Consider the following 54,918-nt stretch of genomic DNA (forward strand, 5'->3'; position numbering starts at 1 on the left):
GCGCACTGCTCAACGCGGTCAGCGAAAGCACCAGCGACCCCATCTTTGTGAAGAACCGCCAGGGCCTGATGATTTTCGCCAATCCGGCCACGCTGCAAAAGCTTGGCAAGAGCTGGGAGGAAACCATGTACCGCTCCAGCCGCGAGCTGTTCATGATCGAGGAAGAGGCCGACCGCGTCGACCGCGACGACCGCCGCGTGATGGCGTCCGGCAAACCGGAGAAGCTGGAACAGACGCTTCATCTGCCCGAAGGCGTGATTACCTTCCAGACCGCCAAGGTGCCCTGGTTCGGCAAGGACGGCAGTGTGCAAGGAGTGATCGGGATCAGCACCGACATCACCGAGCGCAAACTGGCCGAGGATGTGCTGCGCCAGCGCGAGAGCCAGCTGGAAAAGACCGTGGTGCAGCGTACCGCGCTGCTGCGCGAACTGACCAATCACCTGGAGACGGTACGCGAAGAAGAAAAGCGCGCCATCGCGCGCGAATTGCACGACAACATGGGCGCCTCGCTCACGGCCTTGTCGATGCATTTGGAAGGCGTCTACCAGGTGCTGCCAGGCGACGAAAAATGGATGGACCGCAAGGCCCGCATGCAGGGGCTGCTGAAATCGCTGGTGGCCACCACGCGGCGCATCCAGACAGAACTGCGTCCTAATACGCTGGATTTGTTCGGATTGAAGGCGGCGATTTCGGAACAGCTCGACGAGCTGCACGAGCGCACCGGCATCGCCTGCCATGCCAGCCTGCCGGACGAGGACGTGGAAGTCGGGCATGAGATGGAGATTGCCATTTACCGCATGCTGCAGGAGGCGCTCAACAACGTCACCAAGCACGCCAAGGCCAGCAAGGTGGACGTCATCCTCGACATCGACGAAGACCATGTAGCGCTGACAGTGCGCGACGACGGCGTGGGCATTCCCGAGGAGCGGCGCGACAACCACAAGACCTATGGCCTGCGCGGCCTGCGCGAGCGGGCCACCTATTTCGGCGGCAAGGTCGACATCCGCTCCACCCCCGGCAAGGGAGCGCTGGTCACCATCAGCCTGCCTATCAGGCCGGAGATGGCGCCCACTGAAAACTGAGCAATTGTGCCCGTGGGCAAGCCCGCAGCGTAGGAAGAGTCCTACGCAAGAATCGGACAGGGCTGATTTTGTGCCGCAGCATTTTCGGCGAACATATGTTTGTCGTGCGGCAGGGCGAAGAAATACCTCAAGCGTTCTGGCCGATTGCATGGCGATTTGCCCACGGCCACATGGGTGGCCCCCAGGGAGGGACCATGAAAAAAACATTACTTGGATTCTGCCTGCTGGCGGGAATGTCGGCAGCGGCCTTGCAGGCCAACGCCCAACGTCTCGGTGTGCCATTGGAAGATTCGGCCTCGCGCTGGTCATCGTCGGTAATGGAACGTCACGCGCCGATGGATTCCGCACAGTTGCAGAAGTTGGGGCAAAAAAAAATTCCGCTACATGGACATGGCCCAGATCAAGCGTTCGAAATCGATTCGTAACGCGGTGATCATTCATGGTCTGGACGATGCCAGTCAAAATGGCGTTTCGCAGCAGCAAGTCTACCGTCGCAATTTCCCGTCAGGCCACCCCATCGTGATCATGCGTCCGATGACCTGATACTGCAGAGCTGCAGTAAGCGGATGCAAGCGATGTAACGTTTGCCGGTATTTGCCAGCGGCGAGGAATTCGAGCCGCTTTCAACCGTCAAATTTACTCCCACATTTCAATGAGGTGCAGTCATGAAAACAATTCAAAAAGTCGCGATCACTTCCATCGCCGTGTTTGCTTTTTCGGCATTGACCGGTTGCAGCAACATGTCGCAACGTGACAAGAACACCGCAATCGGTGCGGGTATCGGCGCAGTCGGCGGCGCTGTGTTGACCGGTGGCAGCGGCATCGGTACTGCTGGTGGCGCAGCCGTGGGGGGCGTGATCGGTAACCAGATCGGACGCTAACGGAAGGTCCATATTGGAAACGCCGGCGGGCCTGCGTTCCCCGGTATAACCGCCGCGTTTGGTGAGGCAACACGCAATAGAAAAAAGCCGGCTGAGCCGGCTTTTTTGTTGAGACCCGCGCCCATGCCATTCAGGCGGCCGGGGCAGTCTCTTTGTAATCCTTGTAGATGCGCTTGGCGCGTTCCATGTCTGCCTTTTTCGCTGCGCCGGCATCCCCCCGGCAGCTCTTGGCCTGCTTGCCGCGCATGCCCTTGCAGGCCTGCAGAGCCTCGCCGTAGGCGGCGTTGGCTTCCTTGACCAGGTTCTGGTAGCGCGCCTTGGGGGTATCGTCGGGCTTGTACCAGCGGGCCGGGTCGGCCTTGCTGACGTCTTCTTCGGCCGCATGGGCAAAAGGGGCGCACAGCGTCGCCGAGGCAACCAGGAAAGAGACTGCGAGGATGTTTTTCTTCATAGGCTCACCTCATGAGGGAAATTGGCAAAGGCGCGGGCGGCCGGTAATGCAGGTATCGGCAGGCCGGTGGCAGGGCGCCGGCAGCGCCGCACTCCCATCCGCAGGACGGATGTTATCAGGCTTGGGCAGTGGATAGGCTCGTGGCGTCTTGAGTGGCAACCAGCGTGCACTGCGATTACCGGCAGGAAAAGGCGCCCAGCCTTGTCGGGAAAGCGGAAAGCGCCCAATGGTGCGGAATTTGCTATATCGTTCTGGCATGCCATACCGGCGCTGGCGCTTGTTTTTACGGCAATGCATGTTTTTTGAGCGGCAATGGGGTACTATTCCGGCCGTCAATCGCATGCTGCTTCGCAGCGCAATCGTTGGAAACGGATCAGCGAGTTTGACTTGTTTGCGTTCTCATCAGAGCCGATAGCCAGTTCCTCCTTCTATGAAGCCCGGTAGCCCATCGACATCTTCCGCTCCCACGGGCGGGCGTCCGCTGCGTATCGTCATCGTCAATTCCGTGCCGCATCTGGAAGAAGACCATGACGAAGCCGCGCATGAGCAGGCGCAACAGCGTGCCGAGGCGCTGCGTGCCGGGCTGCTGGATGCCGGATACAACATCATCGCCGCGTTGCCGGCCGACCTTTCGCTGCCGGACCGCATTGCCGGCCTGCAGCCGGACATGATCATCATCGAAGCCGAGTCCGATGCGCGCGATGTGCTGGAGCACATCGTGATCGCCACCCGCGATGAACGCCGCCCCATCGTCATGTTCACCGAAGACGACGACACCTCCAGCATGGAAGCCGCCATGGCCGCCGGTGTGACTGCCTATATCGTGGCGGGCTTGCATTCCGAACGGGTCAAGCCGGTGCTGGACGTGGCGTTGGCGCGTTTCCGCCAGGAGCAGAAGCTGCTGGCCGAGCTTTCCGATACCCGGAACAAGCTGGCCGAACGCAAACTGGTCGAACGCGCCAAGGGGGTGCTGATGGCGCGCAAGGGCTTGTCCGAAGACCAGGCCTACCAGAAGCTGCGCGGCATGGCGATGAACCGCAATCTCAAGCTTTCCGAAGTGGCCCAGCGCCTGCTGGATGCCGAGGACTTGCTGGGCTGAGCATTTCTTTCCGGCTGTTTTTCTCTCCTTTTCTCTTCCGCCAATTTGGTGCAAGGCACAAATGAAGTGCGGCGAAGCGCTCGTTTTGCTGGCGTTTCATGCCTCCCCCGAAGCGGGGTCGCATGTTCTTCCGCATCCACCGCCGATCCCGTTTCCATAGGGGATTGCCGGCATGCCGCACGGTTTTCCATTCCTCTGGCACGGTCTTTGCTGAACCAGCCCTCGTAGCGCAACGAGTGCGCAATAGATGCGGCCAACGGAGGTTGCATCGCCCAAGACAAAGGCGTCTTTCGACATGAAGCAATTCATGCCGGAATACGCCTTTTTTTGTTTATCGGTTAGCAATGGGGGAAATGCCATGGATTTCCAAGAGCAGGCGGGCAAGGCAGTGGCCGGGGCAGTCAAGGACGCGGAAGTGGACGGTACGCGCCGCAAGATCATTCATACCGCGGGCATCGCGGCGGGAGCGAGCATGATGGGTTTAGCCACCGGCGGCGCCTGGGCGGCCGGTTCCGACAAACCGGAGAAGGAAGAGGTCAAGATCGGTTTCATTCCCCTGACCGACTGTGCCTCGGTGGTGATGGCTTCGGTGCTGGGTTTCGACAAGAAGTACGGCATCAAGATCGTGCCCAGCAAGGAGGCCTCCTGGGCCGGTGTGCGCGACAAGCTGACCAACGGCGAACTGGACGCCGCCCACGTGCTGTACGGCCTGATCTACGGCGTGCAACTGGGCATCGGCGGGCAGAAGAAGGACATGGCGGTGCTGATGGGCCTGAACCACAATGGCCAGGCCATCACGCTGTCCAAGAAGCTGGCCGACAAGGGCGCGGTGGATGGCGCTTCGCTGGCCAAGCTGATGCAGATCGACAAGCGCGAATACACCTTCGCCCAGACCTTCCCCACCGGCACCCACGCGATGTGGCTGTACTACTGGCTGGCGGCCAACGGCATCAATCCGATGAAGGATGCCAAGGTCATCACCGTGCCGCCGCCGCAGATGGTGGCCAACATGCGCGTCGGGAACATGGATGGCTTCTGTGTGGGCGAGCCCTGGGGCCATCGCGCCATCGTCGATGGCGTGGGCATCACCGCCACCACCACCCAGGACATCTGGAAAGACCACCCGGAAAAGGTGCTGGGTACCTCGCTGGAATTCGTCAAGAAATACCCCAACACCTGCCGCGCGATGATGGCCGCCATCCTCGATGCCAGCAAATGGATCGATGCTTCGCTGACCAACAAGAACAAGATGGCCGAGGTCATCGCCGACAAGTCTTACGTCAACACCAGCAAGGACGTGATCGACCAGCGCATCCTGGGCCGCTACCAGAACGGCCTGGGCAAGACCTGGGACGACCCCAACTACATGAAGTTCTACGACGACGGCACGGTCAACTTCCCGTACCTGTCGGACGGCATGTGGTTCATGACCCAGCACCGCCGCTGGGGCCTGTTGAAGAGCGATCCGGATTACCTCGCCGTGGCCAAGGCGGTCAACCAGATCGACCTGTTCAAGGACGCTGCGGCGATGACCAAGACGCCGGTGCCCAAGGATGTCATGCGCACGTCCAAGTTCATGGACGGCACCGTGTGGGATGGCAAGAATCCGGCGGCCTACGCGCAGTCGTTCAAGATCAAGGTCTGATCGCCGGCCGCATGCGATTGAAGTTCCATCAGGAGGGGAGTCGAAATGAGCGCAGTCATGGAAAACATCATGGGCGATAACGCCAAGCCGGCCGCCGAGGCGCCTGCCGCGGTGCGTGGCGCCGAAGCCGCCAACGAGGCCCGGGCGGCGACGCCTGCGCCGGCTGCCGCATCCCGTGCGGCCAGGCGCCGCATCGCCGGCAGCGGCGCCTTCATGCGCATTGTGCCGCCGCTGCTGGGGGTGGCAGTGCTGGTGCTGGTCTGGCAGATCATCGCCTTGAAGAACAGCAGTTTCCCGACGCCGCTGGCGACGCTGCAGGAAGCGATCAGCATGTTCTCCGATCCCTTCTATCGCAACAGCCCCAATGACCAGGGCATCGGCTGGAACGTGCTGGCTTCGCTGCAGCGCGTGGGCGTGGGCTTCGGCCTGGCGGCGCTGGTTGGCATTCCGCTGGGGTTCGCCATCGGCCGCGTGCAGTTCCTGTCGGCCATGTTCGGCCCCATCATCAGCCTGTTGAAGCCGGTGTCGCCGCTGGCCTGGCTGCCGATCGGCCTGCTGGTGTTCAAGTCGGCCAACCCGGCGGCGATCTGGTCGATCTTCATCTGCTCGATCTGGCCGATGATCATCAACACCGCAGTGGGCGTGCAGCGCGTGCCGCAGGACTACATGAACGTGGCGCGCGTGCTGAACCTGTCGGAATGGAAGATCCTGACCAAGATCCTGTTTCCCTCGGTGCTGCCTTACATGCTGACCGGTGTGCGGCTGTCCATCGGTACCGCCTGGCTGGTGATCGTCGCCGCCGAGATGCTGACCGGCGGCGTGGGCATCGGCTTCTGGGTCTGGGATGAATGGAACAACCTGAACGTGCCGCACATCATCATCGCCATCGTCGTCATCGGCGTGGTCGGTCTGATCCTGGAGCAGGCGCTGGTGGCGCTGGCCAAGGCATTCACCTATGAACAGGTCAGCAACTGAAACCGAACGCGGGGGACATCATGGAAAACATCAACGGCAAATTCATCGACATCCACGGCGTGGAAATGGTGTTCAACACCAGGAAGGGCAGTTTCCATGCGCTGCGCGATATCAACCTGACGGTCGCCAAGGGCGAGTTCGTCACGCTGATCGGCCACTCCGGCTGCGGCAAGTCGACCCTGCTGAACCTGATCGCCGGCCTGACCCGGCCCAGTGAAGGCGTCCTGCTGTGCGCCAACCGCGAGATCGGCGGCCCGTCGCCGGAGCGCGCGGTGGTGTTCCAGAATCATTCGCTGCTGCCCTGGCTGACCTGCTACGAGAACATCTACCTCGGCGTGGAGCGCGTGTTCGGCGCGCTTGAGGACCGCACCCAACTGCGCGACCGCACGCGCGCCGCGCTGGCGCTGGTGGGCCTGTCGGCGGCCGAGACCAGGCGCCCCAATGAAATCTCCGGCGGCATGAAGCAGCGGGTGGGCATCGCCCGCGCGCTGGCGATGGAGCCCAAGGTCTTGCTGATGGACGAGCCGTTCGGAGCGCTCGATGCACTGACGCGCGCCCACCTGCAGGACGAGCTGCTCAAGATCGTGGCCAAGACCGAGTCCACCGTAGTCATGGTGACGCACGATGTCGACGAGGCCGTACTGCTGTCGGACCGCATCGTCATGATGACCAACGGCCCGGCGGCAACGATCGGCGAGATCCTCGAAGTCGGGTTGCCGCGTCCGCGCGAGCGGGTTGCGCTGGCGCAGGACCAGCAGTACTCCGAGTACCGTACCGCGGTGCTGGAATTCCTCTACCGCAAACAGGCGCATCCGGCGCGTGAAGCCGCTTGAACCAGTGAGGTGAGCCATGTCCAGCCAGGCCGCCGTGCAGGAAATGCATGGCACTGTTCCCATCCCGTTTGCGGCCGTCAACGATGCGCGCGCGATGCCGCAGGGGCATAGCGAGGCGTCTTCCTCAGATGATTCCGGCGTGGCGCCGTTGTCAGGCGAAGTATTCGGTGCGCTGATCAACCTCTCGGGCCGCCGGCGCTTCACGTCGCAGCGGCTGGTGCTGTATGCGGTGCTGGGTGCGCAGGGCCACGAAGGCGCAGTGGCGACCGCGCGCGAAGCGCTGGCCCTGTTCCGTGGGGCGCATCAGGCTTTGCTCAGGCGCTCCGGTGAGCTGCCGGGCGTGTTTTGTCCGGAACTGGAGGAGGTCTATTTCGGCAAGCCGCAAGGCGATGCGCGTATCGTGCATTTCAGCGAGCTGGCGGGCCGTGCGCTCAACGCCATCGAGGACAAGCTCAAGTCAGCCCCGGAACTGCTGGAAGCGCTGGTGAAGGAGACCACGCCGCTGCTGGCGGTGCTGAACCAGATCACCGGGATCTACGAGGAACAATCCAGGAAGCATTCGCGGCTCATGCGCGACCAGTTGCGCGGCATCATGACAGATATCGAGACCATTGCCCGCGAAGCCAAGATGGTGGCGTTCAATGCCCGCATCGTGGCGGCCCGTTCGGGCCAGGCCGGCCGGGAATTTTCGGTTGTGGCCGGTGTGCTGTCCAACATTACCGGCGAGATCGATGAGTTGGTAAAGGCGGCGTTGAACGGTACGGCAGCCTGACGCCGCCCGACAGCCACGGCCAATAAAAAACGCAGTCCGGTAATAAACCGGCTGCGTTTTTTGTTGCCGGCAAGCGCTTGCGTTCAGCGCATGCCCTTGTATGCCGACCATCCCACCAGCAGCCACGCCGCCAGGAAGGCGACGCCGCCGATGGGCGTGATCGCGCCCAGCACGCGTGTGCCGGTCAGCGCCAGCAGGTAGAGGCTGCCGCTGAAGATCACGATGCCGACCAGCATCAGGTTGCCGGCCCAGCTCATCATCGCGCCGCCGAATTTGGGCATCAGCAGGGCGACGGCGATCATGCCCAGCGCATGCATGACCTGGTAGGTGACGGCGGTATGCCAGATCACCAGCATCTCATCGGAAAGTATCTTCTTCAGTCCGTGCGCGCCGAAGGCGCCGCAACAGACGGCAATGAACATGTTGATGGCGCCGACGATGATGAGAGTGCGTTCATTCATAAAGCTATCCTTCCGGTGTTGTGCATGGTGTGCAGAGAGGTTGGCCGGGAATGCGGGCTCAGTTCAGGTCTTCGAACTCTTCCTTGGGCAGCGCTTCATAGGCGTCGGACTTGATCGATGCGTCGTTGGTGCAACCGCGCGTGCTGGCTTTGCCGACCTTGGGGCCGCGCACCACGATGCCGGACGAGAATTGCGGATCGTTGGTCGGCCCCTTGAAGTTGGTGCGCACGGTGCGGTCGAACAGGATGTAGTCGTAGCCGCCGTTGGCGAAGCGGATATGTGCCTCGCCGCCGCCTGAGTACATGGTGGAGCTGAAGAAGAACTTGCCGGCTGCCGGCTGCGGCGTGTTCGGATATTGCAGTTCGATGTTGGCCGGTGTGCCGAAACGGTATTGCACCGTTCCGCCGCCGGCGGAGAAATCGGGCGAGGCACACAGCGAGGCAGTCTTCCGGGCGTGGGTGGTGCAGGAGAAGATATCCTTTTCGCCAGGTTTGCACATGGTCGGTTCGGAGGCCGCGGCATGGGCGTTGGCCAGTGCGAGCGATGCGGCGAAGAACAGGGCGTTTTTCATCGGGTGGTTTCCTGTGCGTTTGCGCGGTTCAGTACCCAAGACGCTGGCCCTTGCCGATGCGGTATTCGTGCCTGAGTACGAACTGCGAAGTGGCGATCATGCCCGACAGGCCGAGGATCAGCTGCGTCAGCGTATCCTGCGGCAGCACCCAAACGGTGCCGGCCGGCAGCGCCGAACCAGTGGCCGCGCTGATCACCGGATTGACCCATGAGGCTTCTTCGGTCACGTCCAGCAATACCAGGCCTTCGGCCGTGGTGTGCAGGTAGATTTCACCCCCCAGTTCCAGCGCGAAGCAGATGCCCTGGCCGGCGTTGACCGTATTGAGCTTGTTGCGCCAGACGACCGCTTGCAGCTCGCGGTTATAGGTGTCGATCCAGGTTTCGATCTCATGCACGTTCTGTAGCGCAATCCAAGGCCGTGGCGCCGGAACGGTATCGGCGCCGCTGACGGCGTCATCGGGAAACAAGGGCTCGGGCGGCTGGTCGGACATGGCTGGCAATCGGGAGGTGGGCGTAACGGCTGGCGCCGTCGGTGGCAGGCAGGATTTCGAAAACCTGCGGGTGAAAAACGAAAGTATATCGGATAGCGTATCGTCGGGCGAAAGAGCCGGGCGCATCTTTGGCCAAAATCCGATGCTGTTGCGAGCCAGCCATGCGCCTGCGCATTGTGCTTGCCGGAACGCCTAGCCAGCGTTAGCGTAGCGGCTCCGGCTGCTTTTGCAGCTTCATTTCCATGACAAGAAAAACATGCGCCGACAACTCCTTTTACTCACGGCATGGCTCCTGGCCGCCAACCTTCACGCCGAGCAACTGGCGATGGATCTCAACGAAGCGGTGACATCGATCGATGTCACGGTCAAGGACTTCTACGGCAAGGAAGAGACAGGCAAGGTCGTCATCACGCAATTCAAACCGGACGGCCCCGGCCCATTCCCCATCCTGATCCTGAACCACGGCCGTAGCCCCACCAACCGCCGCGATCCGCCGCGCTTCCGTTATACCAAGCAAGTACGCTACTTCGTCGAGCGTGGCTTTGCGGTATTCGAGCCGACCCGTATTGGTTACGGCCAGTACAGCACCCAGTTCGATCCGGAAGACAGCGGCAGTTGCAGCAGCAAGGACTACGCGCCCATGGCCAAAGCCGCGAGCACCGAGATCCTGGCGGTGCTGGATTATGCAAAGCAGCAATCCTATGTCGACCCGCAGCGCGTGTTGCTGGTAGGGCAATCGGTGGGCGGCTATTCGACGGTTGCCACCGCCGCGCTGGCGCCGGCCGGCCTGGTCGGCGCCATCAACTTCGCCGGCGGCTCTGGCGGTGATCCGGTTGCGCGTCCGGGCAATCCCTGCCAGCCGGGACGCATGGAGGACATGTATACCCAGTTCGGCAAGACCACCAAGGCGCCTATGCTGTGGGTCTATACCGAGAATGACCTTTACTTCGGCCCGACCTATAGCAAGGCCTGGCACGCGGCTTTCGTGAAAGCCGGCGGCATGGCCGACTACCATTTGTTGCCGCCGTTCGGGAAGAACGGGCACCTGCTGTTTTCCGGCGGGGTGGAGATCTGGTCGCCGATAGTGTCGGCATTCCTGGAAAAGCTGGGGTTTCCGGGCCAGCAGCCCAAGCAGTAAAGGGAGGCGGGGAGAGGGGCCCGATAAGCAAAGGCCGTGATGATTTGTCGCCAGCAGGTCCTTGATTTCATTGGGAAATAATGTTCTTGTTTGGCGCCCCATTATCGGCCTCAGCTTGTTGGTCTGAGGGGCGATCTCATTCATATGGATGATAGAAAACCGGCGCTTACGCCACTATAATTTCTTGCGTAGCGTTAAGAACCCGGTCCCGATCACTGCCGGGATCGGGAACAGATTCAAACAATGGCCGCTAAGAATCCATTTCGTACTTGGGGGGAATCATGAAGATCATCTCGATACTTTCCAGATTGTCCTCGCTGGCAGTTCTGGTCGTTATCGCCGCATGCGGCACGCCTTACCAGCCGCCGCCGACGTCAGCGGCACCTTCTGCGCCGCCGCCAGGACCACCTGACTGGACGCTCTCCTCCGGTGGTTGCAAAGTCTGGAACAACGGGCCCCGGCCGACCGATTCGGTGACTTGGGACGGAGAATGCGTCAACGGCATGGCAGAAGGCAAGGGAACCGTCACCTGGTTCAACAATGGCGTTTATTCGCAGCGCTTTGTCGGTGTCATGAAAGAGGGGAAGCGTTCCGGCACCGGCGACTATTATTGGGCCAACGGCGATCATTACAGTGGCCAGTTCTCCAACGACGACCGTACCGGCAAGGGGGAATATCGTTGGGGCAACGGTGACCGCTACAGCGGCAATTTCCTCCGGGGCCAGCGCGACGGCGTCAGCACCACGTACGTCTTTGCCAACGGTGACCGTTTCGACGGCGAGCAGCGCAATTCCAGTTTCATCAACGGGAACCTGGTCAATTCCAGTGGCGAGGTCATCGCCAGCTTTATCGATGGCAAGCGCTACAACCGGAGCAACCCGAACAACTCTTCCGCATCATCTTCCGGTTCATCCGGCGGAGGCTTTGGTGCGCTGCTGGGAGCGGTTGCCCAAGGCATGGCGGCTGCGGGCGGCAAGAACGCCGCGCAGTACCAGGCACTGGCCAACGGCCTCAACGGCAATGCCGCCACTGGCGGCGGTGGCAGCGGCGGCGTGAACCCCGCCTATACGGCACCGGTTGCGGGGGCGGCGGCAAGCAGCGGCGACAGCACCCAGCCGATGGTCAATCAATGCATGAAGTTCTCCCGCAAGGGCAAGTACGAGATGCGCATCGACAATAGTTGCGGCTATGATCTCTCTACCGTGTATTGCTACACCAGCATCGCCAATGCGTCACAGTATTTCGACGTGACCGCCAACGCTTGCACCAGTTACCGTCGCAGTTCGTCGGCCAATATCGTCATCAGTGCCAATGGTTTCATCACCGTGAATGCACCCAACAACAACAATCCGGTCAAGTTCATCGCCTGCAAGTTGGCCAACGATGGTTATCCGACCAAGTTGCAGTGGGATGGCAACAGCCTACAGGGCGAATGCCATTTCCGGGCGAGTACGTCTTCAGGCGGCGCACGCAGCTTCGGTGCGGTACGTTAGCAACGCAGGACACTAGCCCGATTCCCGGCATGTCAAACGACAAGCCGGGTGGGGTGCTCTGTTCGGGAAACGGAAAGGCGATCTGCCGGCTTACGAACTGGAAAAGATAAAAGTCCGCACGAACTTTTATCTGGCTGCTTTGTTTTTGCCGGCGATCGTCCAGGATCACTCCTCAATCATTGCCCCGATCGCCACCGAAATCTCACGCGCTGCCTTACCGACGATAGGCACCAGGTCTTGCGGCTGGTAGCCGCCGTCGACGTGAGACATGAACGGCACCGTCAAGGCCGCAACGGCCTGGTTGAAGTGATTCAGGACGGGGAAGCTGATGTCGATCACGCCGTTGGAGGCTTCGCTGGACGATACATCGTTGCCGGCTTCTGCAATCGCAGCCAGTCGCCGCATAATCTTCTCGGTCGTGGGCGAACCATCGTGTTCCGCCATTGCTTTGACCATATCCAACTGGCGGTCCTGTTGCTGAAATGCCGCGATCACGCGGGCCGACGCGTAGTGCGACGATAGCGCAAAGCTCGCGCCCAGTTTGACCGACCAGCCCATCGCCCGGTGTTGCGGTTCGGCTTGCGAGATCACCATCATGCGGTCGCCGTTCATCGCCACCAGATGGCAGGAATGCCCGATCGTATCGGCCAGCCGCTCCATCGTATGCAGCGCCGCACGCTGCAGCCGCCGCATCGGCGGATGGCGGTTTGCCAGTTCGAACATGCGCAAGGTCAGCGCATACAGATTGGTGAGCGGATCGCGCCGCACGTAGCCGCGCTGCTCCAGCACGCCCAGCATGCGGAAGATTTCGCTGACCGAGCGCGATACCCGCTCGGCCAGCGCTTTTTGCGTCAGCCCCTCCGGTTCGTCCGCCAGCGCCTCCAGCAGATCCAGCCCCTTCTCCAGCGCCGGCGCGCCCGGGCGCTCATTGGCCGCAGCCGTTTCTTCGTTGTTGTTTGCTTGCTTCATTGTTTTACTTGATCTCTTTAAATTTCGTATATAGAATCAACTTTGCATATATGGAATTATGTGAAAGTCAGTTTATCAGCGGCAAGCTTCAAATAGCGATACAGGCATCAAGTAAATAAGCAAAAACGCGGTTCGACGGCCGCAAGAGACAAAGCAAAACCGCAGGCCGCATGCCTCGGTATTCAGGACCTCATATTTTATAAACCGGCCCACCGGTACATTAATCGGGTGAAGCGCAGCTTCGCCGTTACAGGAGACAAAGATGCGTCAGATTTTACTCGCGCTCGGTGCCGTCATGGCATTCGGTGCAACCGCCATCCCCGCCGCCGCGCAAGTCAAGTTGCGCCTGGCCCATGCCTTATCCACCAGCGAGCCGGTACATAAAGCGTCGGAAGCTTTTGCCAAAGCGGTCAACGAGCGCTCCGGCGGCAAGCTGCGCATCAGCGTTTTTCCGTCCGAGCAGCTCGGTCCCAATAAAGAGGTGTATGAGCAGGTGCGCCACGGGGCGCCGATCATCCAATTGGCCGATCCGGCGTTCATGGCCGATTACGTGCCCGACCTGGGCGTGATGAACGGCCCTTATTTGCTCGACAATCCGCAGCAATTCAAGATGCTGCTGGCCAGCGACTGGTACAAGGAAATGGACAAGGAAATGCAGAAGGCCGGTTTTCGCGCCTTGTCCTTCAATTACTTTTTCGGCATCCGCAACATGATCGGCAGCAAGCCGTTCCGTTCGCCGGCCGACATCAAGGGCGTGACGGTGCGCATCGCACCCAATCCGATGTGGGTAGAAACCTTCAAGGCGCTGGGGGCGCGCGGCGTGCCGCTGCCGTGGACCGAGGTTTATAGCGCGCTGGCGCAGAACGTGGTCGATGCAGTCGAAGCGCCGCTCGGTTCGCTGGTCGGCTCCAAATTGCAGGAGCAACGCAAGATCCTGTCGCTGACCGGACACTTCACCGCCTACGTCGGCCTGGTGATGAATGAAAAAATCTTCGAATCGCTATCACCCGATCTGCAAAAGATCCTGATCGAAGAATCGGTCAAGGCCGGCGAAGCCATGACTGCGACCACCATAGAAAACGACAAGAAGCTGATCGAAGACCTGAAGAAGCAGGGCGTGACGGTCGTCTCGGATGTCAATGTCAAGGCGTTCCGCGATGCCACCGCACCGGTCTATTCGGCCTTCCCGAAATGGACGCCGGGGCTGTACCCGCGCATCCGCAAGATTCTGGATCAGAAGTGATCCGCCGGTAATTTTCCCGTCCGGTCTGCGCAGCATCAGAAGTAGCGGCAGACCACTTTCCTTTCTTGATCAATACCAGTTTCATCTGGAGGCATCCCCATGTCTGAACTATCCGTCAACGCCGACAGCCCGCCGGAGAAAGAAATCCGTTTCTCCGACCTGTCGCTGGAAGAAATCGTCGCCGGCATCGGCCTGATCATCATCGTGCTGTCCGTCACCTGGGGCGTGGTCACGCGCTACCTGCTGGCGCAGCCTGCGGCCTGGAGCGGTGAGGTCGCCGGCATCGCGTTCGCCTGGACCGTGTTCGTTGGCGCGGCTGCCGTCTTCAAGCGCGGCGAGCATATTTCCATCGATCTGGCGATCGAGTATCTGCCGGCGGCGCCGCGCAGATTGCTGCAATTGCTGGTGGATATCTTTGTGTTCCTGACGCTGGCGGCCGTGGCCGGACTGGCGCTCAAGTTTTCGATCGCTACCATCGACGCGCCGACCACGATTTTGCGCATACCGCAAAGTGTCACCTATAGCGGCGCCGCCGTCGGCTTCATGCTGATGACGATACGCCACACCATGTTCGCCGTGCGCCGCCTGCGCCAGCCGGGAGAACCCAAATGACTTTATGGCCTGCTTTTCTGATGTTCCTGCTGCTGGCGATCAATGTGCCGGTGGCCATTGCCATGATCGCGCCGGCGATGCTGTATTTCTTCATCGGCGGCGATCTGCCCATTGACCTGGTATCGCAGCGCATCGTCAGCACCACGGAATCTTTTCCCTTGCTGGCGCTGCCATTCTTCGTGTTGGCCGGCAGCATCATGAATGCCGCCGGTATCACGCGCCGCCTGCTGGCGCTGGCCGAGGCCTTTGTCGGTCATTTCGTCGGTGGACTGGCGCAAATCAATATCCTGCTGGCGACGATGATGGGCGGCCTGACTGCTTCGGCCAATGCCGATGCGGCGATGCTGGCCAAGATGCTCGGACCGTCGATGGTGCGTGGTGGCTATAGCGCCGGATTCGCCGCGGCCACGATCGCCTGCTCGTCGGTGATCGTGGCGATGATCCCGCCCAGCATCGGCATGATCGTCTATGCGTATCTGGCCAATGTATCGGTCGGCAAGCTGTTCATCGCCGGCGTGATCCCGGGCCTGCTGCTGGCGGTTGCCTTGATGGTCGCGGTGTATCTGGTGTCGAAGAAACGCGGCTATGTGCCGGCGCGCTCGAAAATGGCAACCGGCAAGGAATTGTGGCGCGCGTTCACCGATTCGGTATGGGCCTTGTCGCTGCCGGTGTTCATCATCATCGGCATTCGCGGCGGTGTGTTCACGCCGACCGAGGCCGGCGCGATTGCGGTGCTGTACGCGGCTTTCGTCGGCGTCGTGCTGCATCGCGAACTGCGCTGGAAGCATGTGCCCATCATCCTGTCGGAAACCATCGCCACGACATCGGTGGTGATGCTGATCATCTGCAGCGCCGCCACGCTCGGCTATTACATGGTGTGGGAAGACATCCCCGCGCAATTGGCATCGACGCTGATTTCGCTCACCAATCACCCGGGCCTGTTGCTGTTGCTGATCAATGTACTGCTGCTGCTGGTCGGCATGGTGATCGAAGGCACCGCCGCGCTGATTCTGCTCACGCCCATCCTGGTGCCGGTGATCCTGAAGCTCGGTATCGACCCGGTCCATTTCGGCATCATCATGGTCCTCAACCTGACGCTGGGCGGCGCCCATCCGCCGGTCGGCACGCTGCTGTTCACCACTTGCAGCATCTTGAAAGTATCCCTCGCCAACGCCACCAAGGAATCGCTCTCACTGCTGCTGGCGATGCTGATCGTGCTGACGCTGGTCACTGCCGTGCCGCAAATCTCATTGCTGTTGCCGTCGCTGCTGATGCAGTAATCATTTATTTTTCAGGAAAAAAACATCATGTCTTCGACCAATCACAAGAGCGCAGCCGCAGCTGACACTACGCCGGTCTTGCCATTGCAGGGTTTGCTGGTGCTGGATTTCAGCCAGTTCCTGGCCGGCCCGTCGGCCGGGCTGCGGCTAGCCGACCTGGGCGCCGACGTCATCAAGATCGAGCGGCCGGACGGCGGCGATTTGAGCCGCCAATTGTATGTATCGAATCTGGAGCTGGACGGCGATAGCACCTTGTTCCATACCATCAACCGCAACAAGCGCAGCTTTGCCGCCAATCTGAAAGACGCCGCCGACCGGGAGGAAATCTGGAAGCTGATCGCGCAAGCCGATGTGCTGATCCAGAATTTCCGTCCCGGCATCATGGACCGGCTCGGCTTCGACTGCGATAGCGTGCGCAAGGCCAACCCGCGGCTGGTGTATGCCTCGATCACCGGCGACGGCAGCGAAGAGCCGTGGCGCGACAAGCCGGGCCAGGACCTGCTGGTGCAATCGCTGTCCGGCCTGACCTGGTTGAACGGCAATGCCGATCACGGGCCGACGCCGGTCGGCGTGGCGGTGGCCGACATCTTCACCGGCGCGCATCTGGTGCAAGGCATCCTGGCGGCGCTGGTCCGGCGCGGCATTACCGGGCAGGGCGGCCGGGTCGATGCCAGCCTGCTGGAATCGACGCTGGACTTCCAGTTCGAACTGATCAGCACCTATCTGAACGGCGACGGCACGCCGCCGCAACGCAGCGAGATCGGCAGCGCCAGCGCCTATCTGAGCGCGCCTTACGGCGTGTATGCCACTGCCGATGGATACATGGCGATTGCCATGAATCCGGTCGAACGCCTGGGGGAATTGCTGGGTTGCGATGCGTTGCTGGAATACGGCGACCGCACGCGCTGGTTCTCCGAGCGGGATGTCATCAAGAACATCTTGTGGAAGCATCTGCGCCAGCAATCGACCGCGTACTGGCTGGCAATTCTGGAGCCGGCCGATATCTGGTGCGCCGATGTGCTGAGCTGGCCGCGCCTGATCGAGCATGAGGGATTCAAGGCGCTGAACATGGTGCAGGAAGTGTTTACCGGCAGCGGCGCCAGGCTGGTGACAACACGCTGCCCGATCCGCATCGACGGCCGCATTCTGACTTCACGCAAAGGCGCGCCGAAGATCGGCGAAGACACTGCCGCCATCCGTGCGCAATTTCATACTCAGGAGAACCAATAATGATTGTCGAAAAATATTTTGAAGAATACGTGATCGGCGATTTCCGCCTGTCCACCGGCCGCACCATTACCGAAGCCGATATCGTCATGCATGCCGGCCAGACCGGCGATTATTATCCGCACCACGTCGATGCCGAATGGTGCGCGACCCAGCCGTTCAAGCAGCGCATTGCGCATGGCACGCTGATCTTCAGCGTCGGCATCGGCATGACCACCGGCGTGATCAATCCGCGCGGCATTTCTTACGGCTACGACCGGCTGCGTTTTATCCGGCCGGTGTTTATCGGCGACACGATCACGGTCAAGACCACGATCAAGGAAAAGCGCGACCATAAGAAACCGGAAAATGGCCTGCTGATCGAACTGGTGGAAATGTTCAATCAGCGCCAGGAAGTCGTCATCGCCTGCGAGCACCTGACTGTGATGGAACGCGATCCGGCAAAGGTGGCTGCATGAGCGAACGGACACTGCTGCGCATTATTTGCTGGAGCCACCGGCGTGCTGTCGATCCGCTGCTGGCGGCGCTTGAGGGCTTTCACGCCGCGCATCCCGGGATCGAGATCAAAGTCGACCAGCGGCCCCTGAGCGACTTCGAGCATCAGGGCATCGACGGCGTCGCACGCGCTTACGACATGGTGATTTACGACCATCCTTTCAGCGGCGACATTGCAAAGGGAGAAGTATTTCTGCCGCTGGAAAAACATTTCCCGGATCTGTTCGGTGAACAGGCCGACCGTAATTACGTCGGCGCATCGCTGACCAGCTACCGTTATCGGGGCAGCGTCTGGGGCGCGCCTATCGATGCCGCGACCCAGCACGCGCTGGTGCGCCAGGACTTGCTCGACGCCGCGGGCGAAGCAGTGCCGAAGACCTGGGCGCAGGCGGTGGCCTTGGGCGAACGTTTGCAAAAACGGGGATTGAAACTGGGCCTGAGCGTGGAAACGCCGCATGCCTTGCTCGCCGTTGCCGCCTTGATGGCGAATCAGGGACAGCCGTGGAGCACGGCGCCGGATCAAGCCTTCGCGATCGATCGCGCCGCATTCAAGGACGGCCTGCAATGGGTTCGACGCTTGCTGGCGTTTTGCCCGCCGGAAGCCCTGGGCTGGAACAGCATCGACCTGCATGAAGCCATGGTGGCGCGCGACGACATCGCGTATTGCCCTTGCGTCTACGGTTATGCGACTTACGGCGAAGCCGACATGCGCAAGCCGCTGGCCTTTGCCGATTTCGCCGGTTTACGGGCGCCGTATCATGCCGGCTCCGCTATCGGCGGCACCGCGCTGGGCGTATCGCGTTATTCGAAAGCGCCGCAGGCTGCGCTGGCCTTTGTCGCGTACATGGTTGGCGGGCACATCCAGGACCGGACGATTCCCGAAAACCATGGACAGCCGGCGCTGGTGTCGTCCTGGGAACGCAAGGAAAACGATGCGATTTTCAACGGCTTCTATTCTTCGGTACGGGCATCGATGGATACCGTCTGGGTCAGGCCGCGCATGCCCGGTTATGCGGAGTTCCAGCGCGACGCTGGCAATGCGGTAGCGGCAGCGCTGCGCGGCGAGCTGGATGACGACAAGGCGATCGATGAAGTACTGCGTCTGGCCGGGATGTTAAATCCCTAGCATTGCGAAGCAGTTTGCGCTGAGCGTTGCGGCCGTGCTTGGGGATGTTACCGGGCGAAGCCGCAGCGCGGAGATGTCTTGCGATAAAAATAAAAAAGGGTTCCAATGACTTGGAACCCTTTTTGTTACTGCTGAATTTCTGGTAGGCCGTGCGGGACTCGAACCTGCGACCAACGGATTAAAAGTCCGCTGCTCTACCAACTGAGCTAACGACCCGAAAGACCGCAATTATAGGCAAACTTCATTGACGGTGTCAAATCCCTGCGTAAAACGCTATACAAGAGCCACGTTTGCCGCAAAACCTATTACTTCAGCCCAGGCAGGCGTTCCTTGGCGGTCTGGGCGGCCGGGCTGTTCGGGTATTTCGCGATCAATTGCTCCAGCGTTTTCTTGGCGGCGGCCTTGTCTTTCAGTTCGGCTTGCGAGCTGCCGATGTTGAGCATGGCGTCGGCTACCTTGGGATTGTCCGGGTAGTTCTTCACGACGTTCTGCTGGGCCGCGATGGCGCCCTTGTAGTCGCGCTGGGCGTACAGGGAGTTGCCTTGCCAGTACTGTGCCGAGGCGGCGTAGCCTGATTGCGGGTAGCGTTTGATGAAGTCGGCGAAGGCATTGGCCGCGCCCTTGTAGTCGCCGCCCTTGAACTGGGACAGCGCAGCATCGTAGGCCTGCTGTTCGGAGACGCCGACGGCAACCGTCTGGCCGTCGACATTGACCTGTTGCGGTTCGAGCTTGCGCAGGCGCGCGTCGAGGTCAACGTAAAAATCTTTTTGCCGCTGCTGGGCGTTGGTGATCTCGTTGGTCAGCACTTCGATCTGGCCGCGCAGCGCCGAGATCTGCGATTGCAGGTTGTCGTTGCGGTCGGAGAGTGTGAGCACACTGTTTTTGTCAGCCTTGTTGGCAACGTCGTGCTGCAGGGCTTCGATCTTGGCGCGGATGTCCAGGATCGCCTTGCGCGCTTCGTCGTCGTCAAACAGGCCAGCGTGGGCGGTGAGCGGTAACCAGGCTGTGGCGGCCAGCACGGCCGCCACAGTTACCGATTTCAGTTTGAAAGCGGTACGCATGTCGATCATTGATAAGCGATGTCGGCGCGACGGTTTTCAGCGTAGGAAGCTTCGTCCTGGCCCAGGGCCTTAGGCTTTTCCTTGCCGAAGGATACGGCTTCGACTTGCGATTCCGACACGCCCAGCAGCACCAGTGCCTTGCGCACGGCTTCTGCACGCTTCTGGCCCAGGGCCAGGTTGTACTCGGCGCCGCCGCGATCATCGGTGTTACCTTGGATGATCACTTTGCGGTCCTTGTGGGCAACCAGGTACTTGGCGTGGTTTTCAACCACAGCGCGGTATTCGTCCTTGACGGTGTAGCTGTCGTAGTCGAAGTAGACGCTGCGCTTGGCCAGAACGCCTTGCGGGTCGTTCAGCGGGTCGGCGGAACCGGCGTTGACGGTGCCGACGGCGCGCATGTCGGCGCCGGTGCCGGAACCGGCGCGGTTTTCAACAGGGGCGTTCTTGTCGTCCAGTTTGGTGGAGGAGCAAGCGGCCAGCAGAACAGCGCTGGAGACGATGAGGGCGAGGGTGCTGATGGTACGCATTTTGGATTTCTCCTTGTCGTGATGAATGTGAATGTTAGATTTCTTTATTTCATGAACGGACCCCAAGTCGGTTCCCTGATATCACCGACTTGCGTTGTCAGACGCTGCTTGACACGGCCATCGACGGATACGATGGCAAGGGATCCGCGACGACCAGCTTCCGTCGCGTACATAATGTATTTGCCGTTGGGGGCAAAGCTGGGCGATTGGTCTCGGTCGGTGTCCGACAGGCGTTGCTCCTGGCCATTGGTCAGGTCCAGCGCGTACAGCTGGAAGCGGCCGTCGCGGCGCGAGATGAAGGCCAGCGTTTTGCCGTCGGGCGAAATACGCGGGCTGATGTTGTAGCTGCCATTGAAGGTGACGCGCTGGGCGTTGCCGCCGTCCACGCTCACCTTGTAGATCTGCGGGCCGCCGCTGCGGTCGCTGGTGAAGTAAATGCTGCCGCCGTCAGGCGAGAAGCGTGGCTCGGTATCGATGCCGGACGTGTTGGTCAGGCGGCGCAGGCCGGAGCCGTCGGCATTGATGACGTAGACCTGGGTCAGGCCGTCGCGCGACAGTGCTACCGCCAGGCGCGAGCCGTCCGGTGACCAGGAGGGGGCCGAGTTGCTGCCCTTGAAGTTGGCGACGATGGAGCGCTGGCGGGTCACCAGGTTCTGGATGTAGACGATGGGTTTCTTGGCTTCGAACGAAACGTAGGCCACCTTGGTGCCATCGGGCGACCAGGAGGGCGAAATGATGGGTTCGTTCGAGCGCAGCGCGACCTGGTTGCCTTCGCCATCGGCGTCGGCCACTTCCAGGCGGTATTCGCTGCCCGACTTGGTGACGTAGGCGATGCGGGTCGAGAAGATGCCCGGGATGCCGGTCAGTTTCTGGTAGATGTCGTCGGCGATCTTGTGCGCGGTCAGGCGGATCAGTTGCGATTGGCTGCCGAAGGACAGTGCCGAGAGCTGGCTCGATTGCACGGTGTCGAACAGGCGGTAGCGCACGTCGAAGCGGCCATCGGCCAGGCGTTGTACGCTGCCCACGGCCAGCGCGTTGGCGCCGCGCTTTTGCCAGTCGGCGTAGTTGATGGTGGACGAATCCGACAGTGCATCGCTGTTGTCGATGAGCTTGAACACGCCGCTGCGGGCCAGGTCGGCCTTGATGATGGCGGTGATCTGCTGCGGCGCGGCTTCTTCGCCGGGGAAGGCGGTGATGGCGATGGGGATCTGGGTGGCGCCCACGCCGGTGATTTCGAAGCGCAACTGCGCCTGCGAGGCCGGCGCGAATGCCAGGCCGACGGCGGCTACTGCAATGCTGGTCAGGTAACGGACATTTCTCATCGTTTACTGATCTTTCGGTTTGTGGGTAAAGGTGAAGCTGGACGGCACCTTGCCATCCTTGTCCGGCGGGAACGGCTGCGACTTCATGATGGCTTGGCGCACTGCATCGTCAAAGCCCGGCACACCGGACGATTTGTTGTTGCGCACGCTGCGCACCGTGCCATCCGGGAAGAGTTCGACAGTGTACTCCACGGCTGGGTTTCCGCTGAGGTCGCCGGGAACGTCGAAAATCGTGTTGGAACGGATCTTGGCACGCAGTTTATTGGCGTAATCCGGGTTGCCGCGCGGTCCTTGCGACTTCTCGGCCGTGCCATTGCCGCCGGTGCTGCTGGTAGCCTGGCCCATCATGCGCTTCAAGTCGTCCTGGCGGCGCTGTTCGGCAGCCTTGGCGTCAGCGGCGGCCTGCTGCTGTTTCTTCTTGTCGGCAGCTTGCTTCTCGGCATCGGCTTTTTTCTTGGCCTCGTCCTCTTTCTGCTTGTCTTCCTTCAGTTTCTTCTGCTTCTCGGCTTCGAGCTTTTCTTTCTTCTCGCGTTCCTGCTTTTCCTTATCGGCCTTTTCCTGCTGTTGCTTCTGCTCCAGCTCTTGCTTGCGCTTTTTCTCTTTTTCCAGGGCGATATCGGGCTTCTCGACCTTGGGCTCGTCGATTACCTTGGGCGGCTCGGGCTTCGGCTCGGGCTGGATTTTCGGTTGCGGCTCGGGTTGCGGTTCCGGCTGGGGCGGCGGTACGGGCAGGGGCGCCGCTTCCTTGTATTGCGGATCCCAGATCTCGGCCTCGACCGTCAATGGCGTCTCGTTTTGCCAACGGATGCCGATCCAGAAGAACAGGAATAGCGCGACGTGCATCACCAGCGCCAGCGCGATGGCGCGCCAGCGGCCGGGAGGCTTGGGGATGTTGTACGGAGAGTTGTCGCTCATGGTGACTGCTTGGTAGCTGCTTACTTGGTGGCCAGGCCGACGCGCGCGATCCCCTGTTTTTTCACTTCGGAAATCACCTGCACCACCTCGTCGTACTTGATTTCCTTGTCGGCCGAGATCATCACTGCCAGGTCCGGGTTGTCGGCGTGCAATGCCTGCAGGCGTTCAGCCAGGTCGACCTTGCCGGTCACGGTTTCGGCTTTCTTGCCGCCGCTCTTGGGGCCGTTGATGCGGATCGTGGCCTGGGTGTTGGGCTTCAAGGCGATTTCGATATAGTCGGCCGGCGGCTGCGTGGACTTGCCGGCGGTCGGCAGGTTGATCACGCTCGGATTGGTAATGGGGGCAGCGACCATGAAGATGATCAGCAGCACCAGCATCACGTCGATGTAAGGCACGACGTTGATCTCTGACTTGAATTTGCGGGTACGGCCCCCGCGCATCGATGAGCCGGCCATTAGCGTGCCTGACGTTGCAAGATGTTGGAGAATTCTTCGATGAAGCTTTCGAAACGGATCGCCAGGCGGTCGATGTCGTGCGAGTAGCGGTTGAATGCCACCACGGCCGGAATCGCCGCGAACAGGCCGATGGCGGTGGCGATCAGCGCTTCGGCAATGCCGGGAGCAACCGCCGCCAGCGTGGCCTGTTGCACGTTGGCCAGGCCGCGGAAGGCGTTCATGATGCCCCACACCGTGCCGAACAGGCCGACATAGGGCGAGACCGAACCGACCGAGGCCAGGAAGGCCAGGTGCGATTCCAGCGCATCCATCTCGCGCTGGTAGGCCGCGCGCATGGCGCGGCGTGCGCCGTCGAGCAGGGCGCCGTTGTCGGCCGAGCCGCCGCGTGCGGCCACCGAGGCCTTGGCCTTGTTGAATTCACCCATGCCGGCCTGGAAGATGCGTTCCAGCGCGCCACCGCTGCCGCCCGCCTTGCGGCGGTTGGAGAGGGCATCCTGGTACAGCGCGGCGAGGTTGCCGCCGGACCAGAATACGCGCTCGAATTCTTCGGTCTGTATGCGGGCGCTGCGGATGGCGAACATCTTGCGGAAGATGTAGGTCCAGCTCATGACCGATGCAGACAGCAGCAGCAGCATCACCAGTTGCACCAGGACGGACGCGTTGGCGATCAGCGAAATGAAGGACAGGTCTTGTGTGACGTTCATGGGGATGTGTGGCGGCTAAAAGGGCGGCAATTAAAAGGACTGCAAATTGTAAGAGCAAAAATTTCGGTTCCGATACCGGCGCTTGTTAAGCAAAGCTTGCCGGCAGCCTGCATGTTCTTGGTGCCCATGTGCTCATGGCGCGTCCTGCCGGGTCGGCCCAGGGGCAGTCTTGATGCGCGAAAGCAGTTCTGCGGGAATTTGTTGCGGGCGGAAGCTTGCGGCATCGACGCAGACCACGGTAATGCGTCCGCGGGCCAGCAATGTTGCTTCCTGGTTATTTCCGGCGGCGCCGTTCCCCGACGGCAGGCGCCAAGCTTCCTGGACAAACTCGATGGAAGCGTTTCGGAACTTTTCGACCACGACGGTGAGTTTGAGTTCATCGTCCAGGCGGGCCGGGGAGAGATAATCGACGCTGGTGCTTTTGACCACGAAGATGGCGCCGGTGGTCTCGGCCAGGTGTTGCTGCTGAAACCCGAAGGAGCGCAGCCATTCGGTGCGGGCGCGCTCGAAGAACTTCAGGTAATTGGCGTAGAAGACGACACCGCCGGTGTCGGTATCTTCGTAATAGACTCGGATCTTCCAGTTGAACGGACTACTGGCGGCACTCATATGCTTCTTGTTATTCGGCGAATTGTCGTTGCGGATGCACGAAAAATGTTGCTTGCGTGAAACGGCCCGAAAGCCGGTTGGAAAGGCGTTTCTGCGGCGGTGTGGCATCGCAGCAGAAAAACGTCATTTTACCTCATCCGTTACTGTTTGCGCTTGATGTTGAAGGCGCCGAAGCCTTGGCAGGTCGGCATCAGTTCCATGTAGTTGATGTTCACGTGCGCCGGCATGGTGGCGACCCAGAAGGCCGCTTCGGCGATATCTTCGGCGGTCAGCGGGACGGTGCCTTCATAGACCTTGGCTGCAGCCGAGTCGTCGCCCTTGAAGCGCACGTTGGAGAATTCGGTGCCGCCGCACAGGCCCGGCGCCACGTTGGTGGCGCGCACGCCGGTGCCCACCAGGTCGGCGCGCAGGTTCAGGGTGAACTGGTCGACGAAGGCCTTGGTGGCGCCGTAGACGTTGCCGCCCGGATAAGGATAGGCGCCGGCAGTCGAGCCCAGGTTGATGATGGTGCCGCTGCCGCGCTTGACCATGGCCGGCAGCAGGGCGTGGGTGATGGTCACCAGGCCCTTGACATTGGTGTCGATCATGGTTTCCCAGTCCGACAGCGCGACTTCGTGGGCCGGGCCCAGGCCTAGGGCCAGGCCGGCGTTGTTGATCAGCACGTCGATGTTCTTCCACTCGCCCTGCAGGCTGGCCAGGCCGGCATCGATCGATTGCTTGCTGGTCACGTCCAGCACCAGCGGCAGCACATTGCCGGCGCCCAGCTCGTTGACCAGTTCATCCAGGCGCTCCTTGCGGCGACCTGCGGCGATCACCTTATGGCCGTTCTTGGCGAATTTGCGTGCCATGGCGGCGCCGAATCCTGCGGTTGCTCCTGTAATCAAAACGACCATCTGCAAATCTCCTGTTATGGTGCGGGGCCGGCGGCAGCCTTGGCAGGCGGGATTGCCGTCCCGGAAAGAAAACGAAATTGTAGCCCAAAGCGGGTTTTTACGAGGGCAGGCTCGCTTTTGAGGATGGCCGGGCGGTGTTGCGCGATGGCGAACCGTCTTGCTGAAATCGCCCCATTTCAATACAATGCGCTCACCATTTCGTCTCACGTAACTGGCGAAAAGCCGGAGCATCTCCGGCCAAGATGGGTATCCATCGGGAAGCGTGAGATTTCATCAGCCGTGCGCCTGGGCAGCCGAATGGAAAGTACGACTGAGGCTGCCCGCAATCCCACCTGTTTGGCCCTCATTCGATTTTGAAGTCGACCCGAGCGGCATTGTGTCGCCGTGACGGTTGGTCTTCGGCCGCACCTCATCAATTTGGAGAAACCATGTTTGACAAGAACCAGACTCTCGCAAAAGTCGATCCGGACCTGTGGTCTGCCATCCAAAAGGAAAACACCCGCCAGCAAGAGCACATCGAGCTGATCGCTTCGGAAAACTACACCTCGCCGGCGGTGATGGAAGCCCAGGGTTCGCAGCTGACCAACAAGTATGCCGAAGGCTATCCGGGCAAGCGCTATTACGGCGGCTGCGAATATGTGGACATCGCCGAGCAGCTGGCGATCGACCGCCTGAAGGCATTGTTCGGCGCCGAAGCCGCCAACGTGCAGCCGAACTCCGGCTCCCAGGCCAACCAGGGCGTGTTCTTCGCCATGTTGAAGCCGGGCGACACCATCATGGGCATGTCGCTGGCCGAAGGCGGCCACCTGACCCACGGCATGGCGCTGAACATGTCCGGCAAGTGGTTCAACGTCGTTTCCTACGGCCTGAACGACAAGGAAGAGATCGACTATGAAGCCATGGAACGCCTGGCGCGCGAGAAGAAGCCCAAGCTGATCATCGCCGGCGCTTCCGCTTACTCGCTGCGCATCGATTTCGAGCGCTTCGCCAAGATCGCCAAGGAAGTCGGCGCCTACTTCATGGTCGACATGGCCCACTACGCCGGCCTGATCGCCGCGGGCGTCTACCCGAACCCGGTGCCGCACGCCGACTTCGTCACCTCGACCACCCACAAGTCCCTGCGCGGCCCGCGCGGCGGCGTGATCCTGATGAAGGCCGAGCATGAAAAGGCCATCAACTCGGCGATCTTCCCGGGTATCCAGGGCGGTCCGCTGATGCACGTCATCGCCGGCAAGGCAGTGGCCTTCAAGGAAGCCGCTTCGCCGGAATTCAAGGCTTACCAGCAGCAAGTGGTGAAGAACGCCGACGTGCTGGCCAAGACCCTGATCAAGCGCGGCCTGCGCATCGTCTCCGGCGGCACCGAGTCGCACGTGATGCTGGTGGACCTGCGTCCGAAGAAGCTGACCGGCAAGGAAGCCGAGGCGATCCTGGGTTCGGCCCATATCACCTGCAACAAGAACGGCATCCCCAACGATCCGGAAAAGCCATTCGTGACCTCCGGCATCCGCCTGGGCAGCCCGGCCATGACCACCCGCGGCTTCAAGGAAGCGGAAGCGGAAAAGGTCGGCAACCTGATCGCCGACGTACTGGACAACCCGCATGACGCCGCTACCATCGAACGCGTGAAGGCCGAAGTCAAGAAGCTGACCGACGCTTTCCCGGTCTACGGCTGATCATGATTGCATGGGGCCGGTTGGCCGCCATGGGTTGTTTGTAGTTCGAGCTGAGCGACGGCGCCTGGGACAGGGCGCCGTCGTTTATCCGCAGTACCATGTGGTTTGAGCGTGTTTGCCAGCCTGGAGGCCGGCAGATGCAGATAACGCAACAATGTAACGATCGCCCATTGCCGCCATGAAGTGCCCATTCTGCAATCACGAAGATACACCGGTGCTGGACACGCGCGTTTCCGAAGACGGCAGCTCGATCCGCCGCCGGCGCCGCTGCGACAATTGCGATAAACGTTTCACTACCTATGAGCGCATCGAGCTGACGATGCCGGTGATCGTCAAGAAGAACGGCAGCCGTACCGAGTTCGATCCGGCCAAGCTGCGCGGTAGCCTGATGCTGGCGCTACGCAAGCGCCCGGTGTCGGCCGAGGCGCTCGACGCCGCGATCCAGAGCATCCAGGAAAAGCTGCTGCAAAGCGGTGCGCGCGAAGTGGTGTCGGGCCAGATCGGCGAACTGGTCATGCGCGAACTCAAGCGCCTGGACAAGATTGCCTATATCCGTTTCGCTTCGGTGTACAAGAGTTTCGAGGATGTGACCGAATTCCAGGATGCCATCGCAGAAGTCGGCCAGGAGCGCAAGGCGGCCAAGAAGCGGGATATCTGAAGGAAGTGAACGCCGTTGCGCCGGTGGAATCCGGAGCGCAAGGAAAATGCGTGAAGAAATAAAAAACGGCTGCAGATGCAGCCGTTTTTTATGGAATCAAGTCCCGCCTGTGCCGCTGTGCCGGCATCCTGAACCTGACGGTTCAAGTTGGCCACGGTAGTTCAGTATCGGGTTCATCGGACTAGCGACGCTCACGCCAACCAAACGATCCCGCAGCCTATGCTCGTAAATGGTTCAAGGAATATATGGCAAACGCGAACACGGCAGGAGTACAAAGTCTAACGCAATCGGCCCGCTAGTCCAAGGCTTTAGTATAAAAATATAGCGCGAATTTGTAACGGAACAGGCTTGCGTATGCGCTTGTTTCCTGCTTTATCTTTCCCGTTGAGCCAGCTTCTTGCATTGGGAGAATAGTTGCACATCAGTTTGCCGCAATAGCATGCACTTGTGCGGTGGCGCGTTGCGCATCTGGCAATGCAATGGTGTGATGGGGGCATTGAGGGCGCGCACAATAAAAAACGGCTGTCGCATAGACAGCCGTTTTTCTTTTTGGAGTGCCGCCGGATTCAGAACAGTTTTTCCTGCGGCGCCAGCGCCTGGTCCAGTACGTCGTTGATGGCGCTGACCTGCTGTTTCCATTCGGCGATGGTCAGCCCGGCGAACGGGCCTTCGGCTTGCTGGGTGGAGAGCAGTTCGGCGGCGATGCCCAGGGCGGCCATCACGGCGATGCGGTCGGTACCCTTGACCTTGCCGGCATCGCGGATGGTGCGCATCTTCTGGTCGAGATAGCTCACCGCATGGTGCAAGGCAGCCTGTTCGCCTTCACGGCAGGCCAGGGTATAGGGCTGGCCCATGATGGTGGCCTGGATCTGGATGACACTCATGCGGCCTCCGCAGTGGTTTCAGACGGCTCTGCGGGCGCAGCGGCGGGCAATTCGGACAGGACGGCACTGACGCGCTGGTAGGCCTCATCGATGCGCTGGTTCAATTGCGCATTGTCTTCGGCCAGTGTTTTGACGTGACGGCGCAACTCGGCATTTTCATCACGCAAGCCCTGCGCCAGTTGGGCGAGCTGGGCGACTTTGTCGGCCAGTTGTTGGAATTCTGAACTCATCTTGGTTGGTCGCTGGATAGGAATTGAGCGCAATCGCCAATTTTCGAGGATCGCGCAATTATATGCTCATTGGCGGGGTCGGACACCATATCCAGGACCGAGTTGCAGCGCGACCGGATTTTGTTTCAATTCCGTCGTTCGCGAGGCGCTTCAAGAGGGAGGGAAAGCAGGCCTGTCCCTCGGGTTCAGTCGCCACGCCGGCTGGCCTGGCCGCGGCTGCGCAGTTGGCTTTGCTGGAGCACGAAACCATCGAAGGCGGTCAGCAGCGGATGGTACTTCTCGCTGTTTTTCTCCAGCTGCATCAATGCATAACCGGCGGCTTCCAGTGTGGATAATTGTTCCGGCTTATGCGCCTTGCGGATCACGTATTGCGACAGCGGCGTGTCTTGCAGCGCCAGCCGGGGCAGCGTCTGCAGCAGCGGGTTTTCGTGCAGCATCTTGCGGCTCTTGCGCCAGGTGCCGTCCAGGATCACCAGCCGCAGCCGTTCCGACGGCGGTTGGCCATCGATCGACATCGTACGCGCATCGAAACGGGAGCCGGCCGGCGTGCCGGCGTCTTCGGTATAGAGCAGCACCGGTTGTACCGGCTGGTCGATGCCGGCGGCGGAAGGGAGCATCGAAGGCGCGTGCAGCAATGCATGCAATTCGGCGGGGTCGAAGATTTCTCCCACGGCCAGCTTGCTGTGCGGCAGGCTCAGGTGCAGCAGCCGGGCGCTGTTCTTGGCGCTGCCGGCTTCCAGCGGATGCTGCAGGATCAGCACATCGAAGAGGTGGTTGATCGGCGAGATCCAGTGGCAGATACATGCCGTCTGCGCACGTTGGCAGCTGGAACAAAGCTGGCGGCGCGGCTGGAACGGATCGTGGGACGACATTAACATAGGGTTTTCCTCGATAACGGATGCGGTCGGATGATTGCTGCCTGGCGCCGGCGATTGTGGTGGACCGATGTGGCGAAAGTTTCTCCGGTGTCCACAAAATTGCGAAAAAATCGTTAATCTCACCGTACAAGTAGATTGGCTTGTGAAAATCCGCCAGTCAATCGGTGCACATCGAACATTCGCTCCCTGTTTTTCTGGTCGGAACCGAATAATTTCGAGACCTCTTTTTTTCGGGCGGCACAGGCAGATGCAAGAATGCTTTCCGTCCGGTTCGTATCAACCATGTCTGGCCATCAATGAACTCTGGAAAATCCGCGCAGCAAGATACCGCCAGCCAGATCGACGATCCGGCGCCGGTGCCGCCCATCGAGCCGGAACTGGAAGACTGTTGCGGCAACGGCTGTGTTCCTTGCATTTTCGATATCTATGAGCAGGCGCGTGAGCGTTACCTGGAGCAGTTGGACGCCTGGAACCAACGCCAGGCCGAGCGTGCCGCCATGGGCAAGAAGCCCCGTGGAAAAGACCGGAAGTGAAACCGCATCGGCGCCAGGTGGCCCATGCTGCCGGGGCCAGCCTTCACACCTTCAGGTAATCCTCACGTCCGCCCAGCCAGCGTGCCAGATGGCGTTCGACGATGTCCGGCGCATGCTGCAGCAGGGCTTGCGCGGTGTCGCGCGCTTTTTCCACCAGCCATTGGTCGGTCGCCAGGTCGGCGAAGCGCAGCATGGCTTCGCCCGATTGACGCGCCCCCAGGAATTCGCCGGGACCGCGGATGTCGAGGTCGCGCCGGGCGATCTCGAAGCCGTCGGTGGTTTCGCGCATGATCGCCAGCCGTTCCTTGGCGGTGCCGCCCAGCGGCCCCTGGTACATCAAGAGGCACACGCTGGCGGCCGAGCCGCGGCCCACGCGTCCGCGCAACTGGTGCAACTGCGACAGGCCGAAGCGCTCGGCATGCTCGATCACCATCAGCGAAGCATTGGGCACATCGACTCCGACTTCGATCACCGTGGTCGCCACCAGCACATGCACCGCGCCGCGGCTGAAACCTTCCATCACGATCTGTTTCTCCACCGGCTTCATGCGCCCGTGCACCAGTCCGATATTCAAGCCGGGCAAGGCGGCCGACAAGGTGGCGTGGGTATCGGTGGCGGTCTGCAACTGCAACGCCTCGGACTCTTCGATCAGCGGGCAGACCCAATAGATCTGCTTGCCTTCCAGCGCCGCCGCATGCACGCGCTCAATCACTTCGTCGCGCCGGTTCTGGTCGATCACGCGGGTCACGATAGGCGAGCGGCCCGGCGGCAGCTCGTCGATCACGGAAACTTCGAGGTCGGCGTAATAGGTCATGGCCAGCGTGCGCGGGATCGGCGTGGCCGACATCATCAACTGGTGCGGCACGGTCTGCGCCTCGTCGGGAGCAGCGCCGCCGGCCGGATTGAAGCTCTTGTTGCGCAGGGCCAGCCGCTGGCCCACGCCGAAGCGGTGCTGCTCGTCCACGATCACCAGCCCCAGGTTGTCGAACTGCACCGTGTCCTGGATCAGCGCATGGGTGCCCACCACCAGCCGCGCCGCGCCGGACTCGATATGGGCCAGCGCCTCGGTCTTTTCCTTCTTCTTCTGGCTGCCGGAGAGCCATGCCACGCCGACGTCCAGCGGCTCCATCCATGCCGCGATCTTGCGGAAGTGCTGCTCGGCCAGAATCTCGGTAGGCGCCATCAGCACCGCCTGGAAACCGCTGTCGATAGCTTGGGCCGCAGCCAGTGCCGCCACCACCGTCTTGCCGCTGCCCACATCCCCCTGCAGCAGGCGCTGCATCGGAAAGGAGTGGCGCAGGTCGGCGCGGATTTCTTCCAGCACGCGCTCCTGCGCGCCGGTCAGCTTGAAGGGCAGTTGCTTGACCAGGTCGGCCGTCACCCGGCCGGTGACCGGCAGCGCGCGCGCAGTCTTGGCGCGGCGCGCAGCCTGGGCGCGCTTCAATGACAGCTGCTGCGCCAGCAGCTCGTCGAACTTCATGCGGATCCAGGCCGGGTGCGAGCGCTCGATCAAGGCATGCTCGTCGACATCCGGCGGCGGGTTGTGCAGCAGCCGCACCGACGGTTCGAAGGCAGCCAGCTTGAGCGTGTCCAGCATCGAAGGCGGCAGCGTGTCCTGCCAGTCGAGCCGGCTCATGGCGTTGGCGATGGACTTGCGCAGGTAGGCTTGCGACAGGCCTTCGCCGGCCGGATAGACGGGGGTGAGCACATCGGGCAGCGGCGCGCCTTCGTTGACCACCTTGTACTGGGGGTGGACCATCTCGGCGCCGAAGAAGCCGTGGCGCAGTTCGCCGCGCACCCGCACCCGTGTGCCTTCGGCCAGCTGCTTGGTCTGGCTGCCGTAGAAATTGAGGAAGCGCATCACCAACTGGCCGCTGTCGTCACCCACCGTCACCACCAACTGGCGGCGCGGCCGGAACTGTACGTCGCAGGCCGTGACCACGCCCTCGACCTGCACCATCTGCAGGCCGCGCAGGGAGGCATCGGCAATGGTCATCAGCGTGGTTTCATCCTCGTAGCGCAGCGGCAGGTGCAGCGCCAGGTCCATGTCATTGTGCAGGCCCAGCTTGGCCAGCTTGTTCTCGGGTTTGATGGATTCCCTGGCCGCGGGCTTGCCCTTGTTGGCGCTTTTGGTGGACGGCATCTTGCCGGTGGCTTTTTTCGTGTTGGCAGGCATGGGCGGCGGGTCTACGGAATGGCGCTATTGTACTGTGATTAATTACAGTATCAATTGTCGGCTTTCCCGATTTAACGCTTGGGCGCCGCCGGTTCCGGTGCCTTGCAGGTTGGGATGCCGGAACCCGGTTTGGTCATCGGTAGCGCCATCTCGCCGATGCGCAGTTCTGACTGGCGCGACGGCTGCCATTGCAGGCGGTTTTCTTCGGCAGCCTGCCGCAGCAGTGCCCGGCAGCTCTGGTCCATCGGGAAAAAGCCTTCCACACGCCAATCGGCCTGCCCGTTCTCCGCCAGCAGCGTCGGCGGGTTGTGCTCGCCCAGCAGCAATATCTGTTCGCGCTTTTCGCCGGGCAGGCGGACAAGGTAGGCGTCGCAGCTCTCGCCTTTGCGCCGCAGGCAGCTCGGCACCATGCCGCTTTGAACATGCCGCCAGTCGAAGTCGGCGAATCCGGGCGGCAGCGCACGTCCTTCTGGATGCATACGCACATTGGCCGCAATGTCGGCCTTCGGCTCCTCGACCGGGGCAAAGTCCCAGCGGTAGGCCTTGGCCAGGGCTTGGCCGGCGCGCTCGCGCACAGCAGCGAATCGTTCATCCTTGTCGTTGCCCAGCTCGACCAGCGCCTGCACGCCGTAGCGTTGGCCTTCGAAACGCATGAAGCGGACATCGAAATTCCCGGCTTCGGTCTTGCCGTTCTTCAGCCGCGCCAACTGGTCGGCCACCGCGATGCGGGCCGGGTCGGCCAGCGGCGACAGCACCGCGACGAATACGGCGAGGATGGCGAAACTGGACGCCACATTGGTCGGCGCTACCAGTCCCAGCCGTGGGTCGCGGCGCAGGCCGGCGGCGGCATAGCCCAGCGCATAGATCGCCGCGACGACGATCGTCAGCGCGCCGGTGATGCGTTCGACGGTCCAGCCGTACTGCGCCACGCGCAGGCCCAGTGCGTAGACCGCCAATGCCACCAGCGGCAGCGGCAGTACACAGGCCAGGCGCAGGCAGAGCGTGATGAAGCGGCGCGGGGCGCCGGTCGCGGGCAGGCCGTCCTGGTAGACCATGTTGGCCAGCAGCACCAGCAGGGCGGTGGTGCCCAGCAACACCTTGGAGGCATTGCGGGTTTCCCAGAGCGGCTGGAGGCTGGTGAACAACAGGCCTGCCAGGAAGCCGGCGATAATCACCACCGCCAGCGGGAGCAGCCAGGAAAGTACCGCCAGCAGCAGCTTGCGTACGCTGGAGATGATGACCGGCTTGACGTCGGTCAGGTGCAGTGCGGTGGAAAATGCCAGCGCCGACACCGGCATGTTGAACCAGGCCTTGGAAATCAGCTTGTGCAGGAAATCCAGCTTGACCAGCACGAACAGTGTGGCGCCGGTGTAGAGCACCACCCACAGCAGCAAAGTGAACAGTGTGGCGAAGGCGATCTGCAACAGCAGCTTCCAGGCCAGCGCGAAATAGCTGTGGTAACTGGCGATCCAGCGACCGTCAGCGCTGGCGGCCAGCGCCATGGATTGGGCGATGAACAGGCCCACCGTCAACAGCCCAACCAGCAAGGGCGAGGCGCCCCAGGAGGAATCCCATCCGGTACGCCATTTTGTTAGCGCGTCGCCTGTCAGCCATTGGCCGAAGTCCGAGCGCCACACGTCGTACACGCCCAGCGCGGCGATCAGTGCCGTCAGCGCCAGCACCCACAGCAGCAGCTTGCGCGGCCGCATATGCACCAGGCCGGAGATGGCCGCTAGCGGTACGAACAGCGCCAGCAACAGCAGCGGCTTGAACAGCATGGGCTGCATCGCCAGTCCATCCTTCGCGGTCCAGCTGCTGTAGAGCAGGTACAGCGCCAGCCCCTGCGCCAATCCTATCGCCATGCGCAGCGCTCCCGAGGCGGGCGGGGTGGCGGGCTGGATGTCGCGCTCGTGAGACGGATCGTTGCCGGGTTCGGACGTGTGGACGGTGGAATCTGTTGTCATTATCGTATCGATGGCATTGTAGTCATGCGCCAGGCCTATATGCGGCATATGCCCAATACGGCGACCTGGCGGCAGCAAGAGCGTAAAATAGCAGGTTTGGCGTATGCATCCGTACCGTTTGCCCCTCTGGCAACGAATAAAGCCGGATCATCGCTGTTTTGCAGGTTCTTATCCATGTATTCCCTTTCCGACTTCGATTTCGAGCTGCCGCCCGAACTGATCGCGCAGACGCCGCTGGCCGAGCGCAGCGCCTCGCGCCTGCTGCAGGTGGATGGCGCCACGCTCACCGACCGCCGTTTCGCCGATATTCTCGAGCTGCTCAATCCCGGCGACCTGCTGGTGTTCAACGACACGCGCGTGCTCAAGGCGCGCTTTTTCGGCGTCAAGGAAACCGGCGGCAAGATCGAGGCACTGGTGGAACGCGTGCTCGATCCCCGTACCGTGCACGCCCAGGTGCGTGCCTCCAAGTCGCCGCCGCCAGGCACCAAGATTCGTCTGGCGGACGCCTTCGACGTCACCGTGGGCGAGCGCTTCGGCGAGTTCTATACATTGCACTTCCCGTCCGACGTGTTCGAGCTGCTGGAGCAATACGGCAGCCTGCCATTGCCGCCTTATATCGAACACGAGGCGGACGCCTACGACGAGACGCGCTACCAGACCGTCTACGCCAAGGAACCGGGCGCGGTTGCCGCACCTACCGCCGGCCTGCATTTCGACCAGGCCCTGCTCGACCAACTGGCCGCGCGGGGCGTCAGGCAAGCCTTCGTCACGCTGCACGTGGGCGCCGGCACCTTCCAGCCGGTGCGTGTCGAAGACCTGTCGCAGCACAAGATGCACAGCGAGTGGTACACCATTTCACAAGCCACGGTGGACGCGGTGCGCGACGCCAAGGCCGCCGGCGGCCGCGTGGTGGCGGTTGGCACCACCAGCATGCGCGCGCTGGAGTCCGGCTCGCAGTCCGGGCAGTTGCAAGCCGGCAGCGCCGACACCCAGCTCTTCATCACCCCCGGCTACACCTTCAAGACCGTCGATCGCATGGTGACCAATTTCCACCTGCCCAAGTCCACGCTCCTGATGCTGGTCTCGGCCTTCGCCGGTTACGACAATATCCGCGCCGCCTACGCGCACGCGATCCAAGAGAAATACCGTTTCTTCAGCTATGGCGACGCCATGCTGCTCACCTGCAACCGAGGCTGACCGATGCTCGAATTCACCCTGCTCAAGACCGACGGCAACGCCCGCCGCGGCCGCGTCAAACTGAACCACGGCACCGTGGAAACACCGATCTTCATGCCGGTCGGCACCTATGGCTCGGTCAAGGCCATGTCGCCGCTGGAGTTGAATGAGATCAATGCCCAGATCATCCTCGGCAATACCTTCCACCTGTGGCTGCGCCCCGGCCTGGAAGTGGTCGGCAAGTTCGGCGGCCTGCACAAGTTCATCGGCTGGGACAAGCCCATCCTGACCGACTCCGGCGGCTTCCAGGTGTTTTCGCTGGGCGAGATGCGCAAGATCACCGAAGAGGGCGTGACCTTCGCCTCGCCGATCAATGGCGACCGCCTGTTCCTCTCGCCCGAGATCTCGATGCAGATCCAGCGCGTGCTGAACTCCGACATCGTCATGCAGTTCGATGAATGTACTCCGTACGAGATCGACGGCCGTCCCGCCACGCGCGAGGAAGCCGGCAAGTCCATGCGCATGTCGCTGCGCTGGGCCAAGCGTTCCAAGGATGAATTCGACCAGGGCGAGAACCCCAACGCGCTGTTCGGCATCGTGCAGGGCGGCATGTTCGAAGGCCTGCGCGACGAATCGCTGGCGGGTTTGAGCGAACTGGGTTTCGACGGCTTGGCCATCGGCGGCCTGTCGGTCGGCGAGCCCAAGGAAGACATGATGCGCGTGCTGGAACACGTCGGCCCGCGCTTGCCGGCCGACAAGCCGCACTACCTGATGGGCGTGGGCACGCCGGAAGACCTGGTGGCCGGCGTGGCCAGCGGCGTCGACATGTTCGACTGCGTGATGCCGACCCGCAATGCGCGCAACGGCTGGATCTTCACCCGCTACGGCGATATCAAGATCAAGAACGCCAAGTACAAGGATGATGAAAAGCCTTACGACGAGACCTGCGACTGCTACGCCTGCAAGAATTTCTCGCGCGCTTACCTGCACCACCTGCACCGCGCCGGGGAGATTCTCGGCGCCCGCATGAACACCGTGCACAACCTGCATTACTACCTGCAACTGATGCAGGAGATGCGCGATGCCATCGATGAAGGCCGCTTCCAGGCCTTCGTCGCCAAGTTCAAGGAAGACCGGGCGCGCGGCGTTTAATGCCGTCGCCCATGTGGCGGGTTCAGGCCTTGCGCCAGCCCGCCACCATATCCCTTAGCTGCCGGCGTATCACCTTGCCGGTGGTCGTCATCGGCAACTCCTCCACGAAATAGACCTCGCGCGGATACTCATGCGCCGCCAGCCGCGTCTTGACGTGCTGCTGCAGCTCGCGCTTGAGCGTTTCCCCGGCCGCGTGGCCGTCGTTGAGCACCACGATCGCCACGACGATCTCGGTACGCTCGTCATCCGGCGCGCCCACCACTGCGGCCATCTTCACCGCCGGATGCTGCAGCAGGTTGTCCTCGATCTCGCCGGGGCCGATGCGGTAGCCGGCCGAGGTGATCACGTCGTCGTCGCGCCCGACGAAGCGGACATAGCCATCCTCATCGCGCACGCCGGTATCGCCGGTCAGCAGCCAGTCGCCGGCGAACTTGGCGGCGGTGGCTTCGGGGTTGTTCCAGTACTGCAAAAACATCACCGGATCGGGCCGCAGTACGGCGATGTTGCCTTGCGCGCCGTCGGGCAGCGGCTGTCCCTGGTCGTCCACAATAGCGACCCGGTGGCCGGGCGCGGCGCGGCCGATGCTGCCGGGGCGGCAGGGCATGACGGCGGCGTTGGAGGAGACCGTCATGTTGCATTCGGTCTGGCCGTAGAACTCGTTGATGGTCAGGCCGAAGGTCTTGCGGCCCCAGTCCAGCAGTTCGGCGCCCAGCGATTCGCCGCCGCTGGCCACCGAGCGCAGGTTCAGCTTCCAGCGTTTTTCGGGATTGGTCACGGTGCGCATCATCTTCAATGCGGTCGGCGGCAGGAAGCAGTTGCGCACACCGTGGTCCTGCAGCAACTGGAATGCCGCTTCACCGGTGAATTTCTCGAAGCGGTGCGCCACCACTGCCACGCCGTGGTGCCAGGCCGGCAGCAGCACGTCCAAGAGGCCGCCGATCCAGGCCCAGTCGGCCGGCGTCCAGATGCGGTCGCCTTCCAAGGGAAACAGGTTATGGGACATCTCGACGCCGGGAAGGTGGCCCAGCAGCACGCGGTGCGCATGCAGTGCGCCCTTGGGCTGGCCGGTGGTGCCGGAGGTGTAGATGATCACCGCAGGATCGTCGGCGCGGGTGGCGACCGGTGTGAACGATTCGCTCTGGACGGCCAGGGCTGCGTGCAGGTCGAGCGTGCCGGGCTGGGCGCCGTCGATGGTGAAGATTGTTTTCAGTGCGGGCAAGCGTTCGCGGATACCGGCCAGCTTGGCTGCGCCTTCGGCGTTGGTCACCACGATCTTGGCGCCGCTGTTGTGCAGCCGGTATTCCAGCGCCTCGGCGCCGAACAGCGCGAATAGCGGGATTGCGATGCAACCGCTCTTGTAGGCTGCCACATGCGAGAACGCGGTCTCCGGCGCCTGCGGCAGCAGGATGCCGATACGGTCGCCGCGTTGTGCGCCGTGCGCCTGCAGCAGGTTGGCCATGCGGTTGGACAGCGCGCGCATCTCGCCGAAGCTGTACTCGCGCACGCCGCCGTCGCGGGCGATGTGCACCAGCGCCAGCCGCTGCGGTTCGCGCTCGGCCCATTTGTCGCAGACGTCGACGCCGATGTTGTAGTGCTCGGGAATGTCCCAGCGAAAGCCCGAGGCGATGTCCTCGTAGGGTTGCGGCGTGGTGGGCAGCATGCGTGGTCTCCTGTGTCGTGGCGGAACGGTGCGTTCCATCTTTTCTTGGTTTTGTTTGCCACTGTACAAGTTTTTGCCAAGGTAGGGCGATGCCGTTTTGATAATGGAGGCGGCGATGGTGGGAGAAGCGGCCCCCAAAGACGGGCAAATAGGCCGGAAAATCGTCAAATCGATCTTGATCTCCGGCAAGCTGTCCCGATTTGGGGGTATAGCGCCTGTGCAGTGCTAGAATGCAGGGCTATTTTTCAATCAACCTTTGGAGCCTTACGTGTTTATTTCCGATGCATACGCGCAAACGGCAGCAGCAGCCCCTGGCGGCATGCTGGGCAACCTGACCAGCTTCCTGCCGATCATCCTGATGTTCGTGGTGCTGTACTTCCTGATGATTCGCCCGCAGATGAAGCGTCAGAAAGAACAGAAGTCGATGATGGACGCACTGGCCAAGGGCGACGAAGTCGTCACCTCGGGCGGCATCCTGGGCAAGATCACCAAGGTGACCGATGCCTACATCACCATCGAAGTGTCCGAAGGCAACGAAATCATCGTGCAAAAGTCGGCTATCGCCACGCTGCTGCCCAAGGGCACCATCAAGGCGCTGTAATCCGGCCGCAACGGTCCCAGTGGGCGCATCGTAGATGCGCCCATGTTGTTGGAACCCCCGGGTTCCCGCTGCAAGCTGCAAACAATCCGCAGCCCATTCTGGAAGCTAGAAGCACAACACCATGAATCGTTACTCTCTCTGGAAATACGTATTAATCGTCGTTGCCTTGCTGTTCGGCGTGATTTACACCGTCCCGAACTTCTTCGGCGAGTCGCCGGCCGTGCAGATCAGCAGCGCCAAATCGACCATGAAGGTCGAGGCCGCCGTGGCTGGCCGCGTTGATGAGATATTGAAGCAAGGCAGCCTGTCGGCAGAGAGCGTCGCATTCGACGGCGGCGGCGCCCAGCCTTCGGTGCGTGCGCGTTTCGCCACCACCGACATCCAGTTCAAGGCCAAGGCCCTGCTGGAAAAGGAACTCAATACCGACCCGACGGACCCGACTTATATCGTCGCGTTCAACCTGCTGCCCAATACCCCGCAATGGCTGCAAAGCCTGCACGCCTTCCCGATGTACCTGGGCCTGGACTTGCGCGGCGGCGTGCACTTCCTAATGCAGGTTGATATCAAGGCCGTGCTCAACAAGCGCCTGCAAGGATTGCAGTCCAGCGTACGCAGCCTGCTGCGCGACAAGAACATTCGCCACAATGGCATCAGCCGCAGCGGCGATGCCATCGAAATCTCGTTCCGCGACGCCGATACCCGCACCAAGGCCCGCGCCGTACTGGGCGAGCTGCAAGAGATGGTGCTGGCCGACGCCGGCGCCGGCGACGACCTGAAACTGGTCGCCACCCTGCGTCCGGAAGCGCTGAAGCAGACGCAGGAAGACGGCGTCAAGCAGAACATCTCCACGCTGTCCAAGCGCGTCAACGAGCTGGGCGTGGCCGAGCCGCTGATCCAGCGCCAGGGCGCCGACCGTATCGTGGTCGAACTGCCGGGCGTGCAGGACGTCTCGCGCGCCAAGGACATCATCGGCCGTACTGCCACCCTGGAAGTGCGCATGGTCGACGAGAGCGTGGTGCGCGGCACCGAAGAGACCGCCGCCATCCCGTTCGGCTCCGAGCTGTTCAAGATCGGCAAGGGCGCGCCGGTGGTGCTCAACAAGGAACCGGTGCTGACCGGCGACTACATCTCCAACGCTTCGGCCAGCTTCGATGAAAACCACCAGCCGGCGGTCAGCATCGACCTGAACGGCGACGGCGGCCGCAAGATGCGCGAAGCTACCCGCGACAAGGTCGGCAAGAACATGGCGATCGTCCTGTTCGAAAAGGGCAAGGGCGAAGTCCTGACCGTGGCCACCATCCGTTCCGAACTCGGTTCGCGCTTCCAGATCACCGGCATGGGTTCGCCCGAAGCCGCCAGCGACCTGGCGCTGCTGCTGCGCGCAGGTTCCCTGGCCGCGCCGATGGACATCATCGAAGAGCGCACCATCGGCCCGCAACTGGGCGCCGACAACATCAAGAAGGGCTTCGACTCGGTGCTGTACGGCTTCGCGGCGATGGCCATCTTCATGGTGATCTACTACCAGTTGTTCGGCTTCTTCAGCGCGCTGGCGCTGTCGGTAAACGTGCTGTTGCTGGTGGCCTTGCTGTCCACGCTGCAGGTGACGCTGACCTTGCCCGGTATCGCCGCGATTGCGCTGGCACTGGGTATGGCGATCGACTCCAACGTGCTGATCAATGAGCGCATCCGCGAAGAACTGCGTGCCGGCAATTCGCCGCAAGCGGCCATCGCGGCCGGTTTCGACCGCGCCTGGGCGACCATCCTCGACTCCAACGTCACTACCCTGATCGCCGGCCTGGCGTTGCTGATCTTCGGTTCCGGTGCGATCCGCGGCTTCGCCGTGGTGCACTGCTTGGGCATCCTGACCTCGATGTTCTCGGCCGTGTTCTTCTCGCGCGGCATGGTCAACCTCTGGTACGGCCGCAAGAAGAAGCTGACCAGCCTGGCCATCGGCCAGATCTGGAAGCCGGACGGCGAGGCGCTGACCACTTCCGGCAAGGCATCGGCCAAGCGCGGCGCCAAGTAAGCGCAGCAAGACAAGTGATTTGAGCCGGACCGCGTCGGGTAAAACCCCGCGGCCGGCACCGAAAGGATAGCGATGGAATTTTTCCGCATCAAAAAAGACATTCCCTTCATGCGCAATGCGTTGATCTTCAACGCGATCTCGGCGCTGACCTTTGTCGCCGCAGTGTTCTTCCTGTTGAGCAAGGGCCTGCATTTCTCGATCGAGTTCACCGGCGGCACGGTCATGGAAATGGCCTACAGCAAACCGGCCGACCTGGAGAAGATCCGCAAGTCGGTGGAAGGCCTGGGCTACCGCGACACCCTGGTGCAAAGCTTCGGCACCGCCCAGGACGTGATGATCCGCCTGCCGGCGCAGCCCGGCGTGAATGCCAGCCAGCAGAGCGAGAAGGTGACGGCGGCGCTGAAGGCCGACGATCCTGAAGTGCGCCTGCAGCGCGTCGAATTCGTCGGTCCGCAGGTGGGGGATGAACTGGCGCACGACGGCCTGATGGCGTTGGCGATGGTGGTGCTGGGTATCGTGATCTACCTGGCGTTCCGCTTCGAATGGAAGTTCGCAGTGGCGGCGGTGATCGCCAACCTGCACGACGTGATCATCATTCTCGGTTTCTTCGCCTTCTTCCAGTGGGAATTCTCGCTGACGGTGCTGGCGGCGATCCTGGCGGTGCTGGGCTATTCGGTCAACGAATCGGTGGTGGTGTTCGACCGGGTGCGCGAAGCCTTCCGCGACCGCCGCTTCGGCAAGCTGTCCACGCCGGAAGTGCTGAACCACGCGATCACCAGCACCATGTCGCGTACCATCATCACCCACGGCAGCACCGAAATGATGGTGCTGGCGATGTTCTTCTTCGGCGGCCCGACCCTGCATTACTTCGCGCTGGCGCTGACCATCGGTATCCTGTTCGGTATCTATTCGTCGGTGTTCGTCGCCGCCGCGCTGGCCATGTGGCTGGGCGTGAAGCGGGAAGACCTGATCAAGCCGGTCAAGGTCAAGGACGAGAACGGCGGCGCAGTGGTATAAGCATCGCCGGCTCCGATCACGGAAGGCCGCAGCGTTCGCGTTGCGGCCTTTTGTCTTCAACAACGCTATTGAGTTTCGGGTTTTCCCATGAGCACGACCGCAGACACATCTTCCGCTTCGCATGATATCGACTACGACCGCCGCTTCGGCGGCGTGGCTCGCCTGTATGGCGCGCAGGCCTTGCAGCGCTTTCGCGATGCGCACGTGTGCGTGGTCGGCGTGGGCGGCGTCGGCTCGTGGATCGTGGAAGCACTGGCGCGCAGCGCCATCGGCCACATCACGATGATCGACCTGGACAACCTGGCCGAGTCCAACGTCAACCGCCAGATCCACGCCTTGTCCGACACGCTCGGCAAGGCCAAGGTGACCGCGCTGCATGAGCGCATCATGCAGATCAACCCGACCTGTACGGTGACCGAGGTGGAGGATTTTCTCGACCCCGGCAATGTCCCGCAGATGATCGGCGTTGGCCGTTTCGACTACGTGATCGACGCCATCGACAACGTGCGCGCCAAGGTGGCGTTGATTGCCTATTGCCGCAAGCATGGCGTGCCGCTGGTGACCATCGGCGGCGCCGGCGGGCAGATCGATCCCACTATGATCGAGATCCGCGACCTGTGCCGCACCGAGCAGGAACCCTTGCTGGCCAAGGTGCGCAAGCGCTTGCGCGCGGAGCATGGTTTTCCGCGCGGCACCAAGAACAAGTTCCATATCGACGCGGTGTTTTCCACCGAGCCGTTGCGTTTCCCGGAGATCGGCGAAGGCGAAGCCTGCGCCATCGATCCTGCTGGCGCGGTGGGAGAGGATATGGATATCGGTGGAGATGCGTCGGAGATGGCCGCTGCCGAAGATGTCACGCAAGGTGGCGTCACCGGCCTGAACTGCGCCGGTTTCGGTTCTGCCATGGTGGTGACCGCATCGTTTGGCCTGGTGGCCGCAGCGCATGTACTGAAGAAGATTGCGGAGAAGCCGTCGGCCTGAGGAAAATCAGGACCCCGCGTCGTTCAACGGCCGCTGAAGTTCCGGCAATTATTTAATGCCCACCACCCTCATCCACCACCCGATGCGCTGACACGCACAGCAGCACGCTGGCCGTCACCAGCACCATGGCCGCCGTTTCCAGCAAGGTCGGCAGACGGCGCTCCCACAGGAATCCATAGAGCAGGGCAAACAAGGTTTCGAACAGGATCATCTGCCCGATCATGGTCAGCGGCAGCAGGCGGCTGGCCTTGTTCCAGCAGGCATTGCCGAACAGCGAAGCGACAATCGCCACGCCGGCCGAGACGGCGAAGAAACGTCCCCATTCAGCATGCGAATGGGGTTCCAGCAGCAGTGTAAAAGCTGGCAGCGCCATGAATACCGACAGCAGCCCCGTCACCAACCCGGTCAGCAAGCTCCAGTCATGCGCCGAGATATCGTGCAGCCGTGCCAGCCAGCGGCTGTTGCCGACGGCGTAAGTGGTCCACGATACCAGCGCGCCGAGCGCACAAAAGAAACCGATGATTTGCTGGGAACTGTCGGCTGCCGAGCGCCCGGCAGACAGCGATTGCCACGCCACGCAGGCGATGCCGGCCAGGCCCAGCGCCAGCGAGGGCGCCAGTTTGCGGATCGGCACCGCACCGTGGCCACGGCTGCCGATGATGGTCACCGCTACCGGCAGAAAGCCGATCACCAGCGATGTCATGGCCATGCCGCCCAACTGCACAGCGCTGGACAGGAACACGTAATAGATCACATTGCCCAGCAGGCTTAGCCACACCAGCGCCCACCATTCGGGCGCGCCCAGGCGGCTGGCCACACTGCGCAAACGCGGCGCAATCAGGATCGCGGCGAACGCGCCGTAGGCCAGGTAGCGCCCGGCGGACAGCTGCCAGGGAGAAAATTCGCGGGTCAGCTCGGGCGCCAGGAACACCAGTCCCCAGGCCGCGCCGGCCAGTGCGCCGAACAGGATGCCGCGCAAGATCGTATTGGAACTCATCGGAAAACATTGCCATGAAGACTGCGAGCTTCGCAGTATGCCTTGGCAGGCAGGAAATGGCTTGGCGCAAACTACGGAGAATTTGGGAAATCGTCGCCCTGGCGACGATGCCACAAGCGGTTCAACGTCCAGAGGGAGGTTGAACCGCTTGCCGATAAGGCGTTGAACAGGCTCTTATATCGTAGAGAACAATCCCGCACCGATGAACGCCAGCGACACCACGCCAATGCCCATCGACAGGTAAACCAGCATTCCCACGCCGGTGATGATGGTGGCCGAGGCCAGCACAATGGCCACTTGCAGCATGCCGGCGGCCATTTCCATCTTCTCGTATTTCTCCATGTAGACGTGGGCTTCATGTTCGGCCGCCCTGGCCTTGTGGGACAACTGCTTCTTGCCTTCGCCGGTCTTTTCATCGTCGTCGTAATGGGCAATCGTCTCATCGAGCTTGGCGATGGCGGCCGTGATGCGCTCGTCCTTGGCGTTGCCCAGCAAGACTAATTGGCTCTTGGCCAGTTGCGCTGCATTGCCGCGCACCGACTTGGCCTGGAAGAACGCCCACAGGTTGGAGGCCTCCTGGTGTTTCAGGATGACTTCGGTCTGGTAAGACTTGGAAATGGTTTCGGTGACGGCCAGCACCAGCGCGAGAACCGCGATGAGCAGGGCCAGTTTCTTGTTGCCGGAGGCATGTGCGTGCTCGGCTTTTTCGAGGTCTTCTGTAGCTTCCGTCATGGTGGCGTTGTGGATTGGGTAACAGTGGCTCCCATCAAGGGGGATGGGGCGTTCCAACAACGATCCAGAAGCATTACGGTTGACCTGATGGTGCGGATCGGCTCGTGTTTTTTTGCGGGGAAGAGGAATAGGGTTCCGGGCGCCGGCGCACAGGTTTCGCACCAGCCGTTTGCCGTGGCAGGCCAGGTAGGCGGCGGTTCCGGCGGACAGCAGCATCGCGGCAGTGTGGATGAGGATGGCTGCCGCAGCGTGTGCCAGGGTGCCGGATGCGGCGGTATCGCCGCATAAGGGCATCGAGAGGGGCAGCATCAAACTTGCGCCATGCATGCCCGGCACCGCCAACGGCCACAGCGCCAGCCCGGCGCAACCGATGGGGATTCGCATTTTGGAGCAGGGGCCGGGCCGCAGATGCATCGCTGCTGCCAGCAACAGCAGCAAGCATGTCGCGCCTTGCAACAGGTTGCGTTCAGGCATCGTCCCGTAGGCCACCGATGCCGCCGACAGGCCAAGCGCCGCGATGTGCCCAAGCGCGATGGGCAGCAGGCTGCGCAAGGCCTGCCAGCGTTGGCCCGGGCCGATGGCCGCGAAGAACCAGCCGCTGGCCGGGTTCAGCCCGTGCAGCGCACCGCTGCCGGCCAAGGCAATCCAAAACCAGGTGCCCGACATGGTGCCCCCACGTTCTAGCCGCGCGCGTGGCAGCATGAGGGCGCCCCGGCCCCGCTGCCATCGGACTCGTAGCGGTCGTGGTGGCGCACCCATTCCATCTTGTGCGGCACGTCGCGCTCGCCGCGGCCGTTGGGCGTCAAGTCCATCATGCGGTAGGCGCCCATCATCACTTCCACGCCGCGGCCGTAGGTGGAATACGTGTGGAAGACCTGTCCTGCATCGACGCGCACAAAGACGCTGATGCCGGGTGCTTCCGAGGCAGGGAAAAAGCGGCGGTCATAGTTGTAGTCGACTTCGCCGCCGGCCAGTTCTTCCGGCGTGAAACTGACCCCGAAGTCCGCGTTGAAATCGCTGCCATGGGAAGAGACCCAGTCGAAGCGCCAGCCCATGCGGCGGCGGAAGCGTTCGATCTCGTCCAGGGGCGCGCGCGAGATAGCAAGCAGCGTGATGTCGCGCTGGGCCAGGTGCACATTCATGCCATCGCTGTGGTCGGCCATGAAAGAGCAGCTTGGGCAGCCTTGCTCCCAGCCCGGCCCCAGCATGAAATGCTGGACCAGCAACTGGCGGCGGCCGCCGAACAGTTCGGCCAGCTTGCGCGGACCCTTGGCGGTATCGAAGGTGTAGTCCTTTTCTACACGTTCCCATGGCAATGACCGGCGTTCGGCGGCCAGCTGGTCGGCGAGGCGCATGGCCTCCTTTTCGCGTGCCAGCAATGCCTTGCGCGCGTCCAGCCATTGTTCGGAAGAGACGATAGGGTGATGGGCGATATCCATGATGTGCTCCCTGGCCGGTGAGGCCATGCATAGTGTGTTGTTCAATGAGGGTTGGGGTACGGCGGCGGGCGGGGATGCCCGCCGCCGTTTACTTCGGCTGGCGCACCACGCGTAGCTTGCCGCTGTCGCCGCCGCCGCAGTAGAAGAGGCCGGCGCCGTCCGATTCGAGTCCGCTCACGCCGATGCCGGGCGGCATGCGCAATTCCACCAGCATCTCGCCGTTATCGGGATCGATGCGGCGGATGCCGCTCTCGTCGCCTTCCCAGGTGCCGTGCCACAGTTGGCCGTCAACCCAGGTCACGCCGGTGACAAAGCGTTTGGATTCGATGGTGCGCTGGATGGCGCCGGTTTCAGGATCGATGCGGTGGATCTTGCGGTCGCGGTACTGGCCTACCCACAGGCTGCCTTCGGCCCAGGTCAGGCCGGAATCGCAACCGTTGCCGGGTGCGGGGATGGAGGCCACCACGGCGCCGCTGGCCGGGTCGATCTTGTCGATGCGCTGTTCGGCGATCTGGTAGAGGTAGGTGCCATCGAAGGCGGTGCCGGCGTCGCAGGGGCATTCCAGCGCGCGTCCCGGCTCGCCGGTGCCAGGATCGATGGCAATTAGCCTGGCGCCGGTAGCGGCCCAGATGCGGCTGCCGTCCCAGGTGACGCCATTCACGGCGGCAACACCGGGGAAGGGGCCGTATTCGCGCACGATCTCGGCGGGTTGTGTGGTGACTGGGGATTTTGCCTTGCTGTTCATCGTCGCTCCTCGTTCTCGGTTTTCTCTATCTGCGCTGTGTATCGGCGCCGTGAAAGTACTTTATCCGATGGCCAGCGTAGCGGGGAGTAACAAGATTGTCGTGAATCCCGCCAGTGGCGGCGCCAGCCAGCGCTGGGTGCGTGCGCGGCCGATGGAGCGCACGCGCTGTTCTGCTTCCAGCTCGGCCAGGGAGCGTTGCACGGTGCGCTGGCTGGTGCCAAGGGCCAGCGCCAATGCCGAAGTCGACCAGGCCGCGCCATCCGACAGCAGCGCCAATAGCTCGGCCTGGCCGCCGTCGAAGGGCGGAGCGAGCAGCACGAGTTGGCGTTGGTTCTCGGGATGGAAGGCAAAGCCTTGGGGCGTGGCATCGATGCGCGCCAGCCCTTTGGCGAGTGCACGCAACCGGCCGATTTCTACCCGCAGGCGGGCGCGGTGCGTCTCGTTCGGGGTGCGTGTGTGGAAGGCGCGTTCGATCAAGGTTTCGCGCGTGACGTCGCCGGGCCACGCTGCTGCCAGCGCGTGCGCCAGGGCGAATAACACCGGGCGGCGCGCCAGCGACTGTTGGACGGGGCCGATGCCAAGGCTGCGGCGGCAGGCGTCGACCACCAGCGCGTCCGAAGCGACCAGGGCAGCCACCTCATCGATGCGCAAGGCTTGTTCGCCCCACGGGGCGAGCTGTCTGGCCGCCGGACGTTCCAGCGCGGTGCGCGCTTCCGCCACTTCTGCCGACAGTGCGGGAATACCCGAGCGTGCCGCCGCATCCTGCGCTTGCGCAAATGCTGCTCGCGCATCCTGGATGCGCCACGAACGCAAGGCAAGCTCGGCGTGTAGCAGGGCGGCCAGTGCCGCCAGCGGCGGCGGCAACCCTTGGGGATCGAGCAGCGCCAGCATTGCCTCGGCTTGCTGCAACTGGCCCAGCAGCAGCAATTGGCGGGCGGCGACCAGCCGCGCCTGCAATGCGTTGGCCCGGTCGGCATGGGCTTCAAGCGTGGCCAGTGCACTATTGAGCGAGCGCGGCGAGCCGGTGAAGTCGCGCTCGGCCAGCGCCACTTCGGCCTCCGCCACGACACAGCGGGCGCGCGCCAGTTCTTCGCGGGAACCGAAACCGCGCGCGGCCCGCCGAAGCAAAGTGCGGGAGAGTGAATGTTCGCCCAGCTGGGCCATGGCGATGCCGCGCAACGCCAGCGCCGGCGGGTCTTCACGCAGGGCGACACGTTTTAATGCGCCAAGTGCATCGCCGATGGCCAAAGCGCGCGCGGCAGCGGAGATTAGCGAATCCATGGCGTGCAGAATACACTGGGGGTGGATAGTGCAGTGAAGGAGGAGATTGGAATGTTTGAATGCGTCTATAGAAAAAGACAATCAACTTATAAGTTTTAATGCTTTATATTGATCGCTCTATTGAACAACTGACCAGGACGCGGCGAAAGTAAAGGCAACGGAATCGGCGACGTCATCAAGCCGTCGCATTACGCAGCCAGCATTCGTCCGAAAGAGTGGCCGCGCGTAGCGGGATCATCAGTCCGCTACGCAGCGCAACCATCCGAAACATGCCCGTATCCTGGTCCGGGTATGGTGACTCTCGTTGGGTCGATTAAGAGGAGAAGATCGCAATGTCAAACGAAGCGAAGTGCCCCTTCAACCACACCGCCGGTGGCGGCACCACCAACCGCGACTGGTGGCCGAAACAGTTGCGTCTGGATCTGCTGGCTCAGCATTCGTCGAAGTCCAATCCCATGGGAGCCGGCTTCGATTACGCAGAAGCATTCAAGAGTCTCGACCTGGCCGCGGTGAAGAAAGACCTGGCCCAGTTGATGACCGATTCGCAGGACTGGTGGCCGGCCGATTTCGGCCACTACGGTCCGCTGTTCATCCGCATGGCCTGGCACAGTGCCGGCACCTACCGCATCGGCGACGGCCGCGGCGGCGCCGGGCGCGGCCAGCAGCGTTTCGCACCGCTGAACAGCTGGCCCGACAACGTCAGCCTGGACAAGGCGCGCCGCCTGCTGTGGCCGATCAAGCAGAAATACGGCAACAAGATCTCCTGGGCCGACCTGCTGATCCTGACCGGCAACGTCGCGCTGGAAACCATGGGCTTCAAGACCTTCGGCTTCGCCGGCGGCCGCGAAGACGTATGGGAACCGGACCTCGATGTCTACTGGGGTACCGAGACCACCTGGCTGGGTGGCGATGAACGTTACGGCAAGGGCGCTCCCGGCCGCAACCTGGAAAACCCGCTGGCAGCCGTCCAGATGGGCCTGATCTACGTCAACCCGGAAGGCCCGGAAGGCAAGCCCGATCCGGTGGCCGCCGCGCATGACATCCGCGAAACCTTCGCCCGCATGGCGATGGACGACGAAGAAACCGTGGCCCTGATCGCAGGCGGCCACACCTTCGGCAAGACTCACGGCGCGGGCGACGCCAAGAACGTCGGCAGCGAACCGGAAAGTGCAGGCCTGGAACAGCAGGGCCTGGGCTGGAAGAGCAGCTTCGGCAGCGGCGTGGGCAAGGACGCCATCACCAGCGGCCTGGAAGTGACCTGGACCCAGACCCCGACCAAGTGGAGCAACTACTTCTTCGAGAACCTGTTCAAGTACGAATGGGAGCTGACCAAGAGCCCGGCCGGTGCACACCAGTGGGTCGCCAAAGGGGCGCAAGCGGATATCCCTGACCCGCAGGGCAACGGAAAGCGCCTGCCGACCATGCTGACCACCGACCTGTCGCTGCGTCTGGACCCGGCGTATGAAAAGATTTCGCGCCGTTTCTACGAGAACCCGGATCAGTTCGCCGAAGTCTTCGCACGCGCCTGGTTCAAGCTGACCCACCGCGACATGGGCCCGCGCGCCCGCTACCTTGGCCCTGAAGTGCCTGCTGAGGAACTGATCTGGCAAGATCCGCTGCCCAAGGCAGACCATGCGCCGATCGGCGAGCAGGATGTGGCGGCGCTGAAGGCCAAGGTGCTGGCATCGGGCCTGAGCGTGTCCGAACTGGTGTCCACCGCTTGGGCCTCGGCCTCGACTTTCCGCGGTGGCGACAAGCGCGGCGGCGCCAACGGTGCGCGCATCCGCCTGGCGCCGCAGAAGGACTGGGTCGTGAACCAGCCGCAGCAATTGGCCAAGGTATTGAAGGCGCTGGAAACCATCCAGGCCGAATTCAATGCACAGGGCGGCAAGAAGGTATCGCTGGCGGACCTGATCGTGCTGGCCGGTAGTGCTGCGGTCGAAAAAGCCGCCAAGGATGCCGGGCAAGACATCACTGTCCCCTTTGCCCCCGGCCGTACCGACGCGACCGAGGCGCAAACCGATGTCGCATCGTTCGAACCGCTGGAGCCTATCTATGACGGCTTCCGCAACTTCCTGAAGAAACCCTTCGCGGTGCGCGCCGAAGACCTGCTGATCGACAAGGCACAGTTGCTGACGCTGACCGCGCCGGAGATGACGGTGCTGGTGGGTGGCCTGCGCGTCCTGGGCGCCAATGCCGGCGGCAGCAAGAACGGTGTCTTCACGCAGCGTCCGGGCGTGCTCAGCAACGACTTCTTCGTCAACCTGCTGGACATGGGCACCGAGTGGAAAGCGACTTCGCCGGAAGCAACCGAGTTCGAAGGGCGCGACCGCAAGACCGGTGCCGTGAAGTGGAGCGGTTCGCGGGTCGACCTGGTGTTCGGTTCGCATTCGGTGCTGCGCGCCCTGGCTGAAGTTTATGCCGTCGCCGATGCCAAGGCGAAGTTCGTGCAGGACTTCGTGGCGGCATGGACCAAGGTGATGAACCTGGACCGCTTCGACTTGAAGTGATGTGAAGTGATATGAGGTGTGGGGAAGCCGGAACCGGGCTTCCCTGTGAAGAAGAAAAGCGGCGCATCGAAAAAGGATGCGCCGCTTTTTTGTGAGCGTCGATGGAAGCGCTCCAGGGCTTAGGCGGTCGCAGCGCGTGCCGCACGCCGGTAGGCCGCGGGCGTGGTGTCGCGCAGCTTGCGCATGGCGTTGGAGAGGGCGCTCTGGTCGCTGTAGCCACAGCGCAGTGCGATATCGGGCAAGGGCAGGGTGCTCGCGTGCAGCAGTTCGCAGGCGCGGCGCACGCGCACTTCGGCCAGCCAGGCGCGGGGTGATGTGCCGGTTTCCTGCTGGAACCATTCATGCAGGCGGCTGGGGCTGATTGCCGCAGCCGATGCCATGTCGGCCACCGACCACGGCAGGCCGGGATCGGCTTCGATCTTCGCCATCAATGCATGCAGCCGCGAATGCACGCGCGGCGCCGCCAGCGCCAGCGTATCCAGCAGCAGCGGTATCCAATGCTGCAATTGCGCCGACGCCATCTTCTGCTGCTGTTCCAGTATCAGCGCCATGAACTCCACCAGCTTGCCGGCCGCTTGCGACAGCGGCATGAAGGGGCGCAGCGCCAGTTGTTCCATCATCTGCGTACCCATCATGGCCGGCGTCAGGTCCAGGATCAGTGAGCGGTTGGTGCCCTCCGCGCTGGTCGCATGCGTGGCGCCCGGTTCAACGAAGGCGCCGGTGGCGGTATCGGCCAGTCCCTGGCGTCCGGCGATATCGAGTGCCAGCCGGCCGGACAGGGGCAGAACCAGTTGCGGAAAGTCGTGGCTGTGCGCCAGCGGTTCGTCGCGGTAGCTACGCAGGTGGATATCGGCGGTGAAGGAGGAGGATTTCGTTGCCATGGCAACAGGCGGCGCTGCGATTGGGATGCCGCCATGATAGCCGATGCGGGGCCGGACGGAAAAAGACAGCGGGCCGCGACATTGATCGGGGCCCGCTGTCGTCTGCTGCAGGATTGCCTCAGCCGATGATCTTCTCCAGCCACGGCGCCAGTTCGCGCTTCTGCTCCAGTCCGAAGCCCGGCGCCTGCGTCGGATGCACCATGCCGCCGCCCAGCGAGCATTCCGGCGCATAGCCGCCGAAGGGCTGGAACACGCCCGGATAGGCTTCACAGCCGCCCAGGCCCAGCCCGGCGGCAATGTGCAGGTTGATCATGTGGCCGCCATGCGGATGCACCTGGCTGCGCTCGTACCCCTGTTCTTCCAGGACTGCCACCGCGTGCGCGAATTCGGTCAGCCCGTAGGACAGGCCCGGATCCATCTGGAAATAATCCAGCCCACGGCGCATGCCGCCGTACAGGGCCAGGTTCTTGATGTCCTGTGCCGAGAACAGGTTCTCGCCGGTGGCGATGCGGCTCGGGTAGGCCTCGGCTACGCGGCGGTTCAGGTCGTAGTCCAGCGGGTCGCCGATCTCTTCAAACCAGCGCAGCTGGTACGGCGCGATCGCTTCGGCGTAGGCCAGCGCGGTCTTCAGGTCGAAGCGGCCGTTGGCGTCCACCGCCAGTCGGCTGCCGTCGCCGTCGACCACGGTCAGTGCGGATTCGATGCGGGCGATGTCTTCCTTCAGCGACGCGCCGCCGATCTTCATCTTGAAGCTGGAGAAACCCATGTCGGCGTAGGACTGCAATTCATCCTTGAGCGTCGCGCCGCTTTCGTTGGCGTAGTAGTAGCCGCCGGCAGCATAGACCTCGATACCGTCGGCCTTGCCGCGTCCGCCGAAGGCCCGCGAGATCAGCACGTGCGCAGGCACATCAAGAATCTTGGCGTTCAAGTCCCACACGGCCAGTTCGATGGCGGCGGCGGCGGCGGCGCGGTCGCCGTGGCCGGCCGGCTTCTCGTTGCGCATGATGGTCTGCAGCACCTTGGCCGGGTCGAACAGCTTGCCGTCGCCTGACAGCAGCGACTCAGGCGCTGCGCGGCGCAGGCGCGGGATCATGCGGTCGCGCAGGATGCCGGACTGGGCGAAGCGGCCGATGGAGTCGAAGGCGTAGCCCACCAGCGGTTTGCCGTCGCGCACCACGTCGCTGACCAGCGCCACCAGCGAGATGTCGTGTTCGGCAAAGCTGACGAAAGCATTGGCGACGTTGCCTTCCATCTTGACGGCGAGGTCGCGGATATCGGTAATTCTCATGACGTTCTTTCTTCTGGAATAAGGGGCGATCAGATTGACGCGTTGGCGGGGCGCCCCAGTACACGGGCGTATTCGGCGCGCATCGGCGCGGAATCGAACTCGCCGCAGACCTTGGACACCACCATGGTGGCCACCGCGTTACCCAAGGCGTTACAGATGCACACCGCTTGCGAGGTCAGGCGGTTGATGCCCAGCAGCAGCGGCAGGCCCTCCACCGGCAGCACGCCGGCGGCGGTAACGGTGGCGGCGAACACGATGAAGGTACCGCCCGAGACAGTGGCTGCGCCCTTGGAGGTGATCATCATCAGCGCGATGATGCCCAACTGGTGTTCGAAGGTCAGGTTGATGCCGTAGGCATTGGCCAGGAACAGTACGCACAGCGACATGTAGACCGCGGTGCCGTCGAGGTTGAAGGCGTAGCCGGTAGGCAGCACCAGGCCGACCGACTGCTTGGAGCAGCCGAGTTTCTGCAGCTTGTCGATCAGGCTGGGCAGGGCGCTTTCGGACGAGGCGGTGGCGAACAGCAGCACGATCTCATCCTTGAAGTAGCGCAGGAACAGGAAAATATTGAAGCCGTACAGCCGCATGATGATGCCCATGACGACCACGATCATCAGCGCCAGCGTCGCGTACATCACCAGCAGCAGATAGCCCAGCGAGAGGATGGCCGACATGCCGCTGTTGCCGATGGCGAAGGCGATCGAACCGAAGGCGCCGATCGGAGCCAGCTTCATGATCATGTCGGTGAGCTTGAAGAAGCAGTCCGACATGCCGTGCAGTGCGGCTTCCACGCCATTGCGCTGTTGCGGCTTGAGGGCCAGCACGGCGGCGCCGAACAGCACTGCGATCACCAGGATCTGCAGCAGCGCGCCATCGGCGAAGGCGCCGAAGAAGCTATGCGGGAACATCGACAGCAGGAACTGCGAGAAGGTGGTGCCCGACTTGGCGTACTTGGCCGTGCCGGCGGCGGCCTCGGCAGCGTCAGGCACCAGGTGCAGGTCGGTACCCACACCGGAGAGATTGGCGATCACCATGGCAATCACCAGGATGATGGTAGAGACGATCTCGAAGTAGAGCAGGGCGCGCAGGCCAATGCGGCCCACGCTCTTGAGGTCGCCGGCGGCAGCGATGCCCAGCACCACGTTGAGGAAGACCAGGGGCGCCACGATGGTCTTGATCAGGTTGAGGAAGATGTCGCCCAGCACTTTCATCGGGATGGCTGCCTTGGGTGCGATGAAACCCAGCGCAATGCCGAGCGTGATGCCGACGAAGATCTGCGGGCCCAGCCGGTAGTACCAAGGCTTGCGCTGCACCGGTTTGGATTGGCCGACCGGCGCGTCGCCGGTGGTGGGTGTTGCTGACATGCTGCCTCCTAGTCTGGTTAATATGTACGGACTTTATAATATGTTCGGACTATATTGCCTTTTTTCGAGAGCGTCAACCGCGGCCGCGCAGTTCTTCCGGAAATGCGCCGGGTGTGTCCGCTTGGCAAATAAAGGCGCAGCGGCTACCATGGCGTGGTTCCCAGCCAATCGCCCAAGACCCTATGCAACCGCGCTACGCCGAGCTTGCCCAGCAGCTCATCGATGAAATTTCCACCGGAAAACTCGGCATCGGCGCAGCCCTTCCCAGTGAGATCGAACTGTCGGCGCAATACGGCGTGAGCCGCTCGACCGTACGCTCGGCATTGCAGATGGTGCAGGACCTGGGCCTGATCTCGCGCCGCAAGCGCGCGGGCATTCGCATCGAGGCCTTGAAGCCGCAGCGTCCCTTCGAGCAATCCATTTCGAATGTCGAAGACCTGGTGCAGTTCGCGGCCGTGACCGAGCGCCGTATCCAGGGCATCGACGAGATCGAGAGCGACGCCGCGCTATCGGCTCAGTTGCGCTGCGCGGCCGGCCATCGCTGGTTGCGCGCGGCCATGCTGCGGGTCGATCCGGCCAAGCCGGACGCGCCTATCTGCTGGACCGACGTCTATCTCGACCATTCCGTCGCTTCAGGCATTCGTCGCCAGTTGCGCAAGAGCACCGGGCTGATCTGCGAGGCGGTGGAAGAGAAGTATGGGCGTGTGGTGTCGGAGCTGCAGCAGGAGATCCGGGCGGTAGGC

General features: G+C 62.3%; 54 protein-coding genes, 1 tRNA gene, 1 other RNA gene and 1 riboswitch (1 of these 57 only partly in view). Of the genes, 27 read left to right on the forward strand and 29 right to left on the reverse strand.

The features are described from left to right. The 3 genes from AKL28_RS12080 to AKL28_RS12085 all read left to right on the forward strand — a co-directional run. Window positions 1–1,082, forward strand: a 1,082-nt coding sequence (locus AKL28_RS12080; RefSeq protein WP_156226307.1) for a PAS domain-containing sensor histidine kinase, incomplete at its 5' end; no start/stop codon positions are given. 194 nt (window positions 1,083–1,276) lie between these two features. Then, complete coding sequence (locus AKL28_RS24430) at window positions 1,277–1,507, forward strand: hypothetical protein (RefSeq protein WP_156226308.1); 231 nt, start codon at window positions 1,277–1,279, stop codon at window positions 1,505–1,507. 240 nt (window positions 1,508–1,747) lie between these two features. After that, complete coding sequence (locus tag AKL28_RS12085) at window positions 1,748–1,963, forward strand: glycine zipper 2TM domain-containing protein (RefSeq protein WP_050468393.1); 216 nt, start codon at window positions 1,748–1,750, stop codon at window positions 1,961–1,963. A gap of 130 nt (window positions 1,964–2,093) precedes the next feature. Here the strand turns inward: AKL28_RS12085 and AKL28_RS12090 are convergent, their stop codons facing one another. Then, entirely contained in the window at window positions 2,094–2,414 is a 321-nt protein-coding gene (locus AKL28_RS12090; RefSeq protein ID WP_050468394.1) for a hypothetical protein, read from the reverse strand. A gap of 430 nt (window positions 2,415–2,844) precedes the next feature. Here AKL28_RS12090 and AKL28_RS12095 point away from each other — a divergent pair, with 430 nt between their 5' ends. The 5 genes from AKL28_RS12095 (at window position 2,845) to AKL28_RS12115 (ending at window position 7,738) form a co-directional block, all read left to right on the forward strand. Next, window positions 2,845–3,513, forward strand: a complete 669-nt coding sequence (locus AKL28_RS12095; RefSeq protein WP_050468395.1) for an ANTAR domain-containing response regulator — start codon at window positions 2,845–2,847, stop codon at window positions 3,511–3,513. 358 nt (window positions 3,514–3,871) lie between these two features. Beyond that, on the forward strand, window positions 3,872–5,158 hold the full coding sequence (locus AKL28_RS12100; protein WP_050468396.1) for a CmpA/NrtA family ABC transporter substrate-binding protein: 1,287 nt from the start codon (window positions 3,872–3,874) through the stop codon (window positions 5,156–5,158). 45 nt (window positions 5,159–5,203) lie between these two features. Beyond that, on the forward strand, window positions 5,204–6,133 hold the full coding sequence (ntrB, locus tag AKL28_RS12105; RefSeq protein ID WP_050468397.1) for a nitrate ABC transporter permease: 930 nt from the start codon (window positions 5,204–5,206) through the stop codon (window positions 6,131–6,133). A 20-nt stretch (window positions 6,134–6,153) separates the two neighbouring features. Then, window positions 6,154–6,966 (forward strand): ABC transporter ATP-binding protein, encoded by an 813-nt coding sequence (locus tag AKL28_RS12110; RefSeq protein WP_050468398.1) that lies wholly within the window; start codon window positions 6,154–6,156, stop codon window positions 6,964–6,966. A 94-nt stretch (window positions 6,967–7,060) separates the two neighbouring features. After that, window positions 7,061–7,738, forward strand: a complete 678-nt coding sequence (locus AKL28_RS12115; RefSeq protein WP_050468476.1) for a methyl-accepting chemotaxis protein — start codon at window positions 7,061–7,063, stop codon at window positions 7,736–7,738. An 83-nt stretch (window positions 7,739–7,821) separates the two neighbouring features. Here AKL28_RS12115 and AKL28_RS12120 read toward each other — a convergent pair whose 3' ends face one another. The 3 genes from AKL28_RS12120 to AKL28_RS12130 are packed head-to-tail and all read right to left on the reverse strand — an operon-like array spanning window position 7,822 to window position 9,260. After that, window positions 7,822–8,199: a DUF423 domain-containing protein gene (locus tag AKL28_RS12120; protein WP_050468399.1), complete on the reverse strand. Its 378-nt coding sequence runs from the start codon at window positions 8,197–8,199 to the stop codon at window positions 7,822–7,824. A gap of 58 nt (window positions 8,200–8,257) precedes the next feature. Next, window positions 8,258–8,770: a hypothetical protein gene (locus AKL28_RS12125; protein WP_050468400.1), complete on the reverse strand. Its 513-nt coding sequence runs from the start codon at window positions 8,768–8,770 to the stop codon at window positions 8,258–8,260. 28 nt (window positions 8,771–8,798) lie between these two features. Further along, the gene (locus AKL28_RS12130) at window positions 8,799–9,260 is read right to left on the reverse strand and encodes a hypothetical protein (protein ID WP_050468401.1); all 462 of its coding nucleotides are present in this window, start codon (window positions 9,258–9,260) and stop codon (window positions 8,799–8,801) included. Between the two features lie 256 nt (window positions 9,261–9,516). On the opposite strand from AKL28_RS12130, the gene AKL28_RS12135 reads away from it, so the two are divergent. Then, entirely contained in the window at window positions 9,517–10,398 is an 882-nt protein-coding gene (locus AKL28_RS12135) for an alpha/beta hydrolase family protein (RefSeq protein WP_082221473.1), read from the forward strand. Window positions 10,399–10,679: 281 nt separating this feature from the next. Beyond that, on the forward strand, window positions 10,680–11,891 hold the full coding sequence (locus tag AKL28_RS12140) for an MORN repeat-containing protein (protein WP_082221468.1): 1,212 nt from the start codon (window positions 10,680–10,682) through the stop codon (window positions 11,889–11,891). Window positions 11,892–12,056: 165 nt separating this feature from the next. On the opposite strand, the gene AKL28_RS12145 is transcribed toward AKL28_RS12140, so the two are convergent. After that, window positions 12,057–12,860 (reverse strand): IclR family transcriptional regulator, encoded by an 804-nt coding sequence (locus tag AKL28_RS12145; RefSeq protein ID WP_050468404.1) that lies wholly within the window; start codon window positions 12,858–12,860, stop codon window positions 12,057–12,059. Between the two features lie 262 nt (window positions 12,861–13,122). On the opposite strand from AKL28_RS12145, the gene AKL28_RS12150 reads away from it, so the two are divergent. From AKL28_RS12150 to AKL28_RS12175, 6 genes are all read left to right on the forward strand, one after another. Next, window positions 13,123–14,103 (forward strand): C4-dicarboxylate TRAP transporter substrate-binding protein, encoded by a 981-nt coding sequence (locus AKL28_RS12150; protein WP_050468405.1) that lies wholly within the window; start codon window positions 13,123–13,125, stop codon window positions 14,101–14,103. Window positions 14,104–14,202: 99 nt separating this feature from the next. Further along, a complete protein-coding gene (locus AKL28_RS12155; RefSeq protein WP_050468406.1) occupies window positions 14,203–14,715 on the forward strand; it encodes a TRAP transporter small permease in 513 nt (170 codons plus the stop codon). Beyond that, window positions 14,712–15,995, forward strand: a complete 1,284-nt coding sequence (locus AKL28_RS12160; protein WP_050468407.1) for a TRAP transporter large permease — start codon at window positions 14,712–14,714, stop codon at window positions 15,993–15,995. The genes AKL28_RS12155 and AKL28_RS12160 overlap by 4 nt, the downstream gene beginning before the upstream one ends. 27 nt (window positions 15,996–16,022) lie before the next feature. Continuing rightward, window positions 16,023–17,225 (forward strand): CaiB/BaiF CoA transferase family protein, encoded by a 1,203-nt coding sequence (locus AKL28_RS12165; RefSeq protein ID WP_050468408.1) that lies wholly within the window; start codon window positions 16,023–16,025, stop codon window positions 17,223–17,225. Next, window positions 17,225–17,680 carry a MaoC/PaaZ C-terminal domain-containing protein gene (locus AKL28_RS12170; protein WP_050468409.1) on the forward strand — a complete coding sequence of 152 codons (456 nt, stop codon included), beginning with the start codon at window positions 17,225–17,227 and terminating at the stop codon, window positions 17,678–17,680. Before AKL28_RS12165 ends, AKL28_RS12170 begins: the two co-directional genes overlap by 1 nt. Further along, window positions 17,677–18,843 carry an ABC transporter substrate-binding protein gene (locus tag AKL28_RS12175; RefSeq protein WP_050468410.1) on the forward strand — a complete coding sequence of 389 codons (1,167 nt, stop codon included), beginning with the start codon at window positions 17,677–17,679 and terminating at the stop codon, window positions 18,841–18,843. Before AKL28_RS12170 ends, AKL28_RS12175 begins: the two co-directional genes overlap by 4 nt. A 140-nt stretch (window positions 18,844–18,983) precedes the next feature. Here AKL28_RS12175 and AKL28_RS12180 read toward each other — a convergent pair. The 9 genes from AKL28_RS12180 to AKL28_RS12220 all read right to left on the reverse strand — a co-directional run bounded on the left by AKL28_RS12180 (window position 18,984) and on the right by AKL28_RS12220 (window position 25,329). Then, a tRNA-Lys gene (locus AKL28_RS12180) sits at window positions 18,984–19,059 on the reverse strand. An 89-nt stretch (window positions 19,060–19,148) separates the two neighbouring features. After that, window positions 19,149–19,904, reverse strand: coding sequence for a tol-pal system protein YbgF (gene ybgF / locus AKL28_RS12185; protein ID WP_050468477.1), 756 nt, complete (start codon window positions 19,902–19,904; stop codon window positions 19,149–19,151). Between the two features lie 5 nt (window positions 19,905–19,909). Beyond that, on the reverse strand, window positions 19,910–20,431 hold the full coding sequence (gene pal, locus AKL28_RS12190) for a peptidoglycan-associated lipoprotein Pal (RefSeq protein WP_050468411.1): 522 nt from the start codon (window positions 20,429–20,431) through the stop codon (window positions 19,910–19,912). 44 nt (window positions 20,432–20,475) lie between these two features. Further along, window positions 20,476–21,753: a Tol-Pal system beta propeller repeat protein TolB gene (gene tolB / locus AKL28_RS12195; protein WP_050468412.1), complete on the reverse strand. Its 1,278-nt coding sequence runs from the start codon at window positions 21,751–21,753 to the stop codon at window positions 20,476–20,478. A gap of 3 nt (window positions 21,754–21,756) precedes the next feature. Further along, window positions 21,757–22,668, reverse strand: coding sequence for a cell envelope integrity protein TolA (tolA, locus tag AKL28_RS12200; RefSeq protein WP_050468413.1), 912 nt, complete (start codon window positions 22,666–22,668; stop codon window positions 21,757–21,759). 20 nt (window positions 22,669–22,688) lie between these two features. Then, window positions 22,689–23,123 carry a biopolymer transporter ExbD gene (locus AKL28_RS12205; protein ID WP_050468414.1) on the reverse strand — a complete coding sequence of 145 codons (435 nt, stop codon included), beginning with the start codon at window positions 23,121–23,123 and terminating at the stop codon, window positions 22,689–22,691. Next, complete coding sequence (tolQ, locus tag AKL28_RS12210) at window positions 23,123–23,827, reverse strand: protein TolQ (protein ID WP_050468415.1); 705 nt, start codon at window positions 23,825–23,827, stop codon at window positions 23,123–23,125. Before tolQ ends, AKL28_RS12205 begins: the two co-directional genes overlap by 1 nt. Window positions 23,828–23,959: 132 nt before the next feature. After that, complete coding sequence (gene ybgC / locus AKL28_RS12215; RefSeq protein WP_050468478.1) at window positions 23,960–24,436, reverse strand: tol-pal system-associated acyl-CoA thioesterase; 477 nt, start codon at window positions 24,434–24,436, stop codon at window positions 23,960–23,962. A 140-nt stretch (window positions 24,437–24,576) separates the two neighbouring features. Next, window positions 24,577–25,329, reverse strand: a complete 753-nt coding sequence (locus tag AKL28_RS12220) for an SDR family oxidoreductase (protein ID WP_050468416.1) — start codon at window positions 25,327–25,329, stop codon at window positions 24,577–24,579. Between the two features lie 197 nt (window positions 25,330–25,526). Continuing rightward, window positions 25,527–25,627: riboswitch (ZMP/ZTP riboswitch) on the forward strand. Between the two features lie 130 nt (window positions 25,628–25,757). Here AKL28_RS12220 and glyA point away from each other — a divergent pair. Further along, a complete protein-coding gene (gene glyA / locus AKL28_RS12225) occupies window positions 25,758–27,002 on the forward strand; it encodes a serine hydroxymethyltransferase (RefSeq protein ID WP_050468417.1) in 1,245 nt (414 codons plus the stop codon). A gap of 178 nt (window positions 27,003–27,180) precedes the next feature. Next, window positions 27,181–27,660 carry a transcriptional regulator NrdR gene (nrdR, locus tag AKL28_RS12230; RefSeq protein ID WP_050468418.1) on the forward strand — a complete coding sequence of 160 codons (480 nt, stop codon included), beginning with the start codon at window positions 27,181–27,183 and terminating at the stop codon, window positions 27,658–27,660. A 96-nt stretch (window positions 27,661–27,756) separates the two neighbouring features. Here the strand turns inward: nrdR and ssrS are convergent. From ssrS to AKL28_RS12245, 4 genes are all read right to left on the reverse strand, one after another. Next, window positions 27,757–27,933, reverse strand: a non-coding RNA gene (gene ssrS, locus AKL28_RS23915) — 6S RNA. Window positions 27,934–28,226: 293 nt separating this feature from the next. After that, a complete protein-coding gene (locus AKL28_RS12235; protein WP_050468419.1) occupies window positions 28,227–28,544 on the reverse strand; it encodes a cell division protein ZapA in 318 nt (105 codons plus the stop codon). Then, the gene (locus tag AKL28_RS12240; RefSeq protein WP_050468420.1) at window positions 28,541–28,774 is read right to left on the reverse strand and encodes a BRLZ domain containing protein; all 234 of its coding nucleotides are present in this window, start codon (window positions 28,772–28,774) and stop codon (window positions 28,541–28,543) included. Before AKL28_RS12240 ends, AKL28_RS12235 begins: the two co-directional genes overlap by 4 nt. Before the next feature lie 185 nt (window positions 28,775–28,959). Then, complete coding sequence (locus AKL28_RS12245; RefSeq protein WP_050468421.1) at window positions 28,960–29,652, reverse strand: tRNA-uridine aminocarboxypropyltransferase; 693 nt, start codon at window positions 29,650–29,652, stop codon at window positions 28,960–28,962. Window positions 29,653–29,948: 296 nt separating this feature from the next. Here AKL28_RS12245 and AKL28_RS12250 point away from each other — a divergent pair, with 296 nt between their 5' ends. After that, entirely contained in the window at window positions 29,949–30,185 is a 237-nt protein-coding gene (locus tag AKL28_RS12250; protein ID WP_050468422.1) for an oxidoreductase-like domain-containing protein, read from the forward strand. Window positions 30,186–30,228: 43 nt separating this feature from the next. Here AKL28_RS12250 and recG read toward each other — a convergent pair whose 3' ends face one another. After that, window positions 30,229–32,361, reverse strand: a complete 2,133-nt coding sequence (gene recG / locus AKL28_RS12255) for an ATP-dependent DNA helicase RecG (RefSeq protein ID WP_050468423.1) — start codon at window positions 32,359–32,361, stop codon at window positions 30,229–30,231. Window positions 32,362–32,432: 71 nt separating this feature from the next. Then, on the reverse strand, window positions 32,433–34,325 hold the full coding sequence (locus AKL28_RS12260; RefSeq protein WP_082221474.1) for a DUF4153 domain-containing protein: 1,893 nt from the start codon (window positions 34,323–34,325) through the stop codon (window positions 32,433–32,435). Window positions 34,326–34,499: 174 nt separating this feature from the next. Between AKL28_RS12260 and queA the strand changes: the two genes are divergently transcribed. Both queA and tgt read left to right on the forward strand, forming a co-directional pair. Beyond that, window positions 34,500–35,522: a tRNA preQ1(34) S-adenosylmethionine ribosyltransferase-isomerase QueA gene (gene queA / locus AKL28_RS12265; protein WP_050468425.1), complete on the forward strand. Its 1,023-nt coding sequence runs from the start codon at window positions 34,500–34,502 to the stop codon at window positions 35,520–35,522. Between the two features lie 3 nt (window positions 35,523–35,525). Further along, window positions 35,526–36,653 carry a tRNA guanosine(34) transglycosylase Tgt gene (gene tgt, locus AKL28_RS12270; RefSeq protein ID WP_050468426.1) on the forward strand — a complete coding sequence of 376 codons (1,128 nt, stop codon included), beginning with the start codon at window positions 35,526–35,528 and terminating at the stop codon, window positions 36,651–36,653. A 22-nt stretch (window positions 36,654–36,675) separates the two neighbouring features. Here the strand turns inward: tgt and AKL28_RS12275 are convergent, their stop codons facing one another. Then, on the reverse strand, window positions 36,676–38,313 hold the full coding sequence (locus tag AKL28_RS12275) for an acyl-CoA synthetase (protein WP_050468427.1): 1,638 nt from the start codon (window positions 38,311–38,313) through the stop codon (window positions 36,676–36,678). A gap of 319 nt (window positions 38,314–38,632) precedes the next feature. On the opposite strand from AKL28_RS12275, the gene yajC reads away from it, so the two are divergent. From yajC to AKL28_RS12295, 4 genes are all read left to right on the forward strand, one after another. Continuing rightward, window positions 38,633–38,914, forward strand: a complete 282-nt coding sequence (gene yajC / locus AKL28_RS12280; protein WP_439950938.1) for a preprotein translocase subunit YajC — start codon at window positions 38,633–38,635, stop codon at window positions 38,912–38,914. Window positions 38,915–39,035: 121 nt separating this feature from the next. After that, window positions 39,036–40,940, forward strand: a complete 1,905-nt coding sequence (gene secD / locus AKL28_RS12285) for a protein translocase subunit SecD (RefSeq protein WP_050468428.1) — start codon at window positions 39,036–39,038, stop codon at window positions 40,938–40,940. 72 nt (window positions 40,941–41,012) lie between these two features. Then, window positions 41,013–41,957, forward strand: a complete 945-nt coding sequence (gene secF / locus AKL28_RS12290; protein WP_050468429.1) for a protein translocase subunit SecF — start codon at window positions 41,013–41,015, stop codon at window positions 41,955–41,957. An 87-nt stretch (window positions 41,958–42,044) separates the two neighbouring features. Beyond that, a complete protein-coding gene (locus tag AKL28_RS12295; protein WP_050468430.1) occupies window positions 42,045–42,938 on the forward strand; it encodes a tRNA threonylcarbamoyladenosine dehydratase in 894 nt (297 codons plus the stop codon). Between the two features lie 52 nt (window positions 42,939–42,990). Here AKL28_RS12295 and AKL28_RS12300 read toward each other — a convergent pair whose 3' ends face one another. The 5 genes from AKL28_RS12300 to AKL28_RS12320 all read right to left on the reverse strand — a co-directional run bounded on the left by AKL28_RS12300 (window position 42,991) and on the right by AKL28_RS12320 (window position 48,132). Continuing rightward, the gene (locus AKL28_RS12300; protein WP_050468431.1) at window positions 42,991–43,935 is read right to left on the reverse strand and encodes a DMT family transporter; all 945 of its coding nucleotides are present in this window, start codon (window positions 43,933–43,935) and stop codon (window positions 42,991–42,993) included. Window positions 43,936–44,109: 174 nt separating this feature from the next. Further along, window positions 44,110–45,333 carry a DUF4337 domain-containing protein gene (locus AKL28_RS25035; protein ID WP_231602412.1) on the reverse strand — a complete coding sequence of 408 codons (1,224 nt, stop codon included), beginning with the start codon at window positions 45,331–45,333 and terminating at the stop codon, window positions 44,110–44,112. A 14-nt stretch (window positions 45,334–45,347) separates the two neighbouring features. Continuing rightward, a complete protein-coding gene (locus AKL28_RS12310; RefSeq protein ID WP_231602413.1) occupies window positions 45,348–46,106 on the reverse strand; it encodes a DUF899 domain-containing protein in 759 nt (252 codons plus the stop codon). Window positions 46,107–46,194: 88 nt separating this feature from the next. Further along, window positions 46,195–46,851: an NHL repeat-containing protein gene (locus tag AKL28_RS12315; RefSeq protein WP_050468433.1), complete on the reverse strand. Its 657-nt coding sequence runs from the start codon at window positions 46,849–46,851 to the stop codon at window positions 46,195–46,197. Window positions 46,852–46,911: 60 nt separating this feature from the next. Further along, complete coding sequence (locus AKL28_RS12320; RefSeq protein WP_050468434.1) at window positions 46,912–48,132, reverse strand: hypothetical protein; 1,221 nt, start codon at window positions 48,130–48,132, stop codon at window positions 46,912–46,914. A 332-nt stretch (window positions 48,133–48,464) separates the two neighbouring features. Here AKL28_RS12320 and katG point away from each other — a divergent pair, with 332 nt between their 5' ends. Continuing rightward, complete coding sequence (gene katG, locus AKL28_RS12325; protein WP_050468435.1) at window positions 48,465–50,642, forward strand: catalase/peroxidase HPI; 2,178 nt, start codon at window positions 48,465–48,467, stop codon at window positions 50,640–50,642. A gap of 119 nt (window positions 50,643–50,761) precedes the next feature. On the opposite strand, the gene AKL28_RS12330 is transcribed toward katG, so the two are convergent. From AKL28_RS12330 to AKL28_RS12340, 3 genes are all read right to left on the reverse strand, one after another. After that, window positions 50,762–51,523 carry an AraC family transcriptional regulator gene (locus tag AKL28_RS12330; RefSeq protein WP_050468436.1) on the reverse strand — a complete coding sequence of 254 codons (762 nt, stop codon included), beginning with the start codon at window positions 51,521–51,523 and terminating at the stop codon, window positions 50,762–50,764. 118 nt (window positions 51,524–51,641) lie between these two features. After that, complete coding sequence (locus AKL28_RS12335; RefSeq protein ID WP_050468437.1) at window positions 51,642–52,811, reverse strand: enolase C-terminal domain-like protein; 1,170 nt, start codon at window positions 52,809–52,811, stop codon at window positions 51,642–51,644. A 29-nt stretch (window positions 52,812–52,840) separates the two neighbouring features. Further along, on the reverse strand, window positions 52,841–54,175 hold the full coding sequence (locus AKL28_RS12340; RefSeq protein WP_050468438.1) for a cation:dicarboxylate symporter family transporter: 1,335 nt from the start codon (window positions 54,173–54,175) through the stop codon (window positions 52,841–52,843). Between the two features lie 182 nt (window positions 54,176–54,357). Here AKL28_RS12340 and AKL28_RS12345 point away from each other — a divergent pair, with 182 nt between their 5' ends. Continuing rightward, window positions 54,358–54,918: the 5' portion of a GntR family transcriptional regulator gene (locus AKL28_RS12345; RefSeq protein ID WP_050468439.1), read on the forward strand. Its footprint extends 159 nt past the window's final position; only the first 561 of its 720 coding nucleotides appear in the window; it begins with the start codon at window positions 54,358–54,360; its stop codon lies beyond the right edge, outside the window.

It is taken from the genome of Herbaspirillum chlorophenolicum (assembly GCF_001189955.1).
GTDB lineage: Bacteria > Pseudomonadota > Gammaproteobacteria > Burkholderiales > Burkholderiaceae_D > Herbaspirillum > Herbaspirillum chlorophenolicum.

Excerpts from the sequence above, each read along its gene's own strand:
- AKL28_RS12330 (WP_050468436.1), bottom strand. The coding sequence starts at position 51,523 with ATGGCAACGAAATCCTCCTCCTTCACCGCCGATATCCACCTGCGTAGC.
- AKL28_RS12150 (WP_050468405.1), top strand. The coding sequence starts at position 13,123 with ATGCGTCAGATTTTACTCGCGCTCGGTGCCGTCATGGCATTCGGTGCA.
- AKL28_RS12320 (WP_050468434.1), bottom strand. The coding sequence starts at position 48,132 with ATGGATTCGCTAATCTCCGCTGCCGCGCGCGCTTTGGCCATCGGCGAT.
- AKL28_RS12135 (WP_082221473.1), top strand. The coding sequence starts at position 9,517 with ATGCGCCGACAACTCCTTTTACTCACGGCATGGCTCCTGGCCGCCAAC.
- AKL28_RS12300 (WP_050468431.1), bottom strand. The coding sequence starts at position 43,935 with ATGAGTTCCAATACGATCTTGCGCGGCATCCTGTTCGGCGCACTGGCC.
- AKL28_RS12085 (WP_050468393.1), top strand. The coding sequence starts at position 1,748 with ATGAAAACAATTCAAAAAGTCGCGATCACTTCCATCGCCGTGTTTGCT.
- AKL28_RS12340 (WP_050468438.1), bottom strand. The coding sequence starts at position 54,175 with ATGTCAGCAACACCCACCACCGGCGACGCGCCGGTCGGCCAATCCAAA.
- recG (WP_050468423.1), bottom strand. The coding sequence starts at position 32,361 with ATGCCTGCCAACACGAAAAAAGCCACCGGCAAGATGCCGTCCACCAAA.
- AKL28_RS12100 (WP_050468396.1), top strand. The coding sequence starts at position 3,872 with ATGGATTTCCAAGAGCAGGCGGGCAAGGCAGTGGCCGGGGCAGTCAAG.
- secD (WP_050468428.1), top strand. The coding sequence starts at position 39,036 with ATGAATCGTTACTCTCTCTGGAAATACGTATTAATCGTCGTTGCCTTG.
- AKL28_RS12250 (WP_050468422.1), top strand. The coding sequence starts at position 29,949 with ATGAACTCTGGAAAATCCGCGCAGCAAGATACCGCCAGCCAGATCGAC.
- secF (WP_050468429.1), top strand. The coding sequence starts at position 41,013 with ATGGAATTTTTCCGCATCAAAAAAGACATTCCCTTCATGCGCAATGCG.
- AKL28_RS12145 (WP_050468404.1), bottom strand. The coding sequence starts at position 12,860 with ATGAAGCAAGCAAACAACAACGAAGAAACGGCTGCGGCCAATGAGCGC.
- AKL28_RS12125 (WP_050468400.1), bottom strand. The coding sequence starts at position 8,770 with ATGAAAAACGCCCTGTTCTTCGCCGCATCGCTCGCACTGGCCAACGCC.
- queA (WP_050468425.1), top strand. The coding sequence starts at position 34,500 with ATGTATTCCCTTTCCGACTTCGATTTCGAGCTGCCGCCCGAACTGATC.
- AKL28_RS12220 (WP_050468416.1), bottom strand. The coding sequence starts at position 25,329 with ATGGTCGTTTTGATTACAGGAGCAACCGCAGGATTCGGCGCCGCCATG.
- AKL28_RS12295 (WP_050468430.1), top strand. The coding sequence starts at position 42,045 with ATGAGCACGACCGCAGACACATCTTCCGCTTCGCATGATATCGACTAC.
- AKL28_RS24430 (WP_156226308.1), top strand. The coding sequence starts at position 1,277 with ATGAAAAAAACATTACTTGGATTCTGCCTGCTGGCGGGAATGTCGGCA.
- tolB (WP_050468412.1), bottom strand. The coding sequence starts at position 21,753 with ATGAGAAATGTCCGTTACCTGACCAGCATTGCAGTAGCCGCCGTCGGC.
- tolA (WP_050468413.1), bottom strand. The coding sequence starts at position 22,668 with ATGAGCGACAACTCTCCGTACAACATCCCCAAGCCTCCCGGCCGCTGG.
- AKL28_RS12095 (WP_050468395.1), top strand. The coding sequence starts at position 2,845 with ATGAAGCCCGGTAGCCCATCGACATCTTCCGCTCCCACGGGCGGGCGT.
- pal (WP_050468411.1), bottom strand. The coding sequence starts at position 20,431 with ATGCGTACCATCAGCACCCTCGCCCTCATCGTCTCCAGCGCTGTTCTG.
- ybgC (WP_050468478.1), bottom strand. The coding sequence starts at position 24,436 with ATGAGTGCCGCCAGTAGTCCGTTCAACTGGAAGATCCGAGTCTATTAC.
- AKL28_RS12130 (WP_050468401.1), bottom strand. The coding sequence starts at position 9,260 with ATGTCCGACCAGCCGCCCGAGCCCTTGTTTCCCGATGACGCCGTCAGC.
- AKL28_RS12240 (WP_050468420.1), bottom strand. The coding sequence starts at position 28,774 with ATGAGTTCAGAATTCCAACAACTGGCCGACAAAGTCGCCCAGCTCGCC.
- AKL28_RS12140 (WP_082221468.1), top strand. The coding sequence starts at position 10,680 with ATGAAGATCATCTCGATACTTTCCAGATTGTCCTCGCTGGCAGTTCTG.
- ntrB (WP_050468397.1), top strand. The coding sequence starts at position 5,204 with ATGAGCGCAGTCATGGAAAACATCATGGGCGATAACGCCAAGCCGGCC.
- glyA (WP_050468417.1), top strand. The coding sequence starts at position 25,758 with ATGTTTGACAAGAACCAGACTCTCGCAAAAGTCGATCCGGACCTGTGG.
- AKL28_RS12310 (WP_231602413.1), bottom strand. The coding sequence starts at position 46,106 with ATGGATATCGCCCATCACCCTATCGTCTCTTCCGAACAATGGCTGGAC.
- AKL28_RS12155 (WP_050468406.1), top strand. The coding sequence starts at position 14,203 with ATGTCTGAACTATCCGTCAACGCCGACAGCCCGCCGGAGAAAGAAATC.
- AKL28_RS12175 (WP_050468410.1), top strand. The coding sequence starts at position 17,677 with ATGAGCGAACGGACACTGCTGCGCATTATTTGCTGGAGCCACCGGCGT.
- nrdR (WP_050468418.1), top strand. The coding sequence starts at position 27,181 with ATGAAGTGCCCATTCTGCAATCACGAAGATACACCGGTGCTGGACACG.
- AKL28_RS12120 (WP_050468399.1), bottom strand. The coding sequence starts at position 8,199 with ATGAATGAACGCACTCTCATCATCGTCGGCGCCATCAACATGTTCATT.
- AKL28_RS12235 (WP_050468419.1), bottom strand. The coding sequence starts at position 28,544 with ATGAGTGTCATCCAGATCCAGGCCACCATCATGGGCCAGCCCTATACC.
- yajC (WP_439950938.1), top strand. The coding sequence starts at position 38,633 with ATGCTGGGCAACCTGACCAGCTTCCTGCCGATCATCCTGATGTTCGTG.
- AKL28_RS12110 (WP_050468398.1), top strand. The coding sequence starts at position 6,154 with ATGGAAAACATCAACGGCAAATTCATCGACATCCACGGCGTGGAAATG.
- AKL28_RS12160 (WP_050468407.1), top strand. The coding sequence starts at position 14,712 with ATGACTTTATGGCCTGCTTTTCTGATGTTCCTGCTGCTGGCGATCAAT.
- ybgF (WP_050468477.1), bottom strand. The coding sequence starts at position 19,904 with ATGCGTACCGCTTTCAAACTGAAATCGGTAACTGTGGCGGCCGTGCTG.
- AKL28_RS12205 (WP_050468414.1), bottom strand. The coding sequence starts at position 23,123 with ATGGCCGGCTCATCGATGCGCGGGGGCCGTACCCGCAAATTCAAGTCA.
- AKL28_RS12260 (WP_082221474.1), bottom strand. The coding sequence starts at position 34,325 with ATGACAACAGATTCCACCGTCCACACGTCCGAACCCGGCAACGATCCG.
- tolQ (WP_050468415.1), bottom strand. The coding sequence starts at position 23,827 with ATGAACGTCACACAAGACCTGTCCTTCATTTCGCTGATCGCCAACGCG.
- AKL28_RS25035 (WP_231602412.1), bottom strand. The coding sequence starts at position 45,333 with ATGTCGGGCACCTGGTTTTGGATTGCCTTGGCCGGCAGCGGTGCGCTG.
- AKL28_RS12090 (WP_050468394.1), bottom strand. The coding sequence starts at position 2,414 with ATGAAGAAAAACATCCTCGCAGTCTCTTTCCTGGTTGCCTCGGCGACG.
- AKL28_RS12245 (WP_050468421.1), bottom strand. The coding sequence starts at position 29,652 with ATGTTAATGTCGTCCCACGATCCGTTCCAGCCGCGCCGCCAGCTTTGT.
- AKL28_RS12315 (WP_050468433.1), bottom strand. The coding sequence starts at position 46,851 with ATGAACAGCAAGGCAAAATCCCCAGTCACCACACAACCCGCCGAGATC.
- AKL28_RS12115 (WP_050468476.1), top strand. The coding sequence starts at position 7,061 with ATGCCGCAGGGGCATAGCGAGGCGTCTTCCTCAGATGATTCCGGCGTG.
- AKL28_RS12335 (WP_050468437.1), bottom strand. The coding sequence starts at position 52,811 with ATGAGAATTACCGATATCCGCGACCTCGCCGTCAAGATGGAAGGCAAC.
- AKL28_RS12165 (WP_050468408.1), top strand. The coding sequence starts at position 16,023 with ATGTCTTCGACCAATCACAAGAGCGCAGCCGCAGCTGACACTACGCCG.
- AKL28_RS12170 (WP_050468409.1), top strand. The coding sequence starts at position 17,225 with ATGATTGTCGAAAAATATTTTGAAGAATACGTGATCGGCGATTTCCGC.
- AKL28_RS12275 (WP_050468427.1), bottom strand. The coding sequence starts at position 38,313 with ATGCTGCCCACCACGCCGCAACCCTACGAGGACATCGCCTCGGGCTTT.
- tgt (WP_050468426.1), top strand. The coding sequence starts at position 35,526 with ATGCTCGAATTCACCCTGCTCAAGACCGACGGCAACGCCCGCCGCGGC.
- katG (WP_050468435.1), top strand. The coding sequence starts at position 48,465 with ATGTCAAACGAAGCGAAGTGCCCCTTCAACCACACCGCCGGTGGCGGC.